The organism is Candidatus Nitrotoga sp. BS (assembly GCF_927797785.1).
Classification (GTDB): Bacteria; Pseudomonadota; Gammaproteobacteria; order Burkholderiales; family Gallionellaceae; genus Nitrotoga.
Genome location: NZ_CAKMLL010000040.1, coordinates 1 through 55402 on the forward strand (window position 1 = coordinate 1; position 55402 = coordinate 55402).

General features: G+C 48.8%; 55 protein-coding genes and 1 pseudogene. 29 read left to right on the top strand and 27 right to left on the bottom strand.

Annotation, left to right across the window (positions count from 1 at the left end):
* The coding region (locus tag MJ769_RS03715; RefSeq protein WP_239234486.1) for a GGDEF domain-containing protein at positions 1–476 on the top strand (476 nt) is incomplete at its 5' end.
* Between the two features lie 381 nt (positions 477–857).
* Here the strand turns inward: MJ769_RS03715 and MJ769_RS03720 are convergent.
* A complete protein-coding gene (locus tag MJ769_RS03720) occupies positions 858–2066 on the bottom strand; it encodes a hypothetical protein (protein ID WP_239234487.1) in 1209 nt (402 codons plus the stop codon).
* Positions 2063–2485 carry a methyltransferase domain-containing protein gene (locus tag MJ769_RS03725; RefSeq protein ID WP_256445678.1) on the bottom strand — a complete coding sequence of 141 codons (423 nt, stop codon included), beginning with the start codon at positions 2483–2485 and terminating at the stop codon, positions 2063–2065. The genes MJ769_RS03720 and MJ769_RS03725 overlap by 4 nt, the downstream gene beginning before the upstream one ends.
* A 749-nt stretch (positions 2486–3234) precedes the next feature.
* Here MJ769_RS03725 and MJ769_RS03730 point away from each other — a divergent pair.
* The 4 genes from MJ769_RS03730 to MJ769_RS03745 all read left to right on the top strand — a co-directional run bounded on the left by MJ769_RS03730 (position 3235) and on the right by MJ769_RS03745 (position 8347).
* Positions 3235–4161 (top strand): formylglycine-generating enzyme family protein, encoded by a 927-nt coding sequence (locus tag MJ769_RS03730; RefSeq protein WP_239234489.1) that lies wholly within the window; start codon positions 3235–3237, stop codon positions 4159–4161.
* Positions 4162–4381: 220 nt separating this feature from the next.
* Complete coding sequence (locus MJ769_RS03735) at positions 4382–5566, top strand: formylglycine-generating enzyme family protein (protein WP_239234490.1); 1185 nt, start codon at positions 4382–4384, stop codon at positions 5564–5566.
* A gap of 461 nt (positions 5567–6027) precedes the next feature.
* Entirely contained in the window at positions 6028–7107 is a 1080-nt protein-coding gene (locus tag MJ769_RS03740; RefSeq protein WP_239234491.1) for a formylglycine-generating enzyme family protein, read from the top strand.
* Positions 7108–7198: 91 nt separating this feature from the next.
* Positions 7199–8347, top strand: coding sequence for a formylglycine-generating enzyme family protein (locus tag MJ769_RS03745; RefSeq protein WP_239234492.1), 1149 nt, complete (start codon positions 7199–7201; stop codon positions 8345–8347).
* 460 nt (positions 8348–8807) lie between these two features.
* Here MJ769_RS03745 and MJ769_RS03750 read toward each other — a convergent pair whose 3' ends face one another.
* The gene (locus tag MJ769_RS03750) at positions 8808–8990 is read right to left on the bottom strand and encodes a rubredoxin (RefSeq protein WP_239234493.1); all 183 of its coding nucleotides are present in this window, start codon (positions 8988–8990) and stop codon (positions 8808–8810) included.
* A 61-nt stretch (positions 8991–9051) separates the two neighbouring features.
* On the opposite strand from MJ769_RS03750, the gene thiD reads away from it, so the two are divergent.
* From thiD to MJ769_RS03770, 4 genes are read left to right on the top strand one after another with little or no spacing between them, the layout of a single operon-like run.
* On the top strand, positions 9052–9891 hold the full coding sequence (gene thiD / locus MJ769_RS03755) for a bifunctional hydroxymethylpyrimidine kinase/phosphomethylpyrimidine kinase (protein WP_239234494.1): 840 nt from the start codon (positions 9052–9054) through the stop codon (positions 9889–9891).
* Complete coding sequence (gene thiE / locus MJ769_RS03760; RefSeq protein WP_239234495.1) at positions 9869–10528, top strand: thiamine phosphate synthase; 660 nt, start codon at positions 9869–9871, stop codon at positions 10526–10528. Before thiD ends, thiE begins: the two co-directional genes overlap by 23 nt.
* Positions 10529–10542: 14 nt before the next feature.
* A complete protein-coding gene (locus MJ769_RS03765) occupies positions 10543–11520 on the top strand; it encodes a L,D-transpeptidase family protein (protein ID WP_239234496.1) in 978 nt (325 codons plus the stop codon).
* Complete coding sequence (locus tag MJ769_RS03770) at positions 11517–12083, top strand: DUF882 domain-containing protein (RefSeq protein WP_239234497.1); 567 nt, start codon at positions 11517–11519, stop codon at positions 12081–12083. The genes MJ769_RS03765 and MJ769_RS03770 overlap by 4 nt, the downstream gene beginning before the upstream one ends.
* A 175-nt stretch (positions 12084–12258) precedes the next feature.
* On the opposite strand, the gene MJ769_RS03775 is transcribed toward MJ769_RS03770, so the two are convergent.
* The 4 genes from MJ769_RS03775 to hemC form a co-directional block, all read right to left on the bottom strand.
* On the bottom strand, positions 12259–13440 hold the full coding sequence (locus MJ769_RS03775) for a heme biosynthesis HemY N-terminal domain-containing protein (protein ID WP_239234498.1): 1182 nt from the start codon (positions 13438–13440) through the stop codon (positions 12259–12261).
* Entirely contained in the window at positions 13437–14534 is a 1098-nt protein-coding gene (locus tag MJ769_RS03780) for a uroporphyrinogen-III C-methyltransferase (RefSeq protein WP_239234499.1), read from the bottom strand. The genes MJ769_RS03775 and MJ769_RS03780 overlap by 4 nt, the downstream gene beginning before the upstream one ends.
* On the bottom strand, positions 14531–15436 hold the full coding sequence (locus MJ769_RS03785) for a uroporphyrinogen-III synthase (protein WP_239234500.1): 906 nt from the start codon (positions 15434–15436) through the stop codon (positions 14531–14533). Before MJ769_RS03785 ends, MJ769_RS03780 begins: the two co-directional genes overlap by 4 nt.
* A gap of 144 nt (positions 15437–15580) precedes the next feature.
* Positions 15581–16525 (bottom strand): hydroxymethylbilane synthase, encoded by a 945-nt coding sequence (gene hemC, locus MJ769_RS03790; protein ID WP_239234501.1) that lies wholly within the window; start codon positions 16523–16525, stop codon positions 15581–15583.
* Between the two features lie 112 nt (positions 16526–16637).
* Here hemC and ppc point away from each other — a divergent pair, with 112 nt between their 5' ends.
* Complete coding sequence (gene ppc, locus MJ769_RS03795; RefSeq protein WP_239234502.1) at positions 16638–19409, top strand: phosphoenolpyruvate carboxylase; 2772 nt, start codon at positions 16638–16640, stop codon at positions 19407–19409.
* Positions 19410–19566: 157 nt separating this feature from the next.
* On the opposite strand, the gene MJ769_RS03800 is transcribed toward ppc, so the two are convergent.
* Together MJ769_RS03800 and MJ769_RS03805 are read right to left on the bottom strand one after the other, a co-directional pair.
* On the bottom strand, positions 19567–20331 hold the full coding sequence (locus tag MJ769_RS03800) for a LytR/AlgR family response regulator transcription factor (RefSeq protein ID WP_239234503.1): 765 nt from the start codon (positions 20329–20331) through the stop codon (positions 19567–19569).
* 46 nt (positions 20332–20377) lie between these two features.
* Positions 20378–21457 carry a sensor histidine kinase gene (locus tag MJ769_RS03805; protein ID WP_239234504.1) on the bottom strand — a complete coding sequence of 360 codons (1080 nt, stop codon included), beginning with the start codon at positions 21455–21457 and terminating at the stop codon, positions 20378–20380.
* A 45-nt stretch (positions 21458–21502) separates the two neighbouring features.
* On the opposite strand from MJ769_RS03805, the gene argH reads away from it, so the two are divergent.
* Complete coding sequence (argH, locus tag MJ769_RS03810) at positions 21503–22897, top strand: argininosuccinate lyase (RefSeq protein WP_239234505.1); 1395 nt, start codon at positions 21503–21505, stop codon at positions 22895–22897.
* Between the two features lie 56 nt (positions 22898–22953).
* Here argH and grxD read toward each other — a convergent pair whose 3' ends face one another.
* The gene (gene grxD / locus MJ769_RS03815) at positions 22954–23262 is read right to left on the bottom strand and encodes a Grx4 family monothiol glutaredoxin (protein ID WP_239234506.1); all 309 of its coding nucleotides are present in this window, start codon (positions 23260–23262) and stop codon (positions 22954–22956) included.
* A 79-nt stretch (positions 23263–23341) separates the two neighbouring features.
* Between grxD and MJ769_RS03820 the strand changes: the two genes are divergently transcribed.
* The 3 genes from MJ769_RS03820 to MJ769_RS03830 all read left to right on the top strand — a co-directional run bounded on the left by MJ769_RS03820 (position 23342) and on the right by MJ769_RS03830 (position 24932).
* Entirely contained in the window at positions 23342–23542 is a 201-nt protein-coding gene (locus tag MJ769_RS03820) for a hypothetical protein (RefSeq protein ID WP_239234507.1), read from the top strand.
* A gap of 152 nt (positions 23543–23694) precedes the next feature.
* Positions 23695–23976, top strand: a complete 282-nt coding sequence (locus tag MJ769_RS03825; RefSeq protein WP_239234508.1) for a peptidylprolyl isomerase — start codon at positions 23695–23697, stop codon at positions 23974–23976.
* Positions 23977–24305: 329 nt separating this feature from the next.
* The gene (locus tag MJ769_RS03830; protein WP_239234509.1) at positions 24306–24932 is read left to right on the top strand and encodes a CDGSH iron-sulfur domain-containing protein; all 627 of its coding nucleotides are present in this window, start codon (positions 24306–24308) and stop codon (positions 24930–24932) included.
* Positions 24933–25064: 132 nt separating this feature from the next.
* Here MJ769_RS03830 and MJ769_RS03835 read toward each other — a convergent pair whose 3' ends face one another.
* The 14 genes from MJ769_RS03835 to MJ769_RS03890 all read right to left on the bottom strand — a co-directional run bounded on the left by MJ769_RS03835 (position 25065) and on the right by MJ769_RS03890 (position 37871).
* A complete protein-coding gene (locus MJ769_RS03835) occupies positions 25065–25598 on the bottom strand; it encodes a hypothetical protein (protein ID WP_239234510.1) in 534 nt (177 codons plus the stop codon).
* A 9-nt stretch (positions 25599–25607) separates the two neighbouring features.
* Positions 25608–26147: a hemerythrin domain-containing protein gene (locus tag MJ769_RS03840; RefSeq protein ID WP_239234511.1), complete on the bottom strand. Its 540-nt coding sequence runs from the start codon at positions 26145–26147 to the stop codon at positions 25608–25610.
* A gap of 49 nt (positions 26148–26196) precedes the next feature.
* On the bottom strand, positions 26197–26907 hold the full coding sequence (locus MJ769_RS03845) for an HPP family protein (RefSeq protein ID WP_239234512.1): 711 nt from the start codon (positions 26905–26907) through the stop codon (positions 26197–26199).
* Positions 26908–26980: 73 nt separating this feature from the next.
* Complete coding sequence (serB, locus tag MJ769_RS03850; protein ID WP_239234513.1) at positions 26981–27817, bottom strand: phosphoserine phosphatase SerB; 837 nt, start codon at positions 27815–27817, stop codon at positions 26981–26983.
* 95 nt (positions 27818–27912) lie between these two features.
* The gene (gene mfd, locus MJ769_RS03855) at positions 27913–31398 is read right to left on the bottom strand and encodes a transcription-repair coupling factor (protein WP_239234535.1); all 3486 of its coding nucleotides are present in this window, start codon (positions 31396–31398) and stop codon (positions 27913–27915) included.
* Positions 31399–31647: 249 nt separating this feature from the next.
* Complete coding sequence (locus tag MJ769_RS03860) at positions 31648–32769, bottom strand: deoxyguanosinetriphosphate triphosphohydrolase (RefSeq protein WP_239234514.1); 1122 nt, start codon at positions 32767–32769, stop codon at positions 31648–31650.
* On the bottom strand, positions 32762–33850 hold the full coding sequence (aroB, locus tag MJ769_RS03865; protein WP_239234515.1) for a 3-dehydroquinate synthase: 1089 nt from the start codon (positions 33848–33850) through the stop codon (positions 32762–32764). The genes MJ769_RS03860 and aroB overlap by 8 nt, the downstream gene beginning before the upstream one ends.
* 537 nt (positions 33851–34387) lie before the next feature.
* A complete protein-coding gene (locus MJ769_RS03870; protein ID WP_445083061.1) occupies positions 34388–34993 on the bottom strand; it encodes a transposase in 606 nt (201 codons plus the stop codon).
* Positions 34994–35002: 9 nt separating this feature from the next.
* Positions 35003–35158, bottom strand: a complete 156-nt coding sequence (locus tag MJ769_RS14670) for a hypothetical protein (protein ID WP_445083062.1) — start codon at positions 35156–35158, stop codon at positions 35003–35005.
* A gap of 14 nt (positions 35159–35172) precedes the next feature.
* Positions 35173–35361 (bottom strand): hypothetical protein, encoded by a 189-nt coding sequence (locus tag MJ769_RS03875; protein WP_239234516.1) that lies wholly within the window; start codon positions 35359–35361, stop codon positions 35173–35175.
* A gap of 714 nt (positions 35362–36075) precedes the next feature.
* Positions 36076–36342, bottom strand: a complete 267-nt coding sequence (locus MJ769_RS14675; protein WP_445083063.1) for an Abi family protein — start codon at positions 36340–36342, stop codon at positions 36076–36078.
* 295 nt (positions 36343–36637) lie between these two features.
* A complete protein-coding gene (locus MJ769_RS03880) occupies positions 36638–36952 on the bottom strand; it encodes a DUF3106 domain-containing protein (RefSeq protein WP_239234517.1) in 315 nt (104 codons plus the stop codon).
* An 8-nt stretch (positions 36953–36960) separates the two neighbouring features.
* On the bottom strand, positions 36961–37305 hold the full coding sequence (locus MJ769_RS03885) for a DUF3619 family protein (protein WP_239234518.1): 345 nt from the start codon (positions 37303–37305) through the stop codon (positions 36961–36963).
* Positions 37302–37871 carry an RNA polymerase sigma factor gene (locus tag MJ769_RS03890; protein WP_239234536.1) on the bottom strand — a complete coding sequence of 190 codons (570 nt, stop codon included), beginning with the start codon at positions 37869–37871 and terminating at the stop codon, positions 37302–37304. The genes MJ769_RS03885 and MJ769_RS03890 overlap by 4 nt, the downstream gene beginning before the upstream one ends.
* A gap of 329 nt (positions 37872–38200) precedes the next feature.
* Between MJ769_RS03890 and MJ769_RS03895 the strand changes: the two genes are divergently transcribed.
* The 14 genes from MJ769_RS03895 to ccmE all read left to right on the top strand — a co-directional run bounded on the left by MJ769_RS03895 (position 38201) and on the right by ccmE (position 49644).
* A complete protein-coding gene (locus MJ769_RS03895) occupies positions 38201–39907 on the top strand; it encodes an acetolactate synthase 3 catalytic subunit (protein ID WP_239234519.1) in 1707 nt (568 codons plus the stop codon).
* The gene (gene ilvN / locus MJ769_RS03900) at positions 39907–40398 is read left to right on the top strand and encodes an acetolactate synthase small subunit (RefSeq protein WP_239234520.1); all 492 of its coding nucleotides are present in this window, start codon (positions 39907–39909) and stop codon (positions 40396–40398) included. Before MJ769_RS03895 ends, ilvN begins: the two co-directional genes overlap by 1 nt.
* A 36-nt stretch (positions 40399–40434) precedes the next feature.
* Positions 40435–41451 (top strand): ketol-acid reductoisomerase, encoded by a 1017-nt coding sequence (gene ilvC / locus MJ769_RS03905; RefSeq protein ID WP_239234521.1) that lies wholly within the window; start codon positions 40435–40437, stop codon positions 41449–41451.
* Positions 41452–41572: 121 nt separating this feature from the next.
* Positions 41573–42223 (top strand): phosphatidylserine decarboxylase, encoded by a 651-nt coding sequence (locus MJ769_RS03910; protein ID WP_239234522.1) that lies wholly within the window; start codon positions 41573–41575, stop codon positions 42221–42223.
* Positions 42224–42253: 30 nt separating this feature from the next.
* Entirely contained in the window at positions 42254–43006 is a 753-nt protein-coding gene (pssA, locus tag MJ769_RS03915) for a CDP-diacylglycerol--serine O-phosphatidyltransferase (protein WP_239234523.1), read from the top strand.
* A gap of 213 nt (positions 43007–43219) precedes the next feature.
* Positions 43220–43456, top strand: a complete 237-nt coding sequence (gene acpP, locus MJ769_RS03920) for an acyl carrier protein (RefSeq protein ID WP_239234524.1) — start codon at positions 43220–43222, stop codon at positions 43454–43456.
* A gap of 40 nt (positions 43457–43496) precedes the next feature.
* Positions 43497–44735, top strand: coding sequence for a beta-ketoacyl-ACP synthase II (gene fabF, locus MJ769_RS03925; RefSeq protein ID WP_239234525.1), 1239 nt, complete (start codon positions 43497–43499; stop codon positions 44733–44735).
* Positions 44736–44764: 29 nt separating this feature from the next.
* A complete protein-coding gene (gene pabC / locus MJ769_RS03930) occupies positions 44765–45577 on the top strand; it encodes an aminodeoxychorismate lyase (protein ID WP_239234526.1) in 813 nt (270 codons plus the stop codon).
* Entirely contained in the window at positions 45564–46550 is a 987-nt protein-coding gene (gene mltG / locus MJ769_RS03935) for an endolytic transglycosylase MltG (protein ID WP_239234527.1), read from the top strand. The genes pabC and mltG overlap by 14 nt, the downstream gene beginning before the upstream one ends.
* 157 nt (positions 46551–46707) lie before the next feature.
* On the top strand, positions 46708–47322 hold the full coding sequence (ccmA, locus tag MJ769_RS03940; RefSeq protein WP_239234528.1) for a cytochrome c biogenesis heme-transporting ATPase CcmA: 615 nt from the start codon (positions 46708–46710) through the stop codon (positions 47320–47322).
* Complete coding sequence (ccmB, locus tag MJ769_RS03945) at positions 47319–48002, top strand: heme exporter protein CcmB (protein WP_239234529.1); 684 nt, start codon at positions 47319–47321, stop codon at positions 48000–48002. Before ccmA ends, ccmB begins: the two co-directional genes overlap by 4 nt.
* Before the next feature lie 31 nt (positions 48003–48033).
* The gene (ccmC, locus tag MJ769_RS03950; protein ID WP_239234530.1) at positions 48034–48771 is read left to right on the top strand and encodes a heme ABC transporter permease CcmC; all 738 of its coding nucleotides are present in this window, start codon (positions 48034–48036) and stop codon (positions 48769–48771) included.
* Positions 48768–48932, top strand: coding sequence for a heme exporter protein CcmD (gene ccmD, locus MJ769_RS03955; protein ID WP_239234531.1), 165 nt, complete (start codon positions 48768–48770; stop codon positions 48930–48932). Before ccmC ends, ccmD begins: the two co-directional genes overlap by 4 nt.
* Positions 48933–49167: 235 nt before the next feature.
* Positions 49168–49644 (top strand): cytochrome c maturation protein CcmE, encoded by a 477-nt coding sequence (gene ccmE / locus MJ769_RS03960; RefSeq protein ID WP_239234532.1) that lies wholly within the window; start codon positions 49168–49170, stop codon positions 49642–49644.
* A gap of 468 nt (positions 49645–50112) precedes the next feature.
* On the opposite strand, the gene MJ769_RS03965 is transcribed toward ccmE, so the two are convergent.
* Positions 50113–50571: a single-stranded DNA-binding protein gene (locus tag MJ769_RS03965; protein ID WP_239234533.1), complete on the bottom strand. Its 459-nt coding sequence runs from the start codon at positions 50569–50571 to the stop codon at positions 50113–50115.
* A gap of 1 nt (position 50572) precedes the next feature.
* A complete protein-coding gene (locus tag MJ769_RS03970) occupies positions 50573–51931 on the bottom strand; it encodes an MFS transporter (RefSeq protein ID WP_239234537.1) in 1359 nt (452 codons plus the stop codon).
* An 88-nt stretch (positions 51932–52019) separates the two neighbouring features.
* Between MJ769_RS03970 and uvrA the strand changes: the two genes are divergently transcribed.
* Positions 52020–54845, top strand: coding sequence for an excinuclease ABC subunit UvrA (gene uvrA / locus MJ769_RS03975; protein WP_239234534.1), 2826 nt, complete (start codon positions 52020–52022; stop codon positions 54843–54845).
* 131 nt (positions 54846–54976) lie between these two features.
* Here uvrA and MJ769_RS03980 read toward each other — a convergent pair.
* Positions 54977–55350: pseudogene (locus tag MJ769_RS03980) on the bottom strand (hypothetical protein); the annotation flags it as partial.
* Between the last annotated feature and the right edge of the window lie 52 nt (positions 55351–55402).

The following is a 55402-nucleotide window of genomic DNA, read 5'->3' on the forward strand; positions in this document are numbered from 1 at the left end:
TCTCGCCCCATCATTCTGTTAGAAAAAGTTGCACTTCGTTGTTGAATCCGCGGAGTAATGAGATCTCGCGTACAGATCGTTATTTACATCCGTTTGTGGTGATGCTGGTCGATGTTGATTATTTTAAACGAATCAATGATGGCTATGGTCACCAAGAGGGTGACAAAGTTTTGATATGCCTCTCTTCCCTTTTAAGTAAAGCATTTCGCCGTACCGATAGCGTCGGTCGTTGGGGCGGTGAAGAGTTTTTGGTTGTTTGCCCTGAGCTGGATCAGCAGACCGCACTGAAGTTGGCTGAACTATTTCGAGAAAAAATTGAGCAGTATGATTTTGGAGTGGCTGGAAAAGTGACAGTAAGCATAGGGCTAGCGATTTACGAGAAGGGCGGGACTATGGATAGGCTGATTATGCGTGTTGATAATGCGTTATACCAAGCGAAGGATGGTGGGCGAAACAGAGTGGTGATGAGTGACTAGGTTTTCGTTTGATAAAAAGGATAGTCAGCAACGCAACGGGGCCGGGTCTTTCAATTATGCATTCTTGAGCGAAGTTTGATGGATCGCTCTATTGACAGTGGGATAATGCACCACAAAAGTATCGGCAATTTGCTGCATCGTAATCACCGGACTCATGTGCCTTTTTTAGAATTTGGAAGGCTTCAACATAAAAATCGAGCGGTTTCCCCCAACGGGTGGCAAGCCAATACCAGTGCGGATAAATCCCTTTTTGATGCTGTATTGCAAGTCCTGCCGAATTGCGTGTGACCCCTCGGCGTATATTACCCGCAACATGCCTCCAAGACTGTGAACAACTTTGTTTGCTTGGTGTGTGAGAGTTTCTACGATGGCCTCATCCGGTCACACCAAAATTCCCACCAGAATTGCCATGCTTAAGAAAAATAAAGCGCCCGCCGCTATCCATTTGAGATTGCCGCCATAAAACAACTGTCCGCGCACCTGACGGATGATGATAGCGGTGCGTTGTGCTGACAAGCCGGGGTAGGTTTGCCAGCCAGCATCATCGGGTGGCAGCGCTTCCGAAAAGAGTGTCGTCTCAGCTCTGTGCAAATAATGCCGTACGATTTCAGCGTTGCCTTCTGTATGGTCGAGCAATAGTCGTCGGCGCTGGGCGGGCGATAGCCAGGTTGCGATTGTGCTGCCATGTTCTGCTGCTACGCCTGGACTGAACGCGGTCGTTGCATCGAGTATCTGTGCTCGGCGTATCAGCGGCCAGCCAAACCAGCGATGCCGATGCAGCTGCCGGATCAGCTCCACTTGATCGCGTCCTGGCGTGGCATTGACCGATTCCCGCTCTGGCGCTGGCGTCACCCATGCGGGTGAAATCGTTTGTTGCAATGCGTGCTCGAAAAAGTCGACCACAATGCCAGTTGGCATCGTGGCGCGCTCATAAGGACGTATCAACATAGCCTCTGAGCCGAATTCAGCCGCCCAGCAAGCCAGTAGATGGTGCGTATTCAGCCTGGGAGTAAAAGCGCGCGCGAAGGTTTTAAACTCGATAGTCGGATCGCTGCTGCCTTTGACGTACTGCACGTAATGCGCGCCCAGCAGGTAATCCTGACGGCGGACATATGCGATTACGAAAGGCTGATATTGAAATGCCTGAGCCAGCCCGGACAAAATTTTCACCCCAGCCGTCAGGTAATCCATATTAAGATCAATCTGGTGCGCGGTTTGCATGTCGAATAAATCCTCGGCTGACACGACGATGGTATCGGCACCGATGCGGCGGCGCTCATCCTCAATCGCATCAAACATGGCGCGCGAGCAATCGTAGGGACGACAAATAGCACGTTGCCTGCGCCAAAAATGCTGCGCCGCGTCTGCTTGTCCGCAATTGTGCATGGCTTCATGGCGCAGCAAGGCAAACATGCGGTAGTGACTGATCCGGTATGCGCGCACCTTTTGATGCACGGTTTGATCGACGGGATACAAAATGCCGCGTTGCGCAAGAGCGGCGCTGTGCAGGTGCAAAAATGACTGCAGTGCTTTCGACCCGGTTTTGTGCTGACCAATGTGAATAATGATTTTCACTTTTGCTACAGTCACAATTTGCGCCCCGATCCGATGAAACGTGGCGGCTGCATCACCGTGCATACAGAAATATCAACCAAGCCAGCAAGAAAGATTTCGCGCACCGCTTGTTCCGAAAAACGGTGATAGTCGCCCGGAAAAAGATGCTCACCCAAAGTGACCGTGCTAGCACGTAATACATCACTGTTGACGAGGCGCGCAAAGGCCTTCAGCAGCCATCCCGTTACCGGCTTATTGCGCAGAAAAGATTGTGCGCCCATACCTTCATATCCCGGTACGCCGATCATAATCAGGCCGCCCGGTGCCGTAACCCGATGGATTTCAGCCAGCGTTTTCCAGAAATATGGATCGTGCTCCAATGTGGCGTTGCAAAGCACGGCCTCGAACTGTCCGTCGACAAAATCGGGCATGTGGTTGGCGTTGCCATGAAGCAATAATGGGTCAAGTTATTTGATTAATAATAAATTTATAAACCTCTTCTACATCATTCGTCAATTAGATAATTATACGTATATGCACTCAAGCGACTTGATCCGTTACTTTTGCAAATGTCCTATTGAAATAGTATTTGTGGTCGCGGGATTCGCCAGATTCGCCTACTGTAACCCATGACGCGCTTTAATAGCGTCTACCTTGTGGGCACAGAAAATTCTCTGGTAGTTAGCGTTTGCTTGGAAATCATAACAAATTGATTTTGTGTAACAATTATTCTATCTATGATAAAGTAATGCAAGCAAAACAACCAATCTTCCCAATTGCAGGTATGTTTGGGTAAGGTAAGAATGGTTGTAACTTGAGTTTCGTTCGGGCAAAAAATGCACGTACCACTTAAGCATGCATCAACAGAATCTTTATTAAGCGAACAGAGCCATATTTGTACGTCCTAAATTGCCATTTAGCATCTGCCAAAAATAGCCATACTTTGGGTACTGAATGTCTAAAGTTGAGCATGCGGTACCTGTCCCGACAGTTTATTTGCTTGCTTCACTTTTGGTTGACTGAAAGGGCTGCTTTAGGCTATTCTGAAGCGAGTAGCGTAGCTTAAAAACAACCGAAAATTTCATATGGCATGGCTGAAATGTTTCCATAAAAAAGAGAAGATTTCACCGAGTTGTGACTTTTGGCCGAGTGCCTGCGGGAATGTCAGCCCGTGCGATTACCTATATTAAGCCACGGAGATATTATGAATAGTGATCAAAAAATTGAGGAGTTGAATCAGTCTGTGGGTATAGAGTGCTGGTCGGCGGAACAAATGCAACAAGCACGAGCCGCGGCAGCAAAGGAAGTTGGATTTGAAAAAATTGTATTCCGCGATAAATTAGATACTCCTGAAATGGTGGTGCTACCGGCAGGAAGTTATGGCATGGGTGAAGCATTTGAGAAGCATAAGGTTACCTTTTCTCGTCCCTTTGCGGTAGGGAAGTATCCGGTTACGGTGGCAGAATGGAAGCGTTTCGTTGATAGGTTGCGGCCCGAAGAAGAAGTGTTGCCAGGTGTTGGAGCGGGATATTTGGCGGGTACAGGAACAGTACGCGGGCATCACCAGACTTTACTCAAATCCCCTACGAAGGCAACTGATTTGCATCACGAAGTTTTAAGTGATGTTAAAGAGACTAACAGTGACTTGCCGGTAACCAATATCAATTGGTTTGATGCGCAGGATTATGTGCGTTGGCTATCGACTCAGACAGGTCATACCTACCGTTTGCTGACCGAGGCAGAATGGGAGTACGCATGTCGTGCAGGGTCAGTGACAGAGTACTACTGGGGTGATGAGATAGGGCAGAATAATTGCAATTGCCAATATAGCGAGAGCGAATGGAGCTGTAAAAGTGCCTCGCCCGTGGGCAGTTTTAAACCGAACGCTTTTGGCTTGCATGACATGCTTGGAAATGCATGGGAGTGGGTAGAGGATCCATGGCATGAAACTTACGAAGGGGCACCGGATAACGGAACGGCTTGGATGTCCGAAGGCAACCGACAGTGGCGCGTGTTACGCGGGGGGTGCTGGGATAGCGATCCGCGGGATGCGCGATCTGCCCTTCGTTTATGGATTGAACCTTCAATTCGGAACTATGGTATTGGATTCCGAGTTGCCAGGACGCTGTAAGTAAGACGACGGCATAGTGATTGAATTTAAATTTGCACTTTCCCTACACTGCTGGATAATGGATTGCATCACGTCAGTCGTAGATATGGAAGCCGTCCTAAGAAACTAAACCTGGGCGGAGATGCCCACTCTGGTTTGTCACACCCAGCCTGTTGCCTTGTTTGCCACGGTAATCTGCTGGGCGTTATTAAAATGTGAAGTCTGAAAGGGAGATGATTGGGTGATTGATCAGGAAGAGCAAAAACATCAGGAAACCGAACATGGTCAGGTAGCTACTTTGCTGCTAGAGACGGATATGGACTGTTGCATCACGATCGATGGTGAGGATCAGGGCATTCTAAAAAGAGATTACCCCCGCAGTTTCCTTTTGCCGTTGGGGTATCCTCTTATTCATGCCGCTACGCAAGATGGATTGATGGGAAAAGAATGGGTGCAGCCACTTTATCGGGAAGAAGATATCGAGCATTTTATTAATCTGGCGGAAGAGCATACCCAAGCAAGAGTCGCACTTGAAGAGGAAATGCGGAAGCCGTTGGGCATAGAATGTTTGTCAGTGGAGCAGATACGGCAGGAGCAACTGGAGGCTGCGAAGTCTGCGGGGCTTGATATAGAGTTCCGTGATGGGTTGGATCATCCGGAAATGGTGGTGATACCGGCAGGCAGCTATCGAATGGGAGAGGTATCTGATAAACATAAGGTCACTATCACTCGTGCTTTTGCCGTAGGTAAATATCCAGTTACGGTGGAGGAATGGAGAAGATACGTTATGGCGAAGAGCGTAATCAAAGAAGAGCCGATGAGCGTTCACTTTGGTGCTGCAGGTGATGGCAGCGATGTGAAGCCGTACATCGAGCCGGAAGACCCTCCCCATTGTCCTTCTAATAATGGCTGGATAGGCACTACGCTGCCGGTTACTAACGTTAGTTGGTTTGATGCACAGGATTATGCGCGTTGGCTAACTGCCGAAACTGGCCAAGCCTATCGTTTGTTGACTGAAGCGGAATGGGAATACGTCTGTCGTGCTGGCTCTGTGACCGAGTATTATTGGGGTGATGAAATAGGCAATATGAATTGCAACTGCCAGGATAGCGGTAGTAAATGGAGTTGTAAGCGTGCGTCGCGAGTAGGCAATTTTGCGCCTAACGTTTTTGGTGTGCATGACATGTTGGGAAATGTGTGGGAATGGGTGGAAGACCACTGGCATAATAATTACGAGGGTGCTCCCTCAGACGAGACTGCTTGGACTTATGGAGGTAACCAGCAGGGACGCGTAGTGCGTGGTGGCTCTTGGGATTGCAGCCCTAAACTTGCTCGCTCTGCCAGTCGCGCGCGAGCCGTAACGTCAAGCCGATACGACGATTTTGGGTTTCGTGTTGCCAGCACGTTGGATGTCCCATCCGTTTAACTGCTTCCCTTCTGTTTTTGACCTTTGAGCTTCTTGCAAAACTATTTTTGCTAAAAATGCTTAAAAAAGTAGCAAATTTTTGATGTTAATTGATGAAAGTTGTAGTTTTATAGCCGGGTAAACGGTTGCTGAAAGTGCGCAATAATTCACAACCCCTCCCAATCGCGTCAAATGGGCTTTTGGTGAGTTTTGGGCTATTTTGACCACATGTAACGATGTCACTGTTTCAGCGCAGACAAGGCTGGTTTTAAAAATTCCGACTACTTTTGCAAGAGGCTCCTTTATGTATATTAATCTCACTTTAAGTGACGAAAAGTTTCGGAGTAATCTCAATTTAGTCTTGGCGCGATAGGCCAGCTATCACTTTTGTAAAGTCTCAGAAGATTGCGCTGAAAGCAAAGGCTGATTTAATTCATCATTAGAATTGGGGTAAGCAGCGAGAGGTGATTGGGGTGTCTAATATGGAAGAACAGAAACCTAAGGAGATTGAGCGCAGTCGTAAAGCTATCTTGCTGCTCAAGACTGACATGGACTGTCGCCTCATGGTGAATAGTGATAATCATGGCGCACTGCAGAAAAATACGCCACTCAGTATCGAGTTGCCCTTAGGTAGTCATCTTATCAACGTCATCTCGCAAGATGGCCTGCTGGAGAAGGAATGGACACAGGATTTAAACCATGAAGTGCAGGTTGTCTGTTTGATTCAACTGAAGGAAGAGTTTGCCCAGCTTCAAGCAAAACGTAAAGAGGAAGTGGGCGAACCGCTGGGCATAGAATGTTGGTCGGTGGATCAGATACAACAAATACAAATGGCGGCGGCAACCGAAGTTGGACTTGCCAAAGTTTTCCGCGATGGGCCGAATTCTCCTGAGATGGTTGTAATACCGGCAGGTGGCTATCGCAGGGGGGAGGCCTTTAATAAATACAAGGTTGTCATTACTCACCATTTTGCAATAGGTAAATACCCGGTTACGGTAGCGGAATGGAAGTGTTATGTTGAAACGGGCGAAGTATCCTATTCCCCCTCGGATAACGATTGGGAAGGCGATAACTTACCGGTGACCAATGTTAGTTGGTTTGACGCACAGAACTTCGCGCGCTGGCTGTCAACCCAGACAGGTAAGACCTATCGCTTGTTGTCTGAAGCGGAATGGGAGTACGCCTGTCGTGCCGGATCGATAACAGAATATTATTGGGGTGACGAGATAGGGCATAACAATTGCAACTGTCAAGATAGCGGGAGCGAATGGAGTCGTAAACGTGCATCGCCAGTGGGTAGCTTTGCGCCCAACGCTTTCGGGCTGCATGACATGCTGGGTAACATATGGGAATGGTTAGAGGATATATGGCATGATAGTTACGAAGGGGCTCCGGCCGATGGCAAGCCTTGGTCGTCTGAAGGTAACCAACTGGGTCGCGTGATGCGCGGCGGCTCTTGGAGTAGCTTTCCGAGATACGCTCGTTGCGCCCATCGTCATGGAAGTGTGCCGACAATAAGAAATTTTAATTTCGGCCTTCGTCTGGCCAGGACGCTGCCGTAAACAGTAGCTATTTTATTTTAATTTTTTTAAAAAAATATAAATTTGTGAACCCTCTCCATTTTTTTCAACTCTTCAACACTGGATGGTATTTATGAGTAACGAACAACGCGAAGACCATCTCAAAAATCCAGATTGCGGTAGTGAGTCTACAACTAATTCTAACGCTTCACCTCGGCAGATTTCTTTGTTGTTGGAGTCCGACATGGACTGTTATCTCGAGGTGAATGGCGAAGATCAGGGTCAACTGGATAAAAACACGCCCCGTCAGTTTTTTCTGCCCGTAGGTAGTCACCTTATTAATGCCATCACGCAAGATGGATTAGTGGAAAAAGAATGGGTGCAGGCATCTGGTGATGAAGAGGTTACCAATTTCATCTGTCTGGCGGAAGAGCATGCACAGGCTCAGGCAAAGCTTAGGGAGCAGAAAGAAGAGCTGAGCCGACCGCTGGGCATCGAGTGCTGGTCTGTAGAACAAATTCAACAGAAACAAATGGCGGCGGCAACCGAAGCTGGGCTTGCCAAAGTTTTTCGCGATGGCCCGGATATGCCTGAGATGGTGGTGATACCGGCAGGTAGTTACCGTATGGGCGAAGCGTCTAACAAACATAAGGTTGCCATTGCTCGCCCTTTTGCAGTAGGAAAGTACCCGGTTACAGTGGCGGAATGGAAGCGTTTCGTCGCATCCGGCGAGACAACCTACTCTCCTGTAGATAACGGTTGGACAGGCGACAATCTGCCAGTGACCAATGTTAATTTTATTCACGCACAAGCCTATGTGCGCTGGCTATCAAAGCTGACAGGCAAGAGCTACCGCTTGTTGACAGAGGCTGAATGGGAATACGCGTGCCGTGCCGGCTCGATGACGGAATATTACTGGGGTGATGAGCTGGGCAAAAACAATTGCAACTGCCAAGACAGCAAAAGTGAATGGAGTTGTAAGCGCGCCTCGCCAGTAGGTAGTTTTGCGTCTAACGTGTTTGGGCTGCATGACATGCTGGGAAACGTATGGGAATGGGTTGAGGATGCATGGCATGACACTTATAGAGGGGCTCCGGCAGATGGCAAGGCTTGGTCGACTGGCGGTGCAATAAGCACCCTTAGCAATCAAGAATGGCGAGTGCTACGTGGCGGTTCCTGGATCATTGATCCGAGGGACGCGCGCTCTGCTGTGCGTTTCATGAGCGATCAATCGAGCCGCGACTCGTATACAGGCATCCGCGTTGCCAGGACATTGCTATAAGAAGAGATTGCAGCTTGCTTTATCGAAAAAATACGTTGGCCGAATGAAAAATATAGGCCTGATGCGTAAATTACGGCATTGTGGCAAAAGATATTGTAGACCAGTTCTTCCTGTTACCTCAGTAGTCTAAATGGGCTTAGAAGAGAATAACGCCGCGTTGCGCGGCGTTATATGTCGATATATGGGTTACCGACCTAACCGGTTTGATGCCGGTAAAATATTTACTTTAGATTGTATTTATTGCAGTCTCGATAAGCGTCTCCCAAATGGTTTACGTTCTGATCGTACCCAATCCTACTGTCTGTTTTATACACTCGACTTGATGCAAAGACAAGCTCTTTTTAAAACTATGTAAATAAAGTGCCCTGCCTCAAGCAGCGGGATCTTAACTGCGCTCTTACAATTCACTGACAGTCAGCCAGCTTTTGCGCCAAGAAGTAGGGAATTAAACCTGCGGAGATTAGAATTCAATCATTTCAAAATCTTCTTTACGCGCCCCGCATTCCGGGCAAGTCCAGTTAATAGGCACATCTTCCCAGCGCGTGCCGGGCAAGATGCCATCTTCCGGGGATCCGGTGGCTTCGTCGTACAGCCAGCCGCAAATCAGGCACATATAGGTTTTATATTCAGGGTTCGGGGTCATGGAGAGTAATTTCAGTTAAAATTGCATTTTAATTTTGTATTTTACAATGACACATACTGCCATGTCTGATATCCCGCCTATTGTCCTTGCTTTTGGTGCCACTGATCCCAGCGGAGGGGCAGGTTTGCAGGCCGACATTCTTACTATTGCCAGCATGGGTTGCCATCCCCTGTCCGTTGTGACAGCAGTCACGGTACAAGACACAGGTGGAGTAGATGACATATTGCCAATTGATGCTGAGTGGGTATCTGACCAGGCACGTGCAGTGCTGGAAGATATGCCCGTGGCAGCGTTCAAAATCGGCCTGCTGGGCAGCGTAGAGAATATTGCGGCGATTGCTGAAGTCATTTCAGATTATCCCGATATTCCGTTGGTATTCGATCCGGTTTTGGCATCCGGCCGCGGCGATGAACTAGCCGATGAGGACATGTTGGACGCACTGCGTGAGCTGTTACTGCCGCAGACCACTATCCTGACACCGAATAGCATAGAGGCACGTCGCCTTATTCAAGATGAAGATAATGACGATGATAATCCAGACTTGGCCGAGTGTGCCAAGCGCATTGTGCATCTCGGTTGTGAATACGTGTTGGTGACGGGCACGCACGAACATTCGACCAAGGTGATTAACACTCTTTACGGCGAGAGTGGCGTAATAGTGCGTAGCGATAGCTGGACACGACTATCCAGTATTTACCATGGCTCTGGCTGTACATTAGCTTCTGCCATTGCCGCTTTGCTGGCAAATGGTCTATCGATGAATGAGGCGGTGAAGGAGGCTCAAGAATTCACATGGCAGGCATTGCAATATGCCTTCCGACCCGGCATGGGACAGCACATTCCAGATCGTTTATTTTGGGCCCGTGATGACGAAGAGGATGAATCCAGCGTACGCCATTAAAGGTGTGTATGCCGTTACGCCAGACTGTGTAAATACCGCAGATTTGCTGTATCGCGTACGACTGGCACTGAAAGGCAACGTCAAAGTTCTGCAGTATCGCAATAAATCAGCAAATACTGCCCTGAGATTAGAACAGGCTCTCGCCTTACGCAAAGTAACGCGTGAATATGCCACAACGTTTATAGTAAATGACGATGTACAGCTGGCGGCCCACGTGGATGCAGATGGCGTGCATTTAGGCATAGCAGATGTTAGCGTTTCGACGGCGCGTGCAGCACTGGGAATGCATAAAATAATCGGCCTGTCTTGTTATAACCGTCTGTCACTAGCTCAAGACGCTGTTGATGCAGGTGTGGATTACGTGGCATTCGGAGCATTTTTCCCCTCATTCATAAAACCCAACGCTGAAGTGGCAGACATTGAACTTTTGCATCAGGCGCGTGACAAACTTACAGTGCCACTGGTAGCAATAGGTGGCATCAACCTGCACAATGCCGCATCGTTAGTGCATGCTGGCGCAGATGCGCTAGCGGTAATTTCGGTTTTGTTTGGCTCGGGAGATATAATGGCGACAGCAAAAAAACTGTCCAAACTATTTAATTCAAATCGGTCGTTGACTGGAAGGCTTACTCGCTAGCAGAACTATCACTGATGCTCAAAAAAAGCGTATTTGTGTACTTGGGGATAGTTATGCTTTTTTTGGCAGGATTCGCTTACAGCAAAAATGAGAATTCAGCACCCGTTCTGGAAGCCTCGGTTGCAACTCCCATTGAAGAGACACAGGCTACCACACGGCATACTACCGCGCTGGTGGGTGAGCAATTTGAATACGCTGTGCAACGAGGCGATTCCCTGACCAGAATCGGCGCCCGTTTTGGTATAGAAGTGTCCGCTCTTGCGCGGATGAATGGGATAAAAAAAGACGCCCTGCTACAACTGGATCAGCTGTTGCAGGTTGATAACCGTCATATCATTCCGGAATATTTGGCAGACGGCATACTGATTAACCTGCCGCAGCGGATGCTGTATTATTTTCAAGCTAACAAGCTTATGGCTCATTATCCAGTGGGACTAGGACGCCCAAACTGGAAAACGCCAACAGGTACCTTTAATGTAATTAATCTCCAGGAAAACAAGACATGGTATTTGCCCAAGTCAATCCAGGAAGAATTGCGGCGAGAAGGAAAGGTTGTCATTACCCAAATGCCGCCTGGGCCAGAGAATCCATTAGGCAAACACTGGATAGGCCTTAGCCTTCCAGCAATTGGCATTCACGGCACTATCGCACCGGCGAGCATCTATCGTTTTCTGAGTCATGGCTGCATACGTCTGCATCCAGATGATATTGCCACCCTTTTTGAGCAGTTACGCGAAAATCTGCCCGGCAAGATCATTTATGCCCCTGTATTGCTTGTGCGACTTAAGGGTGGCCGCATATTTTTTGAAGTCAACCGAGACACTTATAAGAAAAGTATTGACCCGATAACCATTGTAGAAAATTTAGCTAAGACCCAGGGAATTAGCGAATTTATAAACTGGGACAAAGTGAAAGCAGTCATTCAACTGAAAGAAGGTCTGGCTCGTGAAGTGGGATTGCCAGCCTCAATTTTAAATGGAGATCTCCAATGAAAGACACAATAAAAGATAAAAACCGCCGACAGTTTCTAAAATTAGGGATAATTGTTGCCGCAGCTGGACTGTCTCCCTTTCCGGCGCATGCCCTACTGCGAGGCACTGTTGCCAGAGAACGGACACTAGCCTTTTATAATACGCATACCGGTGAAAGCGTAAGAACCGTCTATTGGGCAGAGGGTGGCTATATCCCCGAAGCATTGGCTGATATCAATCACGTGTTGCGTGACCACCGAAATAACGAAATAAAAAATATGTCTCCTGTGCTGCTTGATTTGCTGTATGACATCAACAGCACGATCGAGGCTCGCCAGCCTTTCCATATTATTTCTGGATATCGCTCGCCCGCCACCAATGCCAAGCTCGCGGAGAGAAGCAGTGGCGTAGCCAAACACAGTATGCATCTGGACGGCAAGGCGACTGATATCCGTGTTCCAGGGCATGATCTTATCCATGTGCGTCGTGCGGCATTAAAGCTGCATGGCGGCGGCGTTGGCTATTATCCTGGCTCTGATTTTGTCCATGTTGATGTGGGTAGGGTGCGGCAATGGAGGGGGTGATCATTGAAAAGCGGTTTACGCAATATTTGGGCTAGAAATATGAAAGTAGTAAAATTGTAAACATGTAGTAATTCACAAAGACATCCACTCTTGACCCGGTATATTTGATTCTTAGATTCGATTTCACAACGTTAGAAGCCTTCTGACAGTATGACTGCCAGTATGCAGGCTACGCTTACTGATTTCCCTGCATCAACGCCATTGCTTTCTGAAAATACTTATATGCCGCGTCTGGTTGCTGCAATTTCTCAGATAATTGACCAAGCGCGGTATATGCAGCGCTGCTGGGTGTGATGCTGTTGCTGGCATCTAAATAGTTCTGCGCTTTACTCCACAACCCGTGATGTAAACACAATTTTCCCAGCACCAGCAGCAATCCGGAATCGTCAGGATGCTGCTTGAGCCAACGTTCTGTCTGTTCAATATCGCTCCCAGCTTCTCCCGTCAGGCATTCCCCGTATAGCAATACCAAGTCGCTATCCCATTCCGCGTTCAGTCTGTCAGTTATAATTTGCTTCGCACTACGGCAATCCCCCTGAAGGATAAAGGCACGTGCAGCCGCCGCCGCAACTTTGGGGCGTTTTCTGAATTCACCAGGAGTACTTTTCCAAAGAGTCAGCAACGCTGGAGCGTCCAGTGAGTGTATACGGATTTTTTCCAGCCAAGCCTGTTGGCGTATCTGCGCAGCAGTGGCGTCATCCATTGCACCGCGTTTTTTCAACTGATCTACGAGATCTAGTACCGCATCCCAATTTCGCGCCTGTTGTTGTGCTCTAAGCTCAAGATGAAGTGCACCGACATGTCCTTTTACTCCGCTTTCGCGCAATTTTTTCAGTGCTTGAAGTGCGGCCTGAGGTTGATGCTGATCGAGGTTGAATTTGGCTTGCGCCATCAAGCGCATGGTAGGCCCGCCTGCCGATTTATTCTCGGCTGTAGCCAGGTAAGCATCTCGCCTGTCGAATTCACGCAGTTCATGCGCTGCGCGTGCTGCAATGACAGAGTTGAGATCAGCGCTTTCGGCAAGCTCCATCGCACGTACCGCAGCCTTTTCCGCCACCGCGTAGCGCCCTTCGAAGAACGCGTTAAGTGCTTCCGTCATGGCTGAACGTCCTTTGCTGAGAGCACGTTCAATGCGAAACTGGCGCACGTAAGCGGGGAGGTGGATGGCGGATAACGCCAAGCGCACCGCGAAATATCCCAACACGAACAAGGCTAACAGCATCAGTACAAACAAGGTGAGTGACATTTCAATTCGGTAGGGCGGATAAACTAGCAGCAAGTAGCCGGGATTGTGTGCCGCCAACTTCAGCGCCACTGCTAGCGAGAATAATCCTAGTAGCCACACCAGGAATTTCATCGTGACTCCTTGCCGAGCGATGAGCGATAGTTACGCGCAGCTTCCAGGCTCGTACTGACATCCGGCAGCTCAATGTTGATGTTGGAAGACTCCCGCAGCTTCTGCAAGGTAGTTACAGCCAACGCACCACTGGTGGATTGAACATCAAAATAACGTACTATCCATTCCTGTGCCGACTGCAGGTCATGTTTAAAGCTCATATCGTCGCGCGACAATAAGCTAAGTCGCGCCGACAATAGGCGCAACTTCAAATTTTCACGTAAAAAGAAAGTTTGCGTAGGGGGTAGTAGCGGCAATTCACGCTTTTGCGTATTTTGGATGCGAACCAAGCGACTCACATCTTCCCGGATTTCGCGCAGTAACCTTCGCCATGCGGCCTCATTACTCACTGGTGTGATCGTGGCGATATTTTTTTCCTGCGGCACATGAGCAATGTCCTGTACTAGCTGCAAGGTGTCTACCTCCGCGATGAGATTGTCGAGGCGGAACTTGAAATCTTGTATATCTACATCTGGCAATATACGTAACTTGTCTATGTCGCGATTGATGGCCTTACGCAATCCATTTAAGGCAGCACGATCCATACGCTTAAGTCGATCATCGGCTTGTTGCATGGCGATTAATGCCGCTTTCACATTGGCGGAAAGTTGTAATTGCTGCTCAGCGATCAGCAGTAGCTGTTCCACTTCAGCCAGGACTGTCTCATCACGGCTGCCGGACAGGTCATGATACAGAGACTCCAGCGCAGCTCGCTGATTTTGCGCTTCGGCAGAATGGGCGTCCAGCACGCCAACTTTGACAGACAGTTCGCGCATAGTCTCCTGCACTTGCGTCGTTAACACTTGGTTTGCCTTGTTGTTGCCGTCCATTTCAGCCAAGCGGCGCGCCAAATCATGTTGCATATTATTAAGCTGGAGGCGAGTGTCAAACCACTGCCATAGGAACGCTGCCAGAACTATAATCAACACTATCTGCATAATATTAATGTGTGAAATGAAATTTCCCACACGATTATGCGACGCCTCGGCAGGCGCTATTACGGCCTCCGGCTTAACGGGATCGACTGGTTCGGAGGGGGGCTCTTGGTTGGTCATAGTTTCTTTCCAATTCTGTTTGGAGCTTTTTTCTTTGCCCATACTGCCAAATCTGAGATCAAACCGTCATCCCCTTCTCCAGTCAGAACCACCTCACTCCAACCCAGCTTATGCGCGGTTTCGGCAATGCGTGCATGCGATACGAATAACGGCACCGCGGCAAGCCGCTTTTTCGCTACAGCATCCAGCATGTCCCACAAATAACCTAAAGCTTCGCTGCTGGTCACTGTAATGGCATCTGGATTGGCAGTAAGCAACATGGTTGCGTCTTGATGCGGTTTGGTGCGCTGGTAGCATGTGACATATTCGACCTTGGCACCACGTGCTCTAAGGGTATCGCCCAATAACTTACGTCCGCCATTGCCGCGAAAAATCACCACACTCCAGCCTTCGATATTATTCAATTCCGGCATCGTCAGCAAGGCTTCGCTATCGAAACGATCCTGTGGCGCGATGACAGTTGTTACACCGTAATCATGCAGTGCGCGAACACTACCTTGTCCTATCGTCGCAATTTTTAAGGTCGCGGGCAAAGCATGGTGTTGTTCAATTGAAACACTAACGTTACCATTTCCAGCTTGACTGCCCAAATCAGTTTCATTTGTTAGAGGAAAGGGGCGTGAAGTGCTGGGCTGACTACGGGAAAGAAATTTGCTTGCAGCAATAATAGCTTCCATACCATAAAGCACGGCATTGGGGCTAATAAAAATAGCAAGATTAAATTCGTGCAGACGGGCAATAAGCGCATGCAAAGACTGCGAGTCAGGTACTGGGCTGATTTCCAACAAGGGAAATAGAGTGGCTTGCCCACCGGCCAGTGCGATGCGATTTGCCAAATTTCCCGCCTGCTCGCGCGGGCGAGTCACCACGATGTTCAGTCCGGCTAATGGCTGCTGTTGCATAATGTCAAAATAAATTTTTTTTTAATACAGGCCTGCTGCGGTATAACGTTAAATAAAACTGTCTAAAATATAGTAAGTTAATATTATTTGAAAAGGGCTGTGCCCGCCGAAAATAAATTGTATTTTCTATCGTGGTGTCGAGTTTCATAGAGCCGCAAGAATCTCATCTGCACCCTGCGCCCGTAATGATTGCGCCACAGCATTACCCAATGCTTCTGGATCGGTAGTTGTACCAGATAGTTCGGCATGTGCCATGCGCGTGCCATCCGGGTGGCCGACAAAACCTCGTAAGTGCAGTACGTTGCCAACTATTTCTGCGAAACCACCTAGCGGTACCTGGCAACTACCCGCCAGCGCACGGCTTAAGGCACGCTCCGCTCGCACACAAACAGCGGTGTCCGCATGATGCAGTGGGCGCAACAGCACTTCCAGGTCGGGGCGGGAAGTAAGACATTCAATGCCAAGCGCACCCTGACCAACTGCCGGCAGGCTGTCTTTAGTAGAAATTAAATCGCGGATACGATCATCTAATCCCAAACGCTTCAAACCCGCAGCGGCGAGAATAATGGCAGCATATTGGCCTTCGTCCAGTTTGCGCAAACGGGTCTGTACATTACCTCGCAGTGACTCAACTTTTAAATGAGGAAAGCGTGCACGCAGCTGACTTTCACGGCGTAAGCTCGAAGTGCCTACCACACTGCCCGGTGGAAGTGATTCGAGATTGGCATGGAGGTTGGAAACGAAGGCATCGCGCGCATCGTCACGTTTATCAATGCAGGCCAACATAAATCCCTGTGGCATATGCATTGGCATATCCTTCAACGAGTGCACCGCAATATCAGCACGTCCATCTTCCAACGCAGTCTCAAGTTCTTTTACGAATAAACCCTTGCCACCGATTTTAGACAGCGTTACATCAAGAGTTTGATCGCCTTGCGTGGTCATGCCTAATATGCTGATTTCGGTTTTTTGGTATAATACGGTCAGTCGGTCACGGATAAATTCTGCCTGCCACATTGCCAACGCGCTTTCACGCGATACGATGACTAGTTTTGCGGGAACGGCTTGTACCTGAAATACTTGATTCATTGGTTTTCCTGAATCCATAGTTGTAAATACGATTGCGCTGCATTCTAACATGAGCATATTGCGCACGCGTTATACCGTATGCTGAAGATACCTATTTTAGAAGATAAATACTATGAACTTGCTTGCCACGCCTGCCGATATTAACTTGAAAGACACGCCATTACGTGAAGACATTCGTCTGCTCGGACGTATCCTTGGTGACACCTTACGCGAGCAGGAGGGTGATAAAACCTTCGATTTGGTCGAGAACGTGCGTCGCTGTGCAGTACATTTCCGCAAGACTCAGGACGAGAGCGATCGCGATCAACTGGAACAAATCTTGGATGCGTTATCACCGCAGGATACGGTGTCCGTAGTTCGTGCTTTCAGTTATTTCTCGCAACTAGCTAATATTACTGAAGATCTGCATCACAATCGTCGCCGTCGCGCGCATCTTATTGCCAACTCCCCTCCGCAGGAGGGAAGTGTGCAACTGGCTTTCGACCGTATACAGGAAAAGAATATTACCATTGAGGCGGTGCAGGCTTTTTTTGACAAGGCACTGATCTCCCCGGTGCTCACAGCACATCCTACTGAGGTGCAGCGTAAGAGTATCCGCGACTGCCAGCTCATTATCGCCAGTTTGCTATCAGACCGCGATCGGATCGCAATGACGCCAGACGAGTTGGCCGACAATGAAGAAGCATTGCGCCGTTTTGTGCTGATTATGTGGCATACACGTATGTTGCGCACTTCGAAATTATCAGTGCTGGATGAAGTGAAAAATGGCCTAGCCTATTATCGCTATACCTTTTTCAGGGAAATCCCCCATATTTATGCTAGCCTCGAAAAGCAGATCGAAGCACGTTTTGGCAAGCGCCTGCGCATTCCGCCATTTTTGCGCATCGGCAGCTGGATCGGGGGCGACCGTGATGGCAACCCATTTGTCACGCATCAAGTCATGCTGGATACCGCAATGCGGCATTCGGCTACAACACTGGAATATTATCTGTCGGAAACCCACCTGCTCCGTAAGCGACTCAGCCTTTCTACTCGGTGGGTAAATGTCAGCAAGGAATTGGAAGAATTTTCCTCCCGGTCGCCAGACAAAGCGATCAACCGTAAAGACGAACCCTATCGCCGTGCTCTGATCGCCATCTACTCGCGTTTGGTAGCGACTACGGCCCAGCTTGGATATCACGTCAAACACTTGCAACCGGTTAGCCGAAATGCCAAACCTTACGCGAATGCGCAAGAATATATAGCTGACCTTGATATTATTATCAATTCGCTTGAACAACATGGTGCGATATATCTGGCACGCGGGCGAGTGGGTTGCCTGCGCCGCGCAGTCGAGTTATTTGGCTTTCATCTTGCACCGTTGGATATGCGCCAGCACAGCGGCGTGCATGAGCAAGTAGTGAGCGAAATACTCGCCAATGCCGACAACACTAATTATCCCAAGCTGGATGAAGCAAATCGCTGCGACGTATTAATTACAGTGCTGCAGGCAGGCAAGATATTGCTCGGTGACATTGAACAATACTCTGATCTCGTAAAAAGCGAGCTTCAACTGATGCAAGCGGCTGCAAAAATCCACTCCCAATTTGGTCATGTTGCGTTACCCAACTACATTATTTCCAAGGCTGATGCAGTAAGCGACCTGCTCGAAGTGGCACTGATGCTGCAACAGGTCGGTTTGCTGGAAAACGATCATAAGCTACATCTCAACATCATTCCGCTATTCGAGACTATCGCCGATTTGCGTATTTGCGGCGTGATCATGAACGAATTATTCTCCATTCCGTTCTACCGTGAATTATTAAAGAGCCGCGGCGATACACAGGAAGTAATGCTAGGTTACTCCGACAGCAATAAAGATGGTGGTTACCTTACCGCCAATTGGGAGCTATATAAGGCTGAACTCGAGCTGGTTAAGGTGTTCGAAAGCCATGGTGTTGAATTGCGACTTTTCCACGGCCGTGGTGGCACAGTGGGGCGCGGTGGTGGTCCAAGTTACGAGGCTATCCTGGCACAGCCGCCGGGCAGCGTAAACGCTCAAATTCGCATTACCGAGCAGGGCGAAGTTATTTCCAGCAAATACTCTGATCCTGAAATCGGACGGCGCAATTTGGAAATTCTCATCGCCGCCACCATGGAAGCTACATTGCTGCACCACCATGGCGATGATAATGACAGCACCATGCCGGAGTACCTCCGTATTGCGGAAGCGCTCAGCTTGGATGCCTTCGCCGCCTACCGCAAGCTGGTGTATGAGACGCCCGGTTTTACCGATTATTTTTTCGCGGCTACACCAATCCGAGAAATTGCCGAACTCAACATTGGTAGTCGTCCCTCCTCGCGCAAGGCATCCAACAAAATCGAAGACCTGCGTGCTATTCCTTGGGTGTTCAGTTGGAGCTTGAGCCGTGTAATTTTGCCTGGCTGGTATGGCTTTGGAAGCGCGATACAACAATTTATTGAGCGTGAAGGCGAATCTGGGATGCAGCAACTACAATCCATGTATAAAAACTGGGCGTTTTTTCGCGGCCTGCTTTCCAATATGGACATGGTTCTATCCAAAACGGACTTGGGCATCGCCTCTCGTTATGCCGAACTGGTACCTGACGAAACCTTGCGTCACACCATCTTCGACATGATAGAAACGGAATGGCAACGTACGGTGGACATGCTGTTCGCCATCACCGGCGCGACCACCTTGCTGGAAGGTAATCCAACCTTGGCGCGCAGCCTCACTACGCGCACTCCCTATATCGACCCGCTTAACCACCTGCAAGTGGGGTTATTGCACCGCCACCGCTCGGGCGATAATCACTACTTAGTTAAACGTGGGATACACCTGACAATAAACGGAATTGCGGCGGGATTGCGGAATAGCGGATAGTTGAGGCAATGTTATGCCATTCAATTGGTATATGGGGATTGGACTGGTTTCGGATACATACAAGTAGCTCGATAACACCTGCATGTATTCTGGTTGCAACAAACATTAATGTTTGGTTAGTCTAGTATGATGCATGAAGTTTTGAGCAACCAACCAGCTAACCAAACTTTTTCACTATAAACCGCTGTCTGCGGCTAATCGGTAACGTCTCGTTCAATCCCTTGAGATTGACCGTCCAGTGTGATTCGCCGCCTTTCTCATCGACAACTTTTTCAAAGCCGACGACCTCATCTTTTGCCACCAAACAATTGCGGTGGATACGCATGAAACGTGCGGAAAATTCCTTTTCCAGCGCGCCGAGCGACTCTTCAATCAGGTACTCGCGTTCTACTGTGCGTACAGTAACGTATTTCAGCTCGGCACGTAGATACAGCACTTGATCGATGGGAATAAGATGGATCTTGCCACGCTCGTGAATCGCAATATTTTTGCGCGGCTCGGGGGTAAGTTCCTGCAGTTTTTCACTTCGTAAAGGCACAGCAGAACGCGCACGCGTGAGGGCGTCGGATAAACGGCCGAGCCGAATAGGTTTGAGCAGATAATCAACGGCATGCAACTCAAAAGCCTGAATGGCGTAAACGTCATAGGCGGTAGTGAAAATGATTGCTGGCGGTTTAGGTAACTTGTTGAGGTGCTGCGCCAACTCAATACCATCCATTTGCGGCATCCGGATATCAACCAGCACCACATCAACTTGCACTTCGGATAACTTATCCAGCGCCTCGTATCCGTTGCCTGCTTCGCCCATCAGTTGCAGTGGCAATTGTTCGGCGCAATCGTTAAGCAGATCCTTAAGGCGATTACGTGCAGGCGGCTCGTCATCCACTATAAAAACAGTGAGTGGAATTTCAACATCGTTCACTGGACTCTCCTTAAGTCAAAACTGGACAACATACCCTCCCTTCCCTTCACGCAAAAGTTTGACCTTTGTTTTTATCACGCGAAAGATGTGACTTTGGGGGCTCCTTAACATATGGCAGCTTGATATGCACTCGGTAAAAATCCTTGCCGATCTCAACCGTATAACTTGCCTCAACGTCGAATTGCAACGCTAAACGCTCACGAATATTGCTCAATGCCATTTTGTTTCCTACATGGTGACTGCCTTGTTCCCGACGCGGGTTATACATTTCGAGGTGCATTTCATTGCCGTTGCGATACAGCTTGATATCGACAAACCCGCCCTCGGTCAGTGGTTCTATTCCGTGATATACGGCATTTTCAAGTAACGGCTGCAATATCAGGGGCGGCAGCAGCGCATCATCCGGCATATTTTCGGTGTACCAGTTCACCTTTAGACGTTCGCCCAAGCGTAATTGTTCCAGCGCAAGATACTGACGCGCAAGGGCCACTTCTTGTCGCATAGCCACTAAATCGCCATCGTGTGCCATCGCCATGCGGAATAGGTCAGCCATATCTTCCAATGCAGTTTCAGCACGTTTGGGGTTGGCGCGAATGATACCGAGTACAGCATTAATAGTGTTAAACAGGAAGTGTGGGCGGATGCGAGCCTGCAAAGCCTGCAAACGCGCCTCATCAAAAGCGGGGGAATAAACTCCGACATTAAATCGAAAATAGACTAACAAAAGGCCGGCAACAACAATGCCGAGCAAGGCGTTACGCACAGAATAGAAATACCCATGCGCTATGGTGTCAAAGAACAACTTTCCCCCCAAATGGTAAATTATCAGGGTGACAGTCATCGCCATTAGCAGCACAGCAGTGATGCCCTGCTTGTAGGTCAGTCGTTTTAGCCAGGGGTTAAGCACAAACAATAGCGACAAGTTCAACAACAACACGGGTTGCAGCAACGCTGAAATGTCTATCATGCGCTTTACAATATCCTGCCAAGATGATGCCTCTGCAATGGCAACCAACAATACCATGCCATTGACTAGCAACAGACTCCGCAACATGACACCCAATTTACGAAAATCGGGTAACGCAACGGACAGCCTGTTTTGATTTATACTTTGCATATTTGGCATGACAGATACATCTCTGTATATACCGCACATTCTGGACAAGAGACGATGACTATGCAAGACAATAAAACCTGGTCGGGACGGTTTGCCGAACCGGTAGCGGAACTGGTGAAGCGGTATACAGCTTCGATAGAGTTTGATAAGCGACTGGCACCGTTCGACATTCATGCATCGCTGGCTCATGCGCAAATGCTGGAGGCATGTGGCATCATCGCCACGCAGGACTTAGCTGATATCCGTCGTGGCATGACGCAAATCGAACATGAAATTGTCAATGGCAAATTCGCCTGGTCTCTCGATCTGGAAGATGTGCATCTCAATATCGAAAAGCGCCTGACCACTCTAGTAGGCGATGCAGGCAAGCGCTTGCACACCGGGCGCTCGCGCAACGACCAAGTGGCAACCGATGTGCGCCTGTATTTGCGCCACGCCATCGACGATCTGCACGAACTCATACGTAGTTTGCAATCTGCAATCATTGATCTTGCCATACAGCACACGCAAACCATAATGCCGGGCTACACCCATTTACAGGTAGCGCAACCAGTGAGTTTCGCACATCACCTGATGGCGTATTTCGAGATGCTTAAACGCGATGCTGAACGCATCATCGACTGTAGAAAGCGCGTTAACCGCCTGCCACTTGGTGCGGCCGCATTGGCAGGCACCAGCTATCCGATTAAGCGTGAGATGGTAGCGGAACTTCTTGGTTTCGACGGAGTATGTGAAAACTCACTAGACGCAGTATCAGATCGCGATTTCGCCATTGAATTTACCGCTTGCGCAGCGCTCACCATGACACACTTATCACGCCTGTCAGAGGAACTGATTCTGTGGATGAATCCGCGCTTCGGTTTTATCGACATTTCTGACCGATTCTGCACTGGGTCATCCATCATGCCGCAGAAAAAAAATCCAGACGTGCCGGAACTGGTGCGCGGCAAGACCGGCCGTGTGAACGGTAATCTAGTAACGTTATTGACACTGATGAAAGGCCAGCCACTGGCCTATAACAAGGACAACCAGGAAGATAAAGAACCTTTGTTCGATACGGTAGATACACTAACGCAAACCTTACGTATCTACGCTGACATGGTGGGCGGCATCACTGTCAAACCGGCCGCCATGCGCGACGCTGCTTTACAAGGTTATGCTACGGCCACAGATTTGGCCGATTATCTGGTAAAGAAGGGGATACCGTTCCGTGATGCGCACGAAGCGGTTGCGCTGGCGGTGCGCTTTGCTGAGCAGCGCAATTGCGACCTGAGCGAGCTAAAGCTGGAAGAATTACAACAATTCTCGTCACTCATTGCAAATGACGTCTACTCTGTGCTCACACTGGAAGGTTCGTTAGCCAGTCGCAATCACATCGGCGGCGCCGCACCTCAACAGGTTGAAGCTGCCATCGCGCAAGCTCGTAAATACCTCGCAGGGCCAACTTAAATATTAAAAAGGCGACCTTACGGTCGCCCAAAAAATGCACTACCTAAACCATTGCTCTATGAATGGAGTAATGTCTTCAACTCTCCGTTGTTATACATCTCGCTCACGATGTCGCAGCCACCGATAAATTTGCCATGCACATAGAGCTGAGGAACCGTTGGCCAATCAGAATACTCTTTGATACCTTGGCGTATTTCTGGATCAGAGAGCACGTCAACAGTGACAAGATTTTGCAAACCGCATGCTTTGAGAGTTTGTACTACATTGGCAGAAAATCCACATTGTGGAGATTCTGCTGTGCCTTTCATATACAACACCACAGGATTACTGGTTACCTGTTCTTTGATAAGCGCTTGTATGTCCATGTTATAGCCCCTGAAATTAGTTGAGTGATTCACTGGGTATATTAGCAGCACGTTCATTGCCGGGTCAAGGATAAAGCAGGTGCCGGACAAATTCTTTGCGCTGACGCTTGCCTTGGCAGCAATGCAGGGCGCTAACCTTTGCGTGCTAGAGCGCGTCACTTACGACTTGCTCATGCGGGCGGTATGGTTGGAAGATGGAATATACCTTCAGCCAGAACGACAAGCCGCTATATGGCATGCTCAGCTCCATTGCAGTGCTGCATTTGAGCTGGACAGATAGGTGATAGAGTCAATCGTTACGGTGAGAGGTGAAATGTTGGGCTGCACTATATTCAACCCAACTTACCGGGCTGGTTTGAAAAAGGTGTCTTAATTGTGTTTAAATATAGCTTGCAACGCATGCAAATTTTAAAATAATCAGGGGATAAAACAATGGCAAAAGCCAATGCACGTCATATTTTGGTCGAAACAGAAGAGCAATGTAACAGCCTAAAGGATGAAATTAGTAATGGCGCAGAATTTTCAGACCTGGCCGCGAAACATTCAAGCTGCCCTTCCGGAAAACAAGGTGGAGATTTGGGTGAATTCGGTCCAGGGCAAATGGTCAAAGAGTTTGATGAGGTGGTTTTTAGTGCCCCCGTTGGTGTAGTACAAGGCCCTGTTAAAACGCAGTTTGGTTATCATCTGCTTGAAGTAACAAAACGTAGCGACTAGACTTAGATGCATACCTAATCGCTGGTAAAGGGAGCGGATAGGCTCCCTTTTGTATTGCATATTTTGCAAGAATAACTCATGACAACTCCGCTGTCCTTGAGATGCGTTACACCGAGCCAGTATTAGCTGTTGCACTTCGAGCTTGAATCCGCCAGTCTTATATACTGATGCATTAAGAGTCATTTTTTCAAATGGCCAGGAAGGCCTCGCGAAGATGAAGCGTTTACTGGAGTAAATGACAAATCGAGCTTGTTCTTGACGCGGTATTTTTGGGAAAAAACTTCATGCAATAGTCTCGACAATTATGAGCGTTAGATGATGAGGATATTATGACAGTCGAAAAACATGAATCAAAAGATGGTGTTTTATATTTTGATGGCAGCAAGTGTATTCATTCACGAAACTGTGTGCTTCATCGCCCTGATGTTTTTGTGCCCAATGTCGAGGGCGAGTGGATACATCCTGAAAATGCCGATGGCGGCGAGCTGAATGCATTAGCTGAAAACTGTCCATCGGGAGCGATACGTTTTGTGGGCAACAGTAAATCAGAGCGCAAGCCTTTGGTTAATACTTTGCACATCCGTGAGAATGGACCCTATGCCCTTAGCGCTGAGATTGAATTTAACGGTCAAGAGCTTGGGTCACGATTAACGCTATGTCGCTGCGGTGCTTCGGCCAATAAGCCCTATTGCGATGGTTCGCATTCTGCTATAAATTTTCAAGCGACTGGTGAGCCTGCTACAAAAGAATCCGATGTGCTCGAACAAAGAAACGGTCAGTTAAAAATATCCCCGCAAACAGATGGGCCTTTGATGCTTGAAGGGAATTTAGAGATTTGTTCAGGCACTGGCCGCACTATTAATCGAGTACAAAAAACGTTTTTATGCCGTTGTGGTGCTTCAGCCAATAAACCTTATTGCGATGGTAGCCATGCAAAAATAGATTTTAAGGCTTAACCTTGATCCCGTTGCTCGTTTTCGAGCCTGGCGAAATCGCTCATTTCACTTTATGTGAGGGTGGTTAACGCGTCGATGAGCGGCGCTGAACTGCGCAGCACGAAGGCGTCAGCTCGATTGGCTTGTTGGACGTCATCTCGAGGAACCTGTCATTCTCTTGGTTCCAACGTTGCAGGGACCCCGGCCGAATCTTTTTCGAAAATAGTACGACCCACCAAATCGCATTTCCCATCCACCTTTCCTGTCAAAAGAGAGGCTTCCGACGCCGCCGCGTTGCACAAAATGGTGGAGATAGTTAACTTTCTCCTTGTAGCCTTCGTCGATTCCGGCTCCCCCGATGTAGTACAGAACAAAGAGTGGGCGTTGCGGTACTTGTTTGGGAGGAGCAATTTCGCTGTAGGAATACGCCACGCACTGCCATAGTAGATCTTTCGCTTTAGTGTCGTGCTTTGTCTTGTCCGTTTCGTTGAACAGCTTAAGTTCGATGACGATATAACCTTGGTCAAAACCTTGCTCTATCAGGTGCTGGCGCGGGACCAGAACCAAGTCGTAGAAAACGGCTTCCCCGGAATGCTTGTGGGCACCTGTCCAGCCTTCGAATACGCCGAAATCGCCAAGGAGTCTCGCGCGAATCTCTTCACGGAGTGGCCGTTCTGGATCACTCATCTATGATGTTCAATATGTATTGGAAAACACAGCCCCGCGCCGTGCCGCCATGCTTCTACCCAGTGCTTCCAGTTGGATAGGCCCCAGCAACTTTGCCACTTGTGGCAATAGCTGCGTATTCTCCAGAGAGATGTGGTGTTCATGCACTGTGATGAAATGTTCCACCGATTGAATATCTAACTCCGTCGCTCGGCCTTCTGCAATAGCAAGCAACAAAGGACGTAACTGCTGCCATGCCGAATCCAGCAGCGTGTGCTCGTCCAGCAAGCGCGCTATTAATTCGTGCATCTCTACGTTTGGAGTGGCGAGCAGGCGAGGAAATAGATCCTGTTCCTCGTCATCATGGTGATCCTGTCCGGCGGTATCGAAATAGCGCAGAATGGCTTGCGTGGCTTGTTGTGCCTGCACATCGCAGCCATGAGATGGCAGATATTGCAGTAGCTTGCTTAGCGTGGCGCACTGTGTCTGTATTTTGCCGTGACAGGCTAACAGCATTTCCAGTGGATTATCGAAACTGGGAACGGATGCGCTATCCAATAAGTCGCTCATCTTGTTCCCTTTGTATTACAAGTAATCACAAGTTCGTTAGCGCAACGGATCAAGCGTTAACTTTGCCATCAGGATTCCTGACATGCTCAACAGCCAACTGGTAGATCTCGACAAGGTCTTCTTCGCTGACGTCGATCACACCATCCATTTGAGTCAGTGCCCATTCGATATCAGCTCGCTCGAGTTGGACATGCTTCGGCGGAGTGTATTTCGGTGGAGGGGGTTGGGAGGCATGCCGCACCGGGTAATACCGGCCAGGTACAAGGTTATTGACCAACATCGCCAGCACCATGGAGATTCCGGCATTCGCCAGCACGATGCATACTACCCATGGCCAACCCATCGGGTGGAATTGTGCGCTGAGCAATACTAACGTGAGCGCTGTGGCTGCACCCGGTGGGTGCAGGCAATTAAAGTAATGCATCAGAAGTATTGCAAATCCCACTGCGCAGCCTGCGGCTACTAAAGGGTCACTGATGTTTTGGCTGCATAGCCAACCCGCTATTGTCGAAATAAAATGACCACCCATTAAAGGCCACGGTTGCGCCAAAGGACTGTGCGGTATAGCAAAGAGAAGCACGGCAGAGGCTGCTATTGAGCTCAGCATGACAAGTGGATAATTGAAGTGTGGCAAATATTTGAACGCAATCCCCAAGAGCAGGATGGCAATGCCAGCTGCTAAGCTGCTGCGAATTTTCTCGGTGTGCGAAACGGGTGCAGTATGTGTCTTAAAAGACAGGAAAAATTCTTTAAAATCCATTACGTTTGGTTGCTCCTCTGGCTATTTGAAAAGTTTAAAGTTTGTGTACTGTGTTTAATAAGGGATAAAGTATTTAGTCGGCAAACAAATTCACCAAACCATCCAGCCCCACAAAGTTAAACGCATAACTGGCCTGCGCGAGCACTACCGGTTTTGCGTGATAGGCGATACTGACGCCAGCTTGCGCCATCATCTTGAGATCGTTGGCACCATCGCCCATAGCTATAATCTGTTCTGCCTTAAGCTTCAATTCATCGCGTATACGCACCAACCAATCAGCTTTACCTTGTGCGTCGAGGATATGTCCGAGTACTTTGCCAGTCAGTTTGCCGTTGATGATTTCCAAAGTACTGGCATGGGCATAGTCGAGACCTAGACGTTGCTTCAAGCGGTCGGCGAAAAAGGTAAAGCCACCTGACACCAGCATGGTCTTGATGCCGTGTTCTTTTAGTTTGGCCAACATGATTTCGGCACCGTTATTGAGTTGCAGACGTTCGTCATACACGCGTTGCAATGCGCTTTCTTCCAGCCCAGCCAGCAACGCCACGCGGCGACTCAGGCTCTCACTGAAATCAATCTCCCCGCGCATCGCCGCTTCGGTGATGGACGCAACTTGGGGTTTAATTTGGAGCATATCGGCGACTTCGTCAATACATTCTATGGAAATGAGGGTGGAATCCATGTCCATCACTACCAGGCCAAAGTCCGATAAATGCTGGTTTGGGCGGACAAAGCCATAGTCGAGTTGGTGTTCATAACAGTAGGCAGCAACGGCATCATGCGGCTTGGCATCATATAGTCGGAAGGTGTGCGCCGAGGTTTGTTCAATACGGGATGCGGTGGTCAGCCCAGCAAGGTAGTTTATATGGGTAGGGGCGATCTTTTGGGTGCCTTGGATAATGAAGTTCATGTGCTTATAGAATTTTAATTTGGTGCGATGAATAATGGTGATTTGTCATGCTCTCGAAAGAAGGAATGACAATGGCTGCAACGAAGCTAAACGATTCACGATAGCTCATTAAAAAAGTTCTTGATCGCCAACACGCGCTGGCTGACGTCGCCGTATTTTAATTCAATTCTCAGTTTGTCCTGACCACTCAGTTTGTACTGGCGCTTGCTCTGGATAAGCGTGATTATGCGCATCGGATCGATGGGCGGATTTGCCATGAACTGAATTTGAATCGCCTCGCTGGAAGCATCCACCTTGATAATGCCGAGCTGCTTAGCTGCGATGCGCAGACGGTGGCAATCAAGCAGTGTATGGGCAGGCGGTGGCGGCAATCCGAAGCGGTCTACCAGTTCCTGATGCATGTCGTCCAGTTCTTCTGGCGTGGTACAGTTAGCTAGACGTTTGTATAGCACCAGCCGTTGGTGGATGTCGCCGCAGTATTCGTTGGGCAGTAAGGCGGGAGTATGCAGGTTAATCTCAGTGGTTACTCCAAGCGGGTGAGCCATGTCTGGTTCTTGGCCCAATCTTAGCGAGGTAATGGCCGCGTTGAGCATGTCCGTGTAAAGCGAAAAACCAATCTCGTGCATTTCGCCGCTTTGTGATTCGCCCAGAACTTCGCCCGCGCCGCGAATTTCCAGATCATGCATCGCAAGATAGAAACCGCTGCCCAGTTGTTCCATGGCCTGAATTGCTTCCAATCTTTTTTTCGCCTGCGCGGTAAGTCCTTCCGAATTGTCTACTAGTAAATAGGCATACGCTTGATGGTGCGAGCGCCCAACTCGGCCGCGCAATTGATGTAGTTGCGCCAATCCAAAGCGGTCTGCGCGGTTCATGATGATGGTGTTGGCACTGGGTATGTCGATGCCGGTTTCAATTATGGTGGTGCATAGCAACACATTGAAACGCTGTTGGTAAAAATCACGCATGACTGCTTCCAAGTCGCGCTCTCCCATCTGGCCGTGCGCCACCCGAATACGAGCTTCAGGCAGTAAGGTTCCCAGCTTTTCCGCCATATTGGCGATGGTGGCTACTTCGTTGTGCAGGAAATAGACTTGTCCGCCGCGCTTTAGTTCGCGCAGCACCGCTTCGCGGATGACGCCCTGGCTGTAGTCGCTAACGAAGGTTTTGATTGACAGGCGGCGTTGCGGTGCAGTGGCAATCACCGAGAAATCGCGCAGCCCCTCCAAAGACATTGCCAGCGTGCGCGGGATTGGCGTGGCGGTCAGCGTGAGCACGTCAACTTCGGCGCGTAGTGCCTTGAGGCGCTCTTTTTGCTGCACGCCGAAACGGTGTTCCTCGTCGATGATGATTAACCCAAGGTTGTGGAATTTGATACCCTTCTGGATCAGTTTGTGCGTACCGATGATGATGTCAAGCTTGCCATCTTCCATGTCTTTCAGTGTTTGAGTCTGCTCCTTGGCAGAGCGGAAGCGTGACAGTTCGCCTATTTTAATAGGCCAGTCGGCAAAGCGATTGCAGAAGTTCTGGAAATGTTGTTCTGTGAGCAACGTGGTGGGTACCAGCACTGCTACTTGTTTACCATCCATCGCCGCAACAAAGGCTGCGCGCAGAGCGACTTCCGTTTTACCAAAACCCACATCGCCGCAGATTAGCCGATCCATTGGTTTTCCGCTCTGCAGATCAGTCACTACCGACTCAATGGCGGCTGCTTGATCAGGTGTTTCTTCAAAACCAAAGCCAGCGGCGAACGCTTCGTAATCATGTTGCGACAATTTGAATTGGTGACCTTTGCGAATGGCGCGCTGGGCATACAGATTGAGCAATTCGGCAGCGGTATCTCGGACCTGCTGCATGGCGCGACGCTTGGCCTTGTCCCAAGTGCCGCTACCCAGCTTATGCAACGGTGCGGTTTCCGGGGCGCCACCACTGTAACGACTTATTACATGCAGCTGTGCAACTGGAACATATAATTTGTCTTCACCAGCATACTCCAGCAGCAAAAATTCGTTCTCGCCTTCGCCGAGATCAAGGTTTATCAGGCCATGATAACGTGCAATGCCATGCTGTTCATGCACCACGGGATCGCCCGGCTTGAGCTCGGACAGGTCACGCAGCATTCCTTCCATGTTGCTTTTTTTTGTGGCGCGCAAAATCCGGCTGCGTGGCTGCGCGGCATACAGTTCACTTTCTGTAATAATCGCCAATTGTTCATCTGGCAATATGAAACCATTCAGCAGTGTCCCTACGGCAAGCATGAAGTGATTGTCACCGGCGAGAAATTCCGCATAGCTCTCACACAGCGCCGGCGCCAGGCCGTATTCGCGTAAATACTCGGCCATTATTTCGCGCCGCCCCAAACTGTCGGCGAGCAACAACACCCGGCCAGCATAATTTTGCAGAAAGCTCTGGAGTGCATGTGTCGGAATGTCGGCGCGCCTATTTACAGCGATGTCGGGCAGTTTTTGGGTAGCGCAAGGCGTATGGGTTTTATATCCCCTTTCCTCTTGGGAAAGGGCAAGGGGAGTCTCGCCCACATTTTCTTTCTCCTCGGAATTGTCAATCTGGGAGGAAGGGGGAGTGTCTGCGATGAGATCGACCCGTTTGAAATTTTTTGCAGCAATAAAGAAACTTTCTGCGCTCAGGAACAGTTCGTGCGGTTCCAGCAAGGGACGTTGTGGGTCACCTCGAAGCAGGTTATAGCGCGACTGCGCATCCTTCGCAAAAGTGGCAATGGCAGCATCCACATTGTGATGCAGGCATAGCGTGGCATGTGCAGGCAAATAATCAAACAACGTGGCAGTACGCTCGAAAAATAATGGGAGGTAATATTCGATGCCTGCGGGCGCGATGCCACGGCTCACACCTTTGTAAATACTTGCTTTGGAAGGATCGCCTTCGAAACGATCGCGAAAGTTTTGACGAAAACGAGCCTGTCCGGCCTCGTCCAGTGGAAACTCGCGCGCCGGTAACAGGCGAATATCCCGCACCGGATAGATGGTACGCTGGGTATCCACATCGAAGGTCGCGATAGAATCAATTTCATCATCGAACAGGTCAATACGGTAAGGCACACTACTGCCCATCGGGAAAAGGTCAATCAAACTACCCCGCACGCAGTACTCGCCTGGTGTCAGCACCTGCTGAACATGGGTATAACCAGCCAAAGTCATTTGCTCACGCAATTTGGCGATGTCCAGTTTCTCAGCGCATTTAAGAAAGAAAGTGAACGCAGCCAGATATTCCACTGGTGACAACGGATATAGCGCGGTGGTTATCGGGACGACTATCACATCACATGACTGGCTGTGAATGTGATGTAGTGTAGCAAGTCGCTCAGAAATGAGGTCTTGATGCGGCGAGAAGTGATCATAAGGCAGCGTTTCCCAATCCGGCAGCAGATGTACGCGAAGCTCTGGGGAAAAAAATGGAATTTCATCCACTAACCGTTGCGCTTCCAGCGCGCTGGCGGCAATAACTACCAGCGGAACATTTAGCTTGGCATATTGCGCCAGAGCCAAAGCATCGGACGAGCCATTCAGATTGGTATAACGTGGACGGGTGTGTAATGAAGAAAACAGCATCGGAAAATTAGGTACAGCCAAGTTTCATGGTGCAACATTATATAAGGGAAGCTGCGCAGTTGGCATGGATTGAGAAATTCTCATGGTTTGTGCGGGGCTAGTAACTTGAATTTTTATTCATTCAATATCTTCGTAACAGGTATTCTTTGATCAAACGAGTATAGGGAATGGGGTTCTTCGAACTTGAATCCGCTATAGTTTAGAAGTTTTTGGTATGGCGCAGACTTTATTTTTGAAATAGAGAGGGAGTCATCCTTCTTCAATTGCAAACAACCTTCGGTGCTCTTTGATGGCGTAGCGATCAGTCATGCCAGCGATGTAATCAGATACGGTGCGGGCTCGGTCGGCTTGTGCCTGTTGCTGGAATTGCGGAGGCAGCAGGCGGTTATCTTCCATGAATATTTTAAATAGGTCGGTGATAATGCGCCGTGCCTTGGCACTCATGCGCATGACGCGGTAATGACGGTATAAATGCGTATGCAGGAAGGATTTGAGTTCGCGCTGCTGCTCATGTATCTCGGCACTGAATGCTGCCAGCGGCGGCGCGGCACGTACTTCGGAGATGTCACACACAGCATGAGTCCGAATGTTTTTTTCCGTTTCATGGATTAAATCTGTAGCAAGTGTATTGATAATGCGCCGTATCGTTTCGTGAATCTGGCGACGCTCGGCTAGGCTGGGGTAGGCTAGTCGCACGGCATCAAGATGGACGGTAAACAAGCGCACCGAGGTAAATTGCTCCAGCGTAATTAATCCTGAGCGTAGTCCATCATCCACGTCATGGTTGTTGTAGGCGATCTCATCGGCCAAATTAGCAATTTGCGCTTCCAGCGAAGGACGCTGCTGCTTAAGGAAACGTTCGCCCACAGCACCCAGCTTTGCGGCATTTACCGGCGAGCAATGTTTGAGAATGCCTTCGCGCGTTTCGAAGCATAGATTGAGTCCATTAAAGGCAGCATAATGATCTTCGAGTACGTCCACCACACGTAACGATTGCAGGTTGTGCTCGAAGCCACCGTAATCCTTCATGCAGGCATTGAGCGCATCCTGTCCGGCGTGGCCGAATGGTGTGTGACCGAGATCGTGAGCGAGCGAAATAGCTTCCACCAGATCTTCATTTAATTTCAGGTAGCGTGCGATGGAGCGGGCAATTTGTGCTACTTCCATGCTGTGAGTTAATCTGGTGCGGAATAGGTCGCCTTCATGGTTAACAAATACCTGCGTCTTATATTCCAGACGACGGAAGGCGGTGGAATGGATGATGCGATCACGATCACGTTGAAATTCGCTGCGCCCAAAAGGGGCTTCTTCGTGCTCAATCCTGCCACGTGAATTGCCCATTGTTACCGCATAAGGTGCAAGTTCAGCCATGTGCGCTGTTCGCCACTAAAGTTTGCAGTAATAGTTCCGGCTCCACGTTCCCACATATCACCGCATTACCAATGCTTTTAAGCAGCACGAAACGGATTTTGCCGCCAACCACTTTTTTGTCCAAACCCATCAATTGCAGGTATTTTTCCACGCCCAAATCAGGCGCGACAATTGGTAGGTCAGCGCGTTGAAACAAGCTTTGGATGCGATTTACATCTTCCTTGTTTAGCCAACCCAAGCGGCACGATAGATCTGCGGCCATAATGGTACCCGCAGCGACTGCCTCGCCATGCAGCCATGCACCATAACCCATGCCTGTCTCGATAGCATGACCGAAGGTATGGCCGAGGTTAAGCAGGGCACGTTCTCCATTTTCACGCTCGTCTGCAGCGACTACCTCGGCCTTATTCTGGCAACTGCGTGCGATTGCATATTGCAGCGCATCTGCATCACGCGCCAATAATTTTTCCATGTTTTTTTCTAGCCACTCAAAGAAAGGGAGATCGCGGATAAGGCCATATTTTATGACTTCTGCAATGCCCGCGCGTAATTCCTGATCCGTCAAAGTATTCAAAGTGGTGATGTCGGCAAGCACAACTTGCGGCTGGTAAAATGCACCTATCATATTCTTACCCAACGGGTGGTTGATGCCGGTCTTGCCACCGACCGATGAGTCCACCTGTGCCAGCAGAGTGGTGGGAATCTGAATGAACGGCACGCCGCGCAAATAGGTTGCGGCTGCATAGCCCGTCATGTCGCCTATCACTCCCCCGCCTAATGCAATCAATGGTGTGGTGCGTTCGCACCGATGGGAGAGTAGTGCATCGTAAATTAACCCTAGCGTTTCTGCATTCTTGTATTGCTCACCATCTGGCAATATGACGGGTATTATGTCCACGCCATGAGCTTGTAGCATGGTTCGTAATGGTTCCAAGTATAGCGGTGCCACAGTAGTGTTGGTCACCACTGCTGCTTTTTTGCTAGGTAAGTGCGGCAATAGTAATTCTGCACAAGCAAGTAAGTCACTGCCTATATAAATAGGATAGCTGCGCTCCGCCAGCCCGACGGTTAATGTTTGCATAAGTTTTGAGAGCTTCTATTTGAAGACTGTATATTGAGAGGCAGGCAATGCTATATCATTTTGAACGATCACAAATCGCAGATTGAGTGGTTTGCTGCCTTTTTCCTGTGACTCTATCAGCCTGTCAGATTTAAAGGAAATCGAATCGGCTGCAAATTTAGCTGAGCGGTGTATTTTTCGCCGGTTTTTTGGGCAATAGAACAACTGCTGCCCAGCAAAATATACCAAATTTATACTCGCTTAGTTAAACTTTTGCTATTCGCTACGATTCTTTAAGTCCGACAGGCTGCTAGTCTTGTTGTGTCACAAACGAATTTTTTGCTTAACCAATTTCAATATAGGCAATGACCCAAGGCACTTGCGAGCTTTCGAAGTGGCTCAACGTCTGAGAAATAATCAAATTTTTCTTCGGCGCATCCTAAAGGAAGCTACTGCCAGCAAATGGCCATCAGATTTAGGATGCAGAATTTTGTCCAATCGATGATTTTATTGCGCTAACTCAAGTTGATTACCCTCTTTTTTACTCCTTATTCTCCCTCATCCTGTTATTGCAGGCATTGCGGACGCACCTGTACCTATACCCAATAATTGCGGTGCCAGTTTTCCCATGCGTATGAAGTTGTGCGCCAGCACAAACCACAACGCGACGCACTTGACCTTCGCTCTGCCCCGAACCGGCAATAAAACCAATCTGCAGTTGCGTGCTTGCGCGTTCACACATTCAGCCACGCTTGCGCGAAGCTTGTAAATCGCTTTAGCTTCCTCTGTCGCCATACGCGCGCGCCACTCTGCAATCGCTGCACGATCAATCGCCTTGGGGGCGTGCTTGTCGATGGTTTTATCTGCTTTGTCATCGCCATCGGTTTTGGCCTTTTTTGTTTTCTTTGCCTCTGGCACCGGCGCGTATACTGTGGTTTTGTCTGATACCGCATCGATCTGTTCGTGCTTGGTGTAACCCCCGTTTACGAGCCACTCGTCGGGCGTGCATTCACAATGTTTCTGCACTTGTTCAACCATCGGTGCAAGTTGGCCCATATCGCTGCCAATACACACGACATCCACGCCAATAATGACCTGGCTGTCACAATCCGTGGCAAACCGGGCATTGTAGGCCGGACAGAATCCACCGTCTCCCAATTCCATGACCGTTGCCTACGCATCGGTGCTGGAGGCGCGTGCCGCTGCCTGTTTGCGGCTGAGTGCACCCGGGTCGATTTCGGTTTGCTGTTTCAACGCTTGAACGTGTTCGCGGGCTGTTATCGGATGTTTGTTTAATTTGTCATATTGAATTCGAGACAAAGAAGGCATGGCACTTTATTGCCTTATTTTTTGTCAGAACTTCCAACAACTGCTTTCACGCCAGCCGCCGCAACATCGACGGTCGTACTAACCACCGTGGCACCGACCTTAACGGTTGTTGCAACCACGGTAACCGCAGCATCAGCGACAGTAACCACCGCACAGCCGTTACAGAGAGCGCAAGTTAGGGCGAGCAGAAGATGGGCACGCATGGAGGAGGTTGGGTTGAGGCATTGAGCAAATACGGTTGCAAAATGGTTGCATTAAATCATGTAACGATATATTTTTACATAACAATATTAGTGCAATTATATGTTTTTGCGGAACATGGTAGTTATTGAATAATTGTAATTCCATTTCTTCAATTTATTTTCTATCAATTGGTAAAAACCACCAGCTTTAGCCGGTGCATTTAAGATTTTAAACACTATGAGTTTCATCATACGTTCTGTGAATACGGTTTTAGCGGAGTCCGACTATTTTAAAGAGGCAGCCTTCTTTCTACTTGCTCGGAAGATAGCCATTTAACCTGCACCACCACAGCAAGATAACCTGAAAGCCGCTCTATCGCTTTGCTTTATGGTTATTTATCGAACATGCACCGTCAATCGCTTTTGCAGGGTGTTAGGTGAAGAGTTCTGCGAGAGCATTCTATCAGCTACTGAAACGCATTCATGGGGTCGTTTTCACAAGTCGCGCGCATATACACAGGTACGGGTGAAATTCCGTAAGTTTGATAGCAATTAAGTATGCACAACGGTTGCCAGATTTTATTCTGTTAACGTTCATGGTGCGCTACCAAAGTACGCGTTGTTGCCAATTCGGTTCAAACCCAAGGCGATTTGTACGTGGTTTGCATGGTTCGCCAGTAAGACAGGCAGACGGTAGCTCCAATCAGAATCAAGCAACACCACTTTCAACACACTTCAATCGATGCTGCCCGAGTGCAAAATTGGCTTGGGTCGCCAGTTCGATGGCATATCGCTTGGCGGCAATCGGCTTTTAGTGTAGCTATGGTTGCACAGACGCTGATGGTGGGCGACCCAGTGCCGGAGATAAGTAATGGCGTGGAGCCACGAAGCAAGTATGCTGCCATAGAGTTGAAAGTCTTTTGCAACTGGTTTCTGATGCTCCCGCAGTCGATTTTTCAACACTTGCGACATGGCGTCTAAGGGCAGCACCCTAAATACCATCCAGAAAACGTGGTGGCAAAGCGTCAATAGATGGATTTCAGCAGAACAAATACCGATGTTGTGGTGCGCGACTGTCACGGGGGAAACGATTGATTATGGTTTGCCAAGTGAAATGCACAGCAGGTCGAATTAATCTCAATAAATTGATTAATAAGTTTGAATGAGGATGTGGCACACCCGTACAAGACAATCGCCCAATATGAAGAGGGCGCTCACCGCCCGTTAATGTTACCGCAGGTAAGTCGATGATAGGCGGTACCTCGACTGGCACAGGTGAGTGCGACATAGCCTTTCCCTAATGAGTTTTTCTAACTGCTTGGAATTTTTCGCGGGCACGGTCACGCTGTGCAGGTGTCAGTTTGCTCCATTTATCCAGTCTATTATGCAAGCGTTTTCTCTGCACTGCATCAAGCTCTGGGTAGTGTTTCGCTAAATTGATAAGACGTTGCTGCTGCTGTATTTGCAGTGTATTCCATTCCTTAGAGAGCGGAGCTAGTGCCTCTTGTTGCACTGGAGTGAGACTCTCCCATGCCTGTGCCCCAGCTATCGCTGGCAGAAACAAAAGTACAGCGACGCTAAATGCGAACAGGCGATGGCGGATCAAGTACATGATTTGAATTAGTCAACGTAAAAGTGTATAGGTAGCTCACCAGTCAGAATGGCAATATCAACATCAGCAGTATCGGATTTTGCATTTTGATTCCAATAAACTGTAGCGCTGAACAGAATGGTCGCAACCAGCAAAGTGGTAGCCCACCAGCGCGATTTGTGTCGCGCGTCGAAAGCGTGCCATATAACATGTCCAGCCCGAGCAGACACCGACTCTCCACAGCATTCGTCATAGCGTGCCAAGGCTTGTTCCCGTGCATGCTGCAGGCGTGTCAGCGTAGGTCGTTCAAGCTGAGCGACAGAGCGGTTTAGCAATTGTTTAATATTTTCATGGCTTAGTTCCTCTTCTTTCATGACAAGTGAACTCCTTTTTTTCTTAAAATGGCCGCGAGGCTATGGGTAGCGCGCGAACAGTGTGTTTTGACGCTGCCCTCCGTGCAACCCATGATCGCTGCTGTTTCTGTAGTATCCCTATCCTCCCAGTAACGCAACAGAAAGGCCTCACGTTGACGTGCAGGGAGAATAATTAATGCTTCTTCAATCAGAGCAATAAGTTGGGATTGCTCAAACGATGCGTCAGGAGCAAGACCTTGGCTGTTGTTGTCTTCATCCTGAAGGCTATCCAGTGGCTCATAATCCGCTTCCTCGTGTTGCGGAACGAGCGAAGACATTAGAGAAACCCACTTGGAACGGACTTTCTGTCTTCGGCAATGGTCGCGAATGGTGTTTTGCAGGATACGCTGAAATAACATGGGCAATTCATTTTCGGGCTTACCACCATATTTTTCAGCAAGTTTAAGCATGGAGTCCTGAACGATATCTAGCGCTACAGTTTCGTCGCGTATTGAAAATAGCGCCTGCTTGTATGCGCGACGTTCGGTTGCAGCGAGAAATTTGGAAAGTTCGTCGTGGCTGGCCAGTTTGAAATACTCCCCTAATGAGTGGTAACTACTGTGTAACCTTGAAAAATAAAAGGTTACAAAAATTCCAAATTCGAGGTGCGAAAAAATTATATGGCGCTATATGTCGTTAGTCTGTATGTGCAAATATATTTACGAACAACATTGCAATTTGGATATTGCTAATAATTCAATAAATGCTACTAAATGAATGAGTGTTGAATACTAACAAATTTAACCATAAATCAATAGATAATTTTTAATCCAACCCTAGCGTAGGGGTTGACCAAAATGCGGCTAACCTTTATCTTGCACGGTTCTTTAATTATTGTTTGCTAAGGTAGTTTGACATGGAACTGACGGGCGCGGAAATAACCATTAGGTGTTTGCAGGAAGAGGGAGCCGAATATGTGTTCGGGTACCCTGGTGGTGCGGTCTTGCACATTTATGATGCGTTGTTCACTCAAGACCAGGTTAAACATATATTAGTTCGTCACGAGCAGGCCGCAGTACATGCTGCCGACGGGTACGCACGTTCCACTGACAAGGTCGGGGTCGCGTTAGTCACCTCTGGCCCCGGCGTGACTAATGCAGTCACAGGCATTGCTACTGCCTATATGGATTCTATTCCGATGGTAATTATCAGTGGCCAAGTGCCGACTTATGCCATCGGTGAAGATGCTTTTCAGGAGGTGGATACTGTCGGCATAACGCGACCTTGTGTGAAGCATAATTTCCTGGTTAAAGATGTTAAGGAAATCGCCAATACCATTAAAAAGGCATTTTATCTCGCCAAAAGTGGCCGCCCTGGGCCGGTGCTGGTGGATATTCCAAAAGATATATCCAATCAAAAGACAGAGTTCAGCTATCCATCATCGGTGAATATCCGTTCTTATCATCCGGCGCAGCATAGCTGCATGGAGCAGATCAAGAGTGCATTGCAGTTGCTGCTAGCAGCCAAAAGGCCGATGATTTATGCGGGCGGCGGCGTGATTCTTGCTGATGCGTCTAAGCAGTTGACCGAGCTTGTGCATTTGTTGGGTTTCCCCTGTACGAACACCTTGATGGGTTTGGGGGGCTATCCGGCGACAGACAAACAATTTGTTGGAATGTTAGGCATGCATGGCACGTACGAGGCAAACATGGGGATGCAGTATTGTGATGTGTTGCTGGCCGTGGGAGCGCGCTTTGATGATCGGGTGGTTGGCAATGTTAAGCACTTTAATCAGGAAAAACGCAAGATCATCCATATCGACATTGATCCTTCCTCCATTTCCAAGCGGGTGAAGGTGGATTTGCCTATCGTAGGTGATGTGGCACATGTGTTGGGCGATCTGCTGGCAGAATTGCACGGTAGCAAGGAAAAGCCCGATCAGCAGGCGATTGCGCCTTGGTGGGCGCAAATTAAGGAATGGCGCTGCAAGAATAGCTTAGTCTATAAAAATTCGGATGAGATAATTAAGCCGCAGTTCGTAATCGAAAAGCTGTATGAAGTTACCCAGGGCGATGCTTTCATCACCTCCGATGTCGGACAGCATCAGATGTGGGCGGCGCAATACTACAAATTTGATAAGCCGCGTCGCTGGATTAATTCCGGCGGACTGGGCACCATGGGCTTCGGTTTGCCCGCCGCAATGGGCGTGCAGCTTGCTCACCCAAATGAGCAAGTTGCTTGCGTTACTGGCGAAGGCAGTATCCAAATGTGTATTCAGGAGCTCTCCACCTGCAAACAGTTTCAATTACCGCTCAAAATTATCATGCTGAATAATCGTTATCTAGGGATGGTGCGCCAGTGGCAGCAGTTCTTCCATGGCAACCGTTATGCCGAATCCTATATGGATGCGCTACCCGATTTCGTGAAGCTGGCGGAAGCTTATGGTCATGTTGGTATGCGCATTGAGAAGCCATCGGATGTGGAGCCAGCATTGAAAGAAGCATTTGAGCGTAAACAACAACTGGTATTCATGGATTTTATAACGGACCAGACTGAAAACGTGTTCCCCATGGTGCAGGGTGGTAAAGGCTTGTCTGAAGTGATTCTGGCGGAGGATTTGTAATGCGGCATATTATTTCCTTGTTGATGGAAAATGAGGCGGGCGCATTATCGCGTGTTTCCGGGTTGTTTTCAGCGCGCGGCTACAACATCGAGTCGCTCACTGTGTCACCCACAGAAGATGCCACCCTGTCGCGCATGACTATAGTAACCAGTGGTTCTGACGAAGTGATCGAGCAGATTTACAAACAGCTCAACAAGCTAATTGAAGTAGTCGCGGTGATGGATCTGAGCGAAGGCGAACATCTGGAGCGCGAGTTAATGTTGGTGAAAGTGCGTGCGGTGGGTGCAGTGCGTGAGGAGATGAAGCGCATGACGGATATTTTCCGTGGGTGCATTATCGATGTATCTGACAAAACTTACACCATTGAACTAACCGGTACCGGTCACAAATTGGAAAGTTTCTTGCAGGCCATTGACCGTAATCTAATTCTGGAAACAGTGCGTACAGGCGCGTCGGGTATTGGCCGCGGCGATCGCATTTTAAAATTTTAATTTTTTAACTATATGATTATTTTTAAAGAGGCCAACATGAAAGTTTATTACGACAAAGATGCAGACCTGTCTCTAATCAAGGGTAAAGAAGTGGCCATTATCGGCTACGGCTCACAAGGCCATGCTCATGCCTTGAATCTAAAGGAATCTGGTGTCAATGTAACCGTCGGCCTGCGTAAGGGTGGTGCTTCTTGGAAAAAAGCTGAAGCGGCTGGGCATAAGGTTATGGAAGTCGCGACGGCGGTAAAAGATGCGGATGTGGTCATGATGCTGTTGCCTGATGAAAATATCCCTGACGTTTATAACGTTGAAGTTGCGCCAAATATGAAGACAAGCGCTACGTTGGCGTTTGCCCACGGCTTTAACATTCACTATAACCAAGTCATTCCACGTGCCGATTTGGACGTAATTATGATAGCGCCAAAAGGCCCCGGTCATACAGTTCGCTCCGAATATTTAAAGGGTGGAGGTGTGCCATCTTTGATTGCTGTATATCAGGACAAGTCTGGCAAGGCCAAAAACATCGCACTATCTTATGCCGCAGCTATAGGCGGCACCAAGGGAGGGGTGATCGAGACTGATTTCCGTGAAGAAACGGAAACAGATCTGTTTGGCGAGCAGGCCGTGTTGTGTGGCGGTGCCGTGGAACTGGTGAAGGCTGGCTTTGAAACTTTGGTGGAAGCTGGCTATGCGCCGGAAATGGCTTATTTCGAGTGCTTGCATGAATTGAAGTTAATTGTCGATTTGATGTACGAAGGTGGTATCGCCAATATGAACTATTCCATTTCAAATAATGCGGAATATGGCGAATACGTCACTGGCCCAAAGATTATTACAGATAATACCAAAGAGGCCATGCGTAACTGTTTGAAGGATATCCAGACTGGTAAGTATGCCAAACAGTTCATCTTAGAGGGTCGTACCAACTATCCTGAGATGACTGCGCGTCGCCGTCTTAACGCCACGCATCCGATCGAGATGGTGGGTGCCCAATTGCGTGCCATGATGCCTTGGATTAGCAAAAATAAGTTGGTTGACCAAAGCAAGAACTAGGAATGATGGGGGCTGGGATTGAGAGTTTGAATGGTAAGTTCTGGACCGCTCTCAATCCTAAGCTACACTTTTTTGTTCTTTAATCCTGCATCTAAAATTCACTCTTCGTTTCTCCCTTCTAATGTCTAATTATCCCCACCCAATCATTGCCCGCGAAGGTTGGCCATTCTTGGCTATCGCCGTATCCATCGCAAGTTTGGTATCATACTTGGGCGGTGGTATGTGGTCGCTCCTGTTTTGGTTAGTGGCACTATTTGTGCTGCAATTTTTCCGCGATCCGCCGCGTGAAATTCCACAAGATGCCGATGCAGTGTTATCACCTGCTGATGGCCGCATTGTCGCGGTGGAGCGCACGCAGGATCCCTATGTTCAGCGCGATGCCATCAAGATAAGCGTATTCATGAATGTATTTAATGTGCATTCCAATCGTAGTCCCATAGATGGCTTGGTAAAGCGCATCCAATATTTCCCTGGCAAGTTCGTGAATGCTGATCTGGCTAAGGCTTCGCTGGAAAATGAGCGCAATGCCGTATGGATTCAAAGAGCTGATGGGCAAGACGTAACCAGTGTGCAAGTGGCTGGGTTGATCGCGCGCCGTATACTCTGTTACGTAAAAGAAGGCAGTGTTCTGACACGTGGCCAGCGATATGGCTTCATCCGTTTCGGCTCGCGCGTGGATGTGTACCTGCCACTGACGGCTACCGTAAAAGTGGCTATTGGTGATAAAGTGCAGGCAACTACTACGATATTGGCGGTTTTGACCAAGAGCTAAAGGCCAATATGATGAGAGTCTTTCAAAATCATGACTGACCCGAATGACAGAAAGCCGATGAATCTGCGCAGGCGCAGTATCTACCTGCTACCCAACTTATTGACTACAGCGGCGTTGTTTGCCGGTTTTTACGCTATCGTGCAGGCAATGAATAGCAAGTTTGAGTTTTCTGCTGTCGCAATTTTTATTGCTATGGTGCTAGACGGCTTGGATGGTCGCGTGGCGCGATTGACCCGAACCCAAAGTGAATTTGGAGCGGAATATGATAGTTTGTCCGACATGGTTTCGTTCGGTGTGGCACCCTCTTTGCTTATGTATGAATGGGCGTTTAAGGACTTAGGTAAATTGGGTTGGTTCGCAGCTTTTATATATTGCGCTGGCACGGCATTACGGCTGGCACGTTTCAACGCTAATATTGAAACGGTAGATAAGCGTTTTTTTCAAGGTCTGCCCAGCCCTGCTGCTGCTGGAGTGATCGCAGGCTTCGTTTGGGTGGTGCTAGATAACCATTATAGCGGCCAAGAGGCACGTTGGTATGCTGTCGCCATCACGGTATTTGCCGGCTTGAGTATGGTGAGCAACGTGCGCTTCTACAGCTTCAAAGATTTCAATATGCGCAAGAGCGTTCCGTTTACCGTCATTATCTTGGTTGCGTTATTTTTTATACTGATTTTCAGCTATCCGCCCGGAGTATTGTTTGTGCTTTTCTTATGCTACGCCCTATCTGGTTATGTGCTGTTGCTGCTCAGTTTTCGAAAAAAAACTTCCAGCCCCCCCACGTAGTGACTCACGAAAGAGATTATGTAGCAGTGGGAGGGAGTACGCATGATCCGCCTTTTTGTTTGGAGTGATACTAAAGCTTCTGAACATAGATCCATAGTTTGATTCAATCTAAGATTCATTCCATATTGGAAGAGGCGGCTAGTTGGGAATTTGATGTAAGCTTGGTAGAATGCCAAGGCTTTTTTGAACTTTAACCAGAGTAGGGAGAGTTACATGTCTAATATCGAACAACGCGTCAAGAAAATAGTTGCTGAACAACTTGGTGTAAACGAGACTGAAGTGAAGAATGAGTCCTCGTTCGTTAATGATTTGGGTGCCGATTCATTGGATACAGTTGAACTTGTTATGGCGCTGGAAGAAGAGTTCGAATGCGAAATTCCAGACGAAGACGCTGAAAAAATCACTACAGTGCAACAGGCGGTCGATTACGTTAACGATCATCCCAAGTAATTCATTCTTTCGCTTTTCCCTTAAAATAACGGAGTTCAGTTTGGCAAAACGCAGAGTCGTCATTACTGGCTTGGGTATTGTTTCGCCTGTTGGTACAGGAATTACCCAAGCATGGCAAAATATCATTGATGGCAAATCTGGAATTACCCGCATCACCCGTTTTGATGCCAGTCTATTTACGTCGCAGATTGCCGGAGAGGTGCAAGGGTTTGATGTGAACCAATACATCTCAGCTAAGGATGCTCGACGTATGGATTTATTTATTCATTACGGCCTGGCAGCTGGTATAGAAGCAATTAAAGACGCCGGGATCGAGGTAACTGAAGAAAATGCCGAACGCATCGGTGTCAATATTGGATCTGGTATCGGTGGGCTGCCGATGATTGAAGATAGCCATAACGACTATCTGGCGGCAGGTTCACGCAAGATTTCACCGTTCTTTATTCCCGGTACAATTATAAACATGATTTCTGGCAATCTGTCCATTAAGTATGGCTTTAAAGGACCAAATCTGTCCATGGTGACAGCCTGTTCCACAGCCACTCATTGCATAGGCGAATCTGCCAGGTTGATCGAATATGGTGATGCCGATATTATGATTGCAGGCGGCTCAGAAGGGTCAATTTGTGCACTAGCGTTGGGGGGCTTTTCTTCTGCGCGGGCGCTTTCCGCTCGCAATGACGATCCTGCTACCGCTAGCCGTCCATGGGACAAAGGGCGCGATGGCTTTGTGATGGGAGAGGGTGCTGGAGTTTTAGTTCTGGAAGAACATGAACATGCCAAATCTCGTGGTGCAAGAATTTATGCCGAAGTGGTGGGTTATGGCATGAGTGCCGATGCATACCACATGACCGCACCACGCGAGGACGGCGAGGGTGCCGCGCGCTGTATGAATAATGCCTTGCGTAATGCTGGACTTAATGTGGATCAGGTGGATTATATTAATGCGCATGGCACTTCCACCCCGCTGGGCGATTTGGCTGAAACTATGGCAATGAAGCGTTGCTTGGGCGAACATGCGAAAATGGTCAAGGTCAGTTCCACCAAATCCATGACAGGGCATTTGCTGGGTGCTGCGGGCGGCGTAGAGGCTATATTTTCAGCACTTAGCATTTACCATCAGATTGCCCCACCTACCATAAATATTTTCGAGCAAGATGAGGCATGTGATATGGATTATGTGCCCAATATTGCGCGCGACATGACAATTAATGTTGCCATGTCTAACTCATTCGGCTTTGGCGGCACCAATTCTACTTTGGTGTTTCGTAAGCTTTAAAACGCTTGCACATCTCATCAGGGAGCCACATGCTGATTAATGGCGTGCCGGGAGATCAGGTTAGTATCCACGACCGCGGGTTACTATATGGGGATGGCGTATTCCGTACGCTGCGTGTGCTCGATGGATACATACAGTGTTGGCCACGTCATTATCGCAAGTTGCAACAGGATTGTATTGCATTGCGCATCACTTGCCCAGAATATGCGCTGTTGTTTGAAGAGTTGCGGAGTTTGATTGAACATCAGTCCGATGGTGTGGCCAAAATTATCATCACACGCGGCGAACAAACGGCTCGCGGCTATACTCCAGCTGAAAACATGATTTCGAAACGTATCTTGAGTCTCGCTCCTCCACTTGACTGTCCAGGCAGAAATTATTCGCACGGTGTCAGACTCCGAATATGCGATTTACGCTTGGCACATCAATCGAAACTGGCTGGCATTAAGCACCTGAACCGTTTGGAAAATATTCTCGCTGCTGCGGAGTGTAGTGACCCGGACATCGCAGAAGGGCTATTGCTGGATATTGTTGGTAATGTGATTGAAGGTATACGCAGCAATTTGTTCATGGTCCGGAACGGTGAATTGTTTACACCGAATTTGTCGAGCTGTGGCGTGGCTGGTATACAGCGTGAACGCGTGATAGAGTGGGCTAACATGCATGGCGTACCGTGTTGTGTCAGGCAGTTTGGACTGGCGGAATTGCTTGTTGCGGACGAAATATTTATAGTGAATAGCGTGATTGGGTTATGGCCTGTGCGTGAGCTATCAGGCATTGACTGGAGCCATTTCCCGATTTCCATGCAAGTGCAAGAATGGCTGAACTGTGCGCGTGATTAAACGTTTGTTGCTCATCGTGATGCTTATGGCTATGCTGCTAGCGAGTACTATTGGATATTATGTTATTCGTCCGTTGACCTTTTCCACGCTTCCTTTGGAATTTTCCCTCAAGCAGGGCAGCAGTCTGAAGACTGCTGCCCTGCAAATGCAACAGGCTGGTGCGTTGCCAAACGATTGGATGTTTGTCTTGTTGGCGCGCATGTTGGGTAAATCTACACAGATACAGGCTGGTAACTATGAGCTGGAAACTGCGGTCACGATGTTGCAATTGTTAGCTATCGTGACAGAAGGGCAAACTGCCCAGAGTAAGTTCAGCGTAATTGAAGGTTGGACGTTCAATCAATTCCGCGCAGCATTGAATGCCAATCCAGCCATACGGCATGATAGCGTGGCCCTGTCCGAATCGGAGATTCTGCAGCGTATCGGCGCAATGGAGGCGTATGCGGAAGGGCAATTTTTCCCCGATACCTATTATTTCGTTAAAGGCACAGGCGACCTAGCCTTGCTTACGCGCGCCTACAAAACTATGCAAGTACATTTGCAGAAAAGTTGGCAAGACCGTGCCTCAGATTTGCCTTTTAAGTCAGCTTATGAAGCGTTAATTTTGGCCTCTATTGTGGAAAAAGAGACGGGGCAGGCAAGTGATCGAGGCATGGTAGCGGCAGTATTTATCAACCGTCTGCGCAAGGGCATGCTGCTGCAAACTGATCCGACCGTAATTTATGGGTTAGGGGAGAATTTCGATGGCAATTTGCGCAAGCGTGATTTACTAGCTGATACGCCGTACAACACCTATACCCGCGCAGGCATGCCACCCACTCCGATTGCACTGCCAGGGCTAGCTTCGATACTAGCAACTCTTCACCCGGCTTCAACCGATGCACTGTACTTCGTGGCGCGCGGAAATGGAAGTTCACAATTTTCGAATACATTAAATGAACACAACAATGCAGTGAATCGTTACCAAAAATAATTGGGTGGTTAATACGCTTCCCCTAATCCATATTTTTCCATGAATCTAACTTGCGATATATCGCAGTAGTAGTCACCTTAATTTTTTGGCTAACATGCACTGGTGCAATCGTATACAATTCCGCGCTATTTTATATTGAGCGAAAACTGATCACGTAATGCTGGAAATTAGCAATCTTGCTTGTAGTCGCGGAGATCATCTGCTATTTTCTGATCTGAATTTTTCTCTGTCAGCAGGCGAGTTGCTACAGGTGCAGGGTGCCAACGGTAGCGGCAAAACCAGCCTGCTGCGTACTTTATGCGGTTTTATGATGCCTGTTGCGGGCGAGATTTGTTGGCGTGGGCAGAACATCCGTGAGTTGGGTGATCAATTTTATGCTGAGATGATTTATCTTGGCCATTTGAATGCCATCAAGGATGAATTGAATGCGCTTGAGAACTTGCGTATTGGCGCTGGGCTGGCTGGCTGCAAGGTGGACGACAAACAGGTAATCGCTGCGTTACGTCGTATGGGTTTGCGCGGCCGGGAAACTTTATCGGTCAAAGTACTGTCACAGGGGCAGCGTCGGCGCGTGGCATTGGCGCGTTTGCTGCTTTGCAATGCCTCTTTATGGATACTGGATGAGCCGCTCACTGCACTAGATGTGGGCGCGGTTGAGCTGATGCAGGATTTGATTGGCGAGCATCTTGTGAATAACGGTATGGTAATCTACACAACTCATCAGCCACTGGAAGTGGTGGGAGTTGCAACGCGGCGGCTTACGTTGTCATGAACAAGTTGTCGTTGATTGGTTTGTTAAGCCTAGTGATTCGTCGCGATCTAGTGCTGGCTATGCGGCGTCGTGCCGATGTGCTGACGACACTGATTTTCTTCATCATAGTGGTCAGCCTGTTTCCTCTAGGTGTGGGTCCCGAAATGGATATGTTGCGCAAAATGGCTCCCGGCGTAATTTGGGTGGCGGCTTTGCTAGCTTCAATGCTATCACTGGGTCGTATGTTCTCGGCGGATCATCTGGATGGTACTCTGGAGCAGATGATGCTAGTACCGCAGTCGCTGTCGGTACTCGTGTTAGCTAAGATTTTGGCGCACTGGATGGTCTCCGGTTTGCCGTTGGTAATTATGGCTCCAGTGCTGGGCTTGCAGTTTGATATGACGACGCAGGCCATAGGGGTATTGATTGTTGCGCTACTGCTTGGCACGCCGATACTCAGTATGGTAGGTGCGGTCGGTGCGGCGCTGACTCTGGGGCTGCGCGGCGGCGGGGCGCTGGTGTCGCTACTGGTGTTGCCATTGTGCATCCCAGTGTTGATTTTTGGAGCAGGGGCAGCGGAGGCCGTTGTAAGTGGCACAAGTGTGAGTTCTCATTTATCGTTGCTAGGCGCGCTACTGGTGATGGCATTGATCTTTACACCATGGGTTACGGCTCTCGCTCTGCGTATTTCGATGGAATAAAGCACATTGCGTATTTTTAATTGAGTAGATATTGGCTATAAACTGGTTTAAATATTCCTCGCCGAGTTCCTTTTATAAGGCGGCAGGTAAGATGGTGCCGTGGTTCGCATGCTCGGCCGCAATCATGTTTGTTGCGGGTCTTTATATCAGTTTTTTTGTGGCACCGACTGATATCCAGCAAGGCGAAGCTTATCGCATCATGTTCATACATGTGCCTGCCTCTATCCTATCCATGTTTATTTATCTGGTCATGGCAGGTTATGCCGCGCTAGGTCTGATTTTCAATACGCGCTTGTCTTCCATGATGGCTTCTGCGCTGGCACCTACGGGCGCGCTGCTTGCCTTTCTTTCGTTATGGACTGGCGCGTTGTGGGGCAAGCCGATGTGGGGTGCATGGTGGGTATGGGATGCGCGACTGACTTCTGAACTTATCTTACTATTTCTTTATCTTGGCTTTATCGCGTTGCATGCCTCGATTGATGATCCTCGTCGTGCCGACCGAGCCAGCGCACTACTCGCCATAATAGGCTCGGTTAATGTTCCTATCATCTATTTTTCAGTGCAATGGTGGAACACCTTGCATCAAGGAGCTTCAGTCAAGCTCACCGGCACTAGTATGCATGTGGCTATGCAGCAGGGGATGTACACCATGATGCTAGCGGTCTGGCTATATGCCATTGCGGTATCTTTACTACGTGTGCGTAGCATCATTTTAGAGCGCGAAAGCAAAACCCAGTGGGTATCTGAGCTCATGGAGATTAAGCGATGAACTGGGGTGAATTTTTTGCCATGAATGGCTATGCTTGGTACATATGGGGTTCGTTCGGCATGGCACTGCTGGTATTCATTGTTGAAATTGTGATGGTGCGCCACAGAAGAGCGCTTATCTTGCAGCAATTGCACCTGATGGGTAATGCAGAAGATTTATGACGTAACGTTTCAAGGCTAGATTTGTAAGCTATCCTGATCGTTTAAGCAGTTCGTGCGATGATTGCGAAAAACTCTTCGAATTGGACAAGAATTCCTGTCGATGCAAACACAAATGTGGAGCACTCATTTACCCGATGGAACAAAATGTTACAAAACCAACTCGAAGCAACCAAAGCCGTGTCAATTCATAAAAATATTTAAACTGAAATAATATTAATATTGGAAATAAAATATCATGAAACCGCGTCAGAGAAAATTTGTATTTATAATTCTTGCTCTCGTTGCTTTGGCTACTGCTACAGGTTTAGTGTTATATGCACTGACGAATAATATCAGCTTGTACTTTACCCCGACCCAAGTGTTTAACAAAGAGGCGCCACAGGGGCGCGGTTTCCGCATGGGTGGATTGGTTGTTGTGGATAGTGTCCAGCGACAGGCCGATGGTTTGACAGTACATTTCAGCGTAACCGATACCGCTAAGAGTATGCCGGTTGTGTACAAGGGTTTCTTGCCCGATCTTTTCAAGGAAGGGAAAGGGGTGGTGGTACATGGAAAGATTGAGCCTGGGGGAGTGTTCCGTGCGGATGAGGTGCTGGCTAAGCATGATGAAAACTACATAGCTCCGGAAGCAGAATATGCTATGAAGCAGGCCGCTAAAGAGCGGGCTAAGGTGGATGCAGCATCATCCGTTAGCGCACCTGCTACAAAATAATCTAATAGTTACAGCTTAATTTTCAGGAGCTCTTGGTCATACATGGTTGCTTCCCTTTCCTTCCCTTCGCGTGCGGGGCATCGGCCAGCAAATCGTTCCACCTGGAAAATGTTTGGATAATTTGTGAACATTGTCACGCCATGAGCTTTAAGTAGTTGCTTATTAGCTTAATGTGTATATTTATATGTGTTAATTTGCATTGTCGGAATCATGCTTATCCGGTTAGCACCCACAGTATCCTGAACTGAATTGATGCTGGCCAGAGGATCTAATCGAAGCGACCTGCAAACTAAACTTTTCGCGTAAACCAAAACGCTGCCTGCGTGACATGCGCTATACCATGCGACTGCATGGGCCGTCAGTGCATCTTATACGTACTTGTGATCACTAATAAGCACGGGTATAAATATTAAACCCCTGTTTGCAGGGGCTTAATTTTGATGCATTTACAATGCAGTCATGGTATTTTCAGAATGGTATGTCGTCATCGAAGTTATCGAAACCACCACTCTTGACCGGTGCCGGTTTACTGGTAGCAGGTGCACCAGATGGTGATGATGCAGCTGGATTATTCGCCATGTCAAAATTACCGCTGCCAGACTTACTGGACAACATCTGCATTTCATTGACAATGATGTCGGTGGTATAGCGGTCTTTGCCTTCTTTATCCTGCCATTTGCGCGTGGCAAGTTTGCCTTCAACGTAAATCATCGAACCTTTTTTCAGATACTCTCCGGCAATTTCTGCCAGGCGACGGTAGAAAGTCAAGTTATGCCATTCTGTTTTTTCTTGTTTTTCGCCACTTTTGTCCTTCCAGTTTTCTGAGGTTGCCAACGTAACATTGGTCACTGCTTCGCCATTGGGCATGTAACGCGTTTCAGGATCCTTGCCCAGCCGCCCCACTAAAATTACTTTGTTTACAGACATGTCATTCTCCTTTTACTAAATTTTCTACCGCGATTTCGTCAAAGCCACTCATATCTACTTTAAGGCAAGCCATACCTTCGGCTGGTACCACCATTACTTCGCGTACCCCATTTAATTGCGCCAGGCGTTGTTGTAAAACAGCGCCCGCGCGCCCATCCATTTCAGGTAATGGGTACATTTTGGTACGCACCGCTGCAGGTGGCTGCATGGTGCTGGCAACTAGCAACCACAGCAATAACAAACCTACTGCAAATGCAAACACAGCATTGCCACCATAATATTGCATCAGAAAACCGCCCACAATCGCACCTAGGAATGCGCCGAGAAATTGCACGCTGCTATATATGCCCATCGCCGTTCCCTTAGCCGCTAGCGGGGCAATCTTGCTGATCATGGAAGGCAATGTTGCCTCCAATACGTTAAATGCTGTGAAGAACAACAACAGCGACAGCATTACGCCCCATACACTGTTCTGCATTAGCATTAATGATAATTGTCCTAGCGCTGCCAGTGCAATCGCGCCCATAAACACCTGCTTCATCTTTGCTTTTTTCTCGGCGACTATTATGGGTGGCACCATCAATACGAGGGCTAGCAACATAACCGGCAGATATACTTGCCAATGTTGCGCAATTTCCAGCCCATTCTTTTTTAGTACGAATGGCACTTGCATGAATACCGACATTAGAATTGCATGCAAGGAAAAAATGCCGAAATCGAGCCTCAGCAAATCCATGTTTCGCAGCACATCGCCAAATCGTTTGCTGCTCGCCCCGGAACCAGAATGAAAGCGCGTGATAGCAGGATTAGGAATTATAAAGGCCACAAACAACATGGCCAGAAGAGCCAATACGCCAGTTAGTGCAAAAATTCCGGGCACATCTATCGCCTGATACAACATCGGTGCCAGCACCAGCGATATCGAAAATGTAATACCAATGGTGATACCTATCATCGCCATTGCCTTGGTGCGGACTTCCTCGCGTGTCAGATCGGCGGTTAGCGCCATCACTGCAGCATTAATTGCGCCCGCACCCTGGATTGCGCGCCCAGCAATGACCCAATAAATGTTGTCTGCCGAAGCTGCGATAAAACTACCGATAGCGAATAGAAGAAGTCCAGCATAGATCACAGGTTTGCGCCCGTAATGGTCGGAAATCCAGCCAGCTGGAATTTGCAATACAGCCTGGGTCAAACCGTAAGCACCGAGGGCAATGCCAATCAAGATATGGTTTTCACCGCCGGGCAGTCGCTCGGCGGCATACAGCGCAAATACCGGCAGAATGATGAACAGCCCCAGCATGCGCAAACCATAAATACCGGCTAAGCCCATGCTGGCGCGGCGCTCAAGTTGAGTCATTGAATCAGGCTTGTGTTCCATATTGAAGTATTGAAAGCGCGAAAAATCGCGTATATTAGCAGGTTTAGCGCAACCTACGGTAACCGGCATGGACAGTATCAAAATACGTGGCGCACGCACGCACAATCTGAAAAACATCAGCCTCGATTTGCCGCGCAATCAACTTGTGGTTATTACCGGATTGTCAGGATCCGGCAAGTCTTCCCTAGCCTTCGATACTTTATATGCTGAGGGGCAACGACGCTATGTCGAGTCACTTTCTGCTTACGCGCGCCAGTTTTTGCAATTAATGGCAAAGCCAGATGTAGACTTGATCGAAGGTTTGTCACCTGCTATCGCCATAGAGCAAAAAGCCACCTCGCATAACCCGCGTTCTACCGTTGGCACGGTGACGGAAATTCATGACTACCTGCGCCTGCTGTTTGCGCGTGCAGGTGACCCCTATTGCCCACAGCATGATCTGGGGTTACAGGCCCAAAGCGTTGGGCAGATGGTCGATCATGTGCTGCAACTGCCGCAAGACACGCGCATCATGATTCTTTCTCCATTGGTCATTGAGCGCAAAGGCGAACAAGTCGATTTGTTTGACGAGTTGCGTGCGCAAGGTTTTATGCGGCTACGCGTAAACGGTACCGTGCACGAGATAGATAAACTGCCCGCGCTGGCAAAAAACAAGAAACATACTGTTGAAATTGTGGTGGATCGTCTGAAGGCCAACGCAGACAATCAGCAACGCTTGGCGGAATCATTCGAGACTGCATTGCGTCATGCCGACGGACGCGCATTAGCAGTGGAAATGGATAGTGGCAAAGAGCATATCTTTTCAGCTAAGTTTGCCTGCCCAATCTGCAGTTATTCATTGCCTGAGCTGGAACCGCGCTTGTTCTCATTCAACAACCCGATGGGTGCCTGCCCGAAATGCGACGGGTTGGGCAGTACCAGTTTCTTCGACCCGAAACGAATTGTGGCTTTCCCACAATTATCATTAAGCTCTGGGGCAATAAAAGGTTGGGATCGGCGCAATCAGTTTTATTACCAGATGCTGGACAGCTTGGCCAAGTATTACGATTTTGATCTGGAACGTCCGTTCGAAAGCCTGCCGGAAAAAATACAGGGAATTGTTTTGTATGGTAGCGGCAAGGAAGAAATCCCATTTAGCTATTTCAATGAGCGCGGCAAACCCACGCTACGCGAGCATGCATTCGAAGGCGTCGTTAATAATTTCGAGCGGCGCTACAAAGAAACCACGTCACCTGCCGTGCGCGAGGAGCTTGCGAAACATCTCAACACCTGCGTCTGCCCTGAATGCAAGGGTACGCGCCTGCGCTTGGAGGCCCGCAACGTGCGTATCGCAGACCATGCCATTTACGAGCTTAGTGCATTACCCTTGAAGCAAGCGCTCACATTCTTTCAGCAGGTGCAGCTACCAGGTCACAAGCAGGCCATTGCGGAAAGAATCGTGCATGAAATTGCCAGCCGCCTTACTTTCCTCAACAACGTTGGCTTGGAATATCTTTCGTTAGATCGTTCGGCAGAGACCCTGTCTGGCGGCGAATCACAGCGCATCCGCCTAGCTTCGCAAATTGGCTCGGGCCTGACTGGTGTGATGTATGTATTAGACGAACCTTCCATCGGCCTGCATCAGCGTGACAATGATCGTTTGCTGGGTACGCTGAAACGCCTGCGCGACATGGGTAACAGTGTAATCGTGGTAGAACATGACGCGGATGCCATCCATGCTGCTGATCACGTAGTGGACATGGGTCCCGGTGCGGGTGAGCATGGGGGCATGATCGTCGCGCAAGGCACGCCGCAAGAAGTGTGTGCCAACCCGCAATCACTGACGGGTGATTATCTTTCCGGTCGGCGCAACATTGAAGCACCAAAAAAATATCTCCTCCCCGATCCGGAACGCATGCTGCAAATTCAAGGCGCATGTGGCAACAATCTGAAAGAAGTCACACTTGATTTACCTGTCGGCCTGCTGGTGTGCGTAACAGGCGTGTCTGGTTCCGGTAAGTCCACCCTCATCAACGACACGCTGTATAAGGCTGTCGCACAGCACTTGTACGGAAGCAACGCCGAGCCTGCGCCGTTCGTAAAAATCGACGGGCTGGAATTTTTTGACAAAGTTATTAACGTAGATCAATCGCCTATCGGACGCACCCCACGTTCCAACCCCGCCACTTATACCGGCTTGTTTACTCCCATCCGCGAGCTATTCGCCGGCGTGCCGCAATCGCGCGAGCGCGGCTATGGTCCGGGGCGATTCTCATTCAACGTAAAAGGCGGACGCTGCGAATCCTGTCAAGGTGATGGTGTGATCAAGGTTGAAATGCATTTCCTGCCCGACCTTTATGTGCCATGTGACGTGTGCCACAGCATGCGCTACAACCGCGAAACGCTAGAGGTGCAATACAAAAGTCGAAACATCCACCAGATTTTGCAGATGACAGTGGAGCATGCACATGAGTTTTTTAAGCCGATACCAATCATTGCACGTAAATTACAAACGATGCTCGACGTGGGGCTCGGCTACATTACATTGGGGCAAAGCGCGACCACACTATCTGGAGGCGAAGCGCAACGTATCAAATTGTCGCTTGAGCTTTCCAAGCGCGATACCGGACGTACTCTGTATATCCTGGACGAACCCACAACCGGCCTGCATTTCCATGATATCGCTCTGCTTCTAAAAGTCATTCAGAAGCTGCGTGACCAAGGAAACACCGTCGTAGTAATCGAACATAACCTCGACGTAATAAAGACCGCCGACTGGATAATAGACCTCGGGCCTGAGGGCGGTGAAGGCGGCGGACTTATCATTGCGCAAGGCTCGCCAAAAGACATCGCTGCCAATTTGGAAAGCGTGACTGGCACTTATCTGAAGCAAGTATTGAATGTAATCAAGTAACATAAGTTTGAGGCCCTCAATCACCTGCTTGATCCATTCCTTAAATTACGTTGTATCACGCTCTATCCGCAGCATATCGCTACCTAATTTGCAATGTAGGTAATGTCCCAAAGCACTTGCGCGAGCGACACTCAAGTACAGGCGTAGTGTTGTGATCGAGTCAGGTATGTGACGCTGCGCGCAGCTGGGCTGTCCCGAGGGATGTACGCTTTGGGAACGGCAGGTACTTGGCGTTCGGCGAAGTTTTTACCGCTGCTATCGCGTCCGGCCTTGAGTCGTTTCGTCATCAGGAATCAATAAGCTGTAATGCTCAGCGTGGCGTGATGGTGAACCCAGCGCCACCTCCTTCCTGCGAAGTGACACTCAGTCCGACGCCCTGTTTCAAGTCCTGATAGTCCCGCTCGGTACGCCAGCGCATCTTGGTGACAAATACCATTTTCTCCAGTGTGGCGTAGCTTGGGGTGGTAGTGAGGAAGTATTTTGTCGGCTCGGTTTCATCTTCAGGGCACCTCTAAAAATCCCCTATCTCTGTAATCGAATTTGCTGTGTTTTGCGTT

Coding starts and splice junctions, on each gene's coding strand:
- MJ769_RS03740 (WP_239234491.1), top strand. CDS start 6,028: ATGGAAGAACAGAAACCTAAGGAGATTGAGCGCAGTCGTAAAGCTATC.
- MJ769_RS03875 (WP_239234516.1), bottom strand. CDS start 35,361: ATGCGTGCCCATCTTCTGCTCGCCCTAACTTGCGCTCTCTGTAACGGC.
- aroB (WP_239234515.1), bottom strand. CDS start 33,850: ATGCAAACATTAACCGTCGGGCTGGCGGAGCGCAGCTATCCTATTTAT.
- MJ769_RS03805 (WP_239234504.1), bottom strand. CDS start 21,457: ATGCCAAATATGCAAAGTATAAATCAAAACAGGCTGTCCGTTGCGTTA.
- ppc (WP_239234502.1), top strand. CDS start 16,638: ATGAACTTGCTTGCCACGCCTGCCGATATTAACTTGAAAGACACGCCA.
- MJ769_RS03870 (WP_445083061.1), bottom strand. CDS start 34,993: ATGGAATTGGGAGACGGTGGATTCTGTCCGGCCTACAATGCCCGGTTT.
- ilvN (WP_239234520.1), top strand. CDS start 39,907: ATGCGGCATATTATTTCCTTGTTGATGGAAAATGAGGCGGGCGCATTA.
- ccmB (WP_239234529.1), top strand. CDS start 47,319: ATGAACAAGTTGTCGTTGATTGGTTTGTTAAGCCTAGTGATTCGTCGC.
- MJ769_RS03825 (WP_239234508.1), top strand. CDS start 23,695: ATGGCAAAAGCCAATGCACGTCATATTTTGGTCGAAACAGAAGAGCAA.
- MJ769_RS03965 (WP_239234533.1), bottom strand. CDS start 50,571: ATGTCTGTAAACAAAGTAATTTTAGTGGGGCGGCTGGGCAAGGATCCT.
- MJ769_RS03845 (WP_239234512.1), bottom strand. CDS start 26,907: ATGGATTTTAAAGAATTTTTCCTGTCTTTTAAGACACATACTGCACCC.
- hemC (WP_239234501.1), bottom strand. CDS start 16,525: ATGAATCAAGTATTTCAGGTACAAGCCGTTCCCGCAAAACTAGTCATC.
- MJ769_RS03885 (WP_239234518.1), bottom strand. CDS start 37,305: ATGAAAGAAGAGGAACTAAGCCATGAAAATATTAAACAATTGCTAAAC.
- uvrA (WP_239234534.1), top strand. CDS start 52,020: ATGGACAGTATCAAAATACGTGGCGCACGCACGCACAATCTGAAAAAC.
- MJ769_RS03730 (WP_239234489.1), top strand. CDS start 3,235: ATGAATAGTGATCAAAAAATTGAGGAGTTGAATCAGTCTGTGGGTATA.
- ccmD (WP_239234531.1), top strand. CDS start 48,768: ATGAACTGGGGTGAATTTTTTGCCATGAATGGCTATGCTTGGTACATA.
- MJ769_RS03830 (WP_239234509.1), top strand. CDS start 24,306: ATGACAGTCGAAAAACATGAATCAAAAGATGGTGTTTTATATTTTGAT.
- MJ769_RS03835 (WP_239234510.1), bottom strand. CDS start 25,598: ATGAGTGATCCAGAACGGCCACTCCGTGAAGAGATTCGCGCGAGACTC.
- serB (WP_239234513.1), bottom strand. CDS start 27,817: ATGAACTTCATTATCCAAGGCACCCAAAAGATCGCCCCTACCCATATA.
- pabC (WP_239234526.1), top strand. CDS start 44,765: ATGCTGATTAATGGCGTGCCGGGAGATCAGGTTAGTATCCACGACCGC.
- MJ769_RS03770 (WP_239234497.1), top strand. CDS start 11,517: ATGAAAGACACAATAAAAGATAAAAACCGCCGACAGTTTCTAAAATTA.
- ilvC (WP_239234521.1), top strand. CDS start 40,435: ATGAAAGTTTATTACGACAAAGATGCAGACCTGTCTCTAATCAAGGGT.
- ccmE (WP_239234532.1), top strand. CDS start 49,168: ATGAAACCGCGTCAGAGAAAATTTGTATTTATAATTCTTGCTCTCGTT.
- MJ769_RS03780 (WP_239234499.1), bottom strand. CDS start 14,534: ATGACCAACCAAGAGCCCCCCTCCGAACCAGTCGATCCCGTTAAGCCG.
- MJ769_RS14675 (WP_445083063.1), bottom strand. CDS start 36,342: ATGGTATTTAGGGTGCTGCCCTTAGACGCCATGTCGCAAGTGTTGAAA.
- thiE (WP_239234495.1), top strand. CDS start 9,869: ATGAATCCAGCGTACGCCATTAAAGGTGTGTATGCCGTTACGCCAGAC.
- grxD (WP_239234506.1), bottom strand. CDS start 23,262: ATGGACATACAAGCGCTTATCAAAGAACAGGTAACCAGTAATCCTGTG.
- MJ769_RS14670 (WP_445083062.1), bottom strand. CDS start 35,158: ATGCCTTCTTTGTCTCGAATTCAATATGACAAATTAAACAAACATCCG.
- MJ769_RS03745 (WP_239234492.1), top strand. CDS start 7,199: ATGAGTAACGAACAACGCGAAGACCATCTCAAAAATCCAGATTGCGGT.
- MJ769_RS03970 (WP_239234537.1), bottom strand. CDS start 51,931: ATGACTCAACTTGAGCGCCGCGCCAGCATGGGCTTAGCCGGTATTTAT.
- MJ769_RS03860 (WP_239234514.1), bottom strand. CDS start 32,769: ATGGCTGAACTTGCACCTTATGCGGTAACAATGGGCAATTCACGTGGC.
- MJ769_RS03910 (WP_239234522.1), top strand. CDS start 41,573: ATGTCTAATTATCCCCACCCAATCATTGCCCGCGAAGGTTGGCCATTC.
- mfd (WP_239234535.1), bottom strand. CDS start 31,398: ATGCTGTTTTCTTCATTACACACCCGTCCACGTTATACCAATCTGAAT.
- MJ769_RS03880 (WP_239234517.1), bottom strand. CDS start 36,952: ATGTACTTGATCCGCCATCGCCTGTTCGCATTTAGCGTCGCTGTACTT.
- argH (WP_239234505.1), top strand. CDS start 21,503: ATGACTATGCAAGACAATAAAACCTGGTCGGGACGGTTTGCCGAACCG.
- MJ769_RS03895 (WP_239234519.1), top strand. CDS start 38,201: ATGGAACTGACGGGCGCGGAAATAACCATTAGGTGTTTGCAGGAAGAG.
- ccmA (WP_239234528.1), top strand. CDS start 46,708: ATGCTGGAAATTAGCAATCTTGCTTGTAGTCGCGGAGATCATCTGCTA.
- MJ769_RS03840 (WP_239234511.1), bottom strand. CDS start 26,147: ATGAGCGACTTATTGGATAGCGCATCCGTTCCCAGTTTCGATAATCCA.
- acpP (WP_239234524.1), top strand. CDS start 43,220: ATGTCTAATATCGAACAACGCGTCAAGAAAATAGTTGCTGAACAACTT.
- MJ769_RS03785 (WP_239234500.1), bottom strand. CDS start 15,436: ATGCAACAGCAGCCATTAGCCGGACTGAACATCGTGGTGACTCGCCCG.
- MJ769_RS03775 (WP_239234498.1), bottom strand. CDS start 13,440: ATGAAATTCCTGGTGTGGCTACTAGGATTATTCTCGCTAGCAGTGGCG.
- MJ769_RS03765 (WP_239234496.1), top strand. CDS start 10,543: ATGCTCAAAAAAAGCGTATTTGTGTACTTGGGGATAGTTATGCTTTTT.
- MJ769_RS03750 (WP_239234493.1), bottom strand. CDS start 8,990: ATGACCCCGAACCCTGAATATAAAACCTATATGTGCCTGATTTGCGGC.
- pssA (WP_239234523.1), top strand. CDS start 42,254: ATGACTGACCCGAATGACAGAAAGCCGATGAATCTGCGCAGGCGCAGT.
- thiD (WP_239234494.1), top strand. CDS start 9,052: ATGTCTGATATCCCGCCTATTGTCCTTGCTTTTGGTGCCACTGATCCC.